Origin of the sequence: Bacillus sp. T3, assembly GCF_033449965.1 — a bacterium.
In the GTDB taxonomy this organism is placed as follows: Bacteria; Bacillota; Bacilli; order Bacillales; family Cytobacillaceae; genus Bacillus_BU.
On record NZ_CP137761.1, the window covers coordinates 3,517,962 to 3,575,632 of the forward strand.

At 39.8% G+C, this 57,671-nt stretch carries 50 protein-coding genes and 9 pseudogenes (2 of these 59 cut by a window edge); 1 reads left to right on the plus strand and 58 read right to left on the minus strand.

The window, feature by feature from the left end:
* The 46 genes and pseudogenes from rseP to RGF10_RS18170 all read right to left on the minus strand — a co-directional run.
* Positions 1-781, minus strand: partial view of an RIP metalloprotease RseP gene (rseP, locus tag RGF10_RS17945; protein WP_318504596.1) — the 5' portion only. 479 nt of this gene lie to the left of the window's left edge; only the first 781 of its 1,260 coding nucleotides appear in the window; it begins with the start codon at positions 779-781; its stop codon lies off the left edge, out of view.
* Positions 782-908: 127 nt separating this feature from the next.
* Positions 909-2,051, minus strand: coding sequence for a 1-deoxy-D-xylulose-5-phosphate reductoisomerase (locus tag RGF10_RS17950; protein WP_318504603.1), 1,143 nt, complete (start codon positions 2,049-2,051; stop codon positions 909-911).
* Between the two features lie 32 nt (positions 2,052-2,083).
* Positions 2,084-2,879: pseudogene (locus RGF10_RS17955) on the minus strand (phosphatidate cytidylyltransferase).
* Between the two features lie 36 nt (positions 2,880-2,915).
* Positions 2,916-3,692 carry an undecaprenyl pyrophosphate synthase gene (locus RGF10_RS17960; protein WP_318504610.1) on the minus strand — a complete coding sequence of 259 codons (777 nt, stop codon included), beginning with the start codon at positions 3,690-3,692 and terminating at the stop codon, positions 2,916-2,918.
* Positions 3,693-3,972: 280 nt separating this feature from the next.
* Positions 3,973-4,530 (minus strand): ribosome recycling factor, encoded by a 558-nt coding sequence (gene frr / locus RGF10_RS17965; protein WP_318504616.1) that lies wholly within the window; start codon positions 4,528-4,530, stop codon positions 3,973-3,975.
* 2 nt (positions 4,531-4,532) lie between these two features.
* Complete coding sequence (pyrH, locus tag RGF10_RS17970) at positions 4,533-5,255, minus strand: UMP kinase (RefSeq protein ID WP_318504630.1); 723 nt, start codon at positions 5,253-5,255, stop codon at positions 4,533-4,535.
* A gap of 258 nt (positions 5,256-5,513) precedes the next feature.
* Positions 5,514-6,395: a translation elongation factor Ts gene (gene tsf, locus RGF10_RS17975; RefSeq protein WP_318504638.1), complete on the minus strand. Its 882-nt coding sequence runs from the start codon at positions 6,393-6,395 to the stop codon at positions 5,514-5,516.
* A 146-nt stretch (positions 6,396-6,541) separates the two neighbouring features.
* Positions 6,542-7,240 carry a 30S ribosomal protein S2 gene (gene rpsB, locus RGF10_RS17980; RefSeq protein WP_318504645.1) on the minus strand — a complete coding sequence of 233 codons (699 nt, stop codon included), beginning with the start codon at positions 7,238-7,240 and terminating at the stop codon, positions 6,542-6,544.
* Between the two features lie 217 nt (positions 7,241-7,457).
* Positions 7,458-8,237 (minus strand): GTP-sensing pleiotropic transcriptional regulator CodY, encoded by a 780-nt coding sequence (gene codY, locus RGF10_RS17985; RefSeq protein WP_318504651.1) that lies wholly within the window; start codon positions 8,235-8,237, stop codon positions 7,458-7,460.
* 99 nt (positions 8,238-8,336) lie between these two features.
* The gene (gene hslU / locus RGF10_RS17990) at positions 8,337-9,749 is read right to left on the minus strand and encodes an ATP-dependent protease ATPase subunit HslU (RefSeq protein WP_318504658.1); all 1,413 of its coding nucleotides are present in this window, start codon (positions 9,747-9,749) and stop codon (positions 8,337-8,339) included.
* A gap of 20 nt (positions 9,750-9,769) precedes the next feature.
* Entirely contained in the window at positions 9,770-10,312 is a 543-nt protein-coding gene (gene hslV, locus RGF10_RS17995; protein ID WP_318504663.1) for an ATP-dependent protease subunit HslV, read from the minus strand.
* Between the two features lie 24 nt (positions 10,313-10,336).
* Positions 10,337-11,242: a tyrosine recombinase XerC gene (xerC, locus tag RGF10_RS18000; protein WP_318504678.1), complete on the minus strand. Its 906-nt coding sequence runs from the start codon at positions 11,240-11,242 to the stop codon at positions 10,337-10,339.
* 61 nt (positions 11,243-11,303) lie between these two features.
* The gene (gene trmFO, locus RGF10_RS18005; protein WP_318504683.1) at positions 11,304-12,608 is read right to left on the minus strand and encodes an FADH(2)-oxidizing methylenetetrahydrofolate--tRNA-(uracil(54)-C(5))-methyltransferase TrmFO; all 1,305 of its coding nucleotides are present in this window, start codon (positions 12,606-12,608) and stop codon (positions 11,304-11,306) included.
* A 270-nt stretch (positions 12,609-12,878) separates the two neighbouring features.
* On the minus strand, positions 12,879-14,954 hold the full coding sequence (topA, locus tag RGF10_RS18010; RefSeq protein ID WP_318504688.1) for a type I DNA topoisomerase: 2,076 nt from the start codon (positions 14,952-14,954) through the stop codon (positions 12,879-12,881).
* Positions 14,955-15,244: 290 nt separating this feature from the next.
* Positions 15,245-16,114: a DNA-processing protein DprA gene (gene dprA / locus RGF10_RS18015; protein ID WP_318504694.1), complete on the minus strand. Its 870-nt coding sequence runs from the start codon at positions 16,112-16,114 to the stop codon at positions 15,245-15,247.
* A gap of 170 nt (positions 16,115-16,284) precedes the next feature.
* Entirely contained in the window at positions 16,285-17,211 is a 927-nt protein-coding gene (gene sucD, locus RGF10_RS18020) for a succinate--CoA ligase subunit alpha (protein ID WP_318504700.1), read from the minus strand.
* 21 nt (positions 17,212-17,232) lie between these two features.
* The gene (gene sucC, locus RGF10_RS18025; protein ID WP_318504712.1) at positions 17,233-18,396 is read right to left on the minus strand and encodes an ADP-forming succinate--CoA ligase subunit beta; all 1,164 of its coding nucleotides are present in this window, start codon (positions 18,394-18,396) and stop codon (positions 17,233-17,235) included.
* Between the two features lie 255 nt (positions 18,397-18,651).
* Positions 18,652-19,425: a ribonuclease HII gene (locus tag RGF10_RS18030; RefSeq protein ID WP_318504721.1), complete on the minus strand. Its 774-nt coding sequence runs from the start codon at positions 19,423-19,425 to the stop codon at positions 18,652-18,654.
* A 239-nt stretch (positions 19,426-19,664) separates the two neighbouring features.
* Entirely contained in the window at positions 19,665-20,546 is an 882-nt protein-coding gene (gene ylqF / locus RGF10_RS18035; RefSeq protein WP_318504725.1) for a ribosome biogenesis GTPase YlqF, read from the minus strand.
* Between the two features lie 194 nt (positions 20,547-20,740).
* Entirely contained in the window at positions 20,741-21,292 is a 552-nt protein-coding gene (gene lepB / locus RGF10_RS18040; protein ID WP_318504731.1) for a signal peptidase I, read from the minus strand.
* Between the two features lie 176 nt (positions 21,293-21,468).
* A complete protein-coding gene (rplS, locus tag RGF10_RS18045) occupies positions 21,469-21,813 on the minus strand; it encodes a 50S ribosomal protein L19 (RefSeq protein ID WP_318509564.1) in 345 nt (114 codons plus the stop codon).
* A 134-nt stretch (positions 21,814-21,947) separates the two neighbouring features.
* Positions 21,948-22,695, minus strand: a pseudogene (gene trmD / locus RGF10_RS18050) (tRNA (guanosine(37)-N1)-methyltransferase TrmD).
* Positions 22,695-23,216 (minus strand): ribosome maturation factor RimM, encoded by a 522-nt coding sequence (rimM, locus tag RGF10_RS18055; protein ID WP_318504736.1) that lies wholly within the window; start codon positions 23,214-23,216, stop codon positions 22,695-22,697. Before rimM ends, trmD begins: the two are co-directional and overlap by 1 nt.
* Before the next feature lie 10 nt (positions 23,217-23,226).
* Positions 23,227-23,619 (minus strand): YlqD family protein, encoded by a 393-nt coding sequence (locus RGF10_RS18060; RefSeq protein WP_318504742.1) that lies wholly within the window; start codon positions 23,617-23,619, stop codon positions 23,227-23,229.
* Positions 23,620-23,917: 298 nt separating this feature from the next.
* Positions 23,918-24,148, minus strand: coding sequence for a KH domain-containing protein (locus RGF10_RS18065; protein ID WP_318504751.1), 231 nt, complete (start codon positions 24,146-24,148; stop codon positions 23,918-23,920).
* 12 nt (positions 24,149-24,160) lie between these two features.
* Positions 24,161-24,433, minus strand: a complete 273-nt coding sequence (rpsP, locus tag RGF10_RS18070; protein ID WP_318504759.1) for a 30S ribosomal protein S16 — start codon at positions 24,431-24,433, stop codon at positions 24,161-24,163.
* A gap of 105 nt (positions 24,434-24,538) precedes the next feature.
* The gene (ffh, locus tag RGF10_RS18075) at positions 24,539-25,894 is read right to left on the minus strand and encodes a signal recognition particle protein (RefSeq protein WP_318504769.1); all 1,356 of its coding nucleotides are present in this window, start codon (positions 25,892-25,894) and stop codon (positions 24,539-24,541) included.
* Between the two features lie 15 nt (positions 25,895-25,909).
* Positions 25,910-26,242 (minus strand): putative DNA-binding protein, encoded by a 333-nt coding sequence (locus tag RGF10_RS18080; RefSeq protein ID WP_318504776.1) that lies wholly within the window; start codon positions 26,240-26,242, stop codon positions 25,910-25,912.
* 94 nt (positions 26,243-26,336) lie between these two features.
* Positions 26,337-27,368 (minus strand): potassium channel family protein, encoded by a 1,032-nt coding sequence (locus tag RGF10_RS18085; protein WP_318504781.1) that lies wholly within the window; start codon positions 27,366-27,368, stop codon positions 26,337-26,339.
* A 12-nt stretch (positions 27,369-27,380) separates the two neighbouring features.
* Positions 27,381-28,622 carry a glutathionylspermidine synthase family protein gene (locus RGF10_RS18090; protein ID WP_318504795.1) on the minus strand — a complete coding sequence of 414 codons (1,242 nt, stop codon included), beginning with the start codon at positions 28,620-28,622 and terminating at the stop codon, positions 27,381-27,383.
* A 12-nt stretch (positions 28,623-28,634) separates the two neighbouring features.
* Complete coding sequence (locus tag RGF10_RS18095) at positions 28,635-29,090, minus strand: RNA helicase (protein ID WP_318504802.1); 456 nt, start codon at positions 29,088-29,090, stop codon at positions 28,635-28,637.
* A 24-nt stretch (positions 29,091-29,114) separates the two neighbouring features.
* Positions 29,115-29,513 (minus strand): DUF350 domain-containing protein, encoded by a 399-nt coding sequence (locus tag RGF10_RS18100; protein ID WP_318504809.1) that lies wholly within the window; start codon positions 29,511-29,513, stop codon positions 29,115-29,117.
* 35 nt (positions 29,514-29,548) lie between these two features.
* A complete protein-coding gene (locus RGF10_RS18105) occupies positions 29,549-29,887 on the minus strand; it encodes an aminotransferase yhxA (protein ID WP_318504817.1) in 339 nt (112 codons plus the stop codon).
* 187 nt (positions 29,888-30,074) lie between these two features.
* Positions 30,075-31,074: pseudogene (gene ftsY / locus RGF10_RS18110) on the minus strand (signal recognition particle-docking protein FtsY).
* A gap of 202 nt (positions 31,075-31,276) precedes the next feature.
* A pseudogene (gene smc, locus RGF10_RS18115) lies at positions 31,277-34,843 on the minus strand (chromosome segregation protein SMC).
* Between the two features lie 30 nt (positions 34,844-34,873).
* Positions 34,874-35,639: pseudogene (gene rnc, locus RGF10_RS18120) on the minus strand (ribonuclease III).
* Positions 35,640-35,865: 226 nt separating this feature from the next.
* Positions 35,866-36,099 (minus strand): acyl carrier protein, encoded by a 234-nt coding sequence (acpP, locus tag RGF10_RS18125; protein WP_318504821.1) that lies wholly within the window; start codon positions 36,097-36,099, stop codon positions 35,866-35,868.
* 82 nt (positions 36,100-36,181) lie between these two features.
* A complete protein-coding gene (fabG, locus tag RGF10_RS18130; RefSeq protein ID WP_318504825.1) occupies positions 36,182-36,925 on the minus strand; it encodes a 3-oxoacyl-[acyl-carrier-protein] reductase in 744 nt (247 codons plus the stop codon).
* Positions 36,922-37,869, minus strand: a complete 948-nt coding sequence (gene fabD, locus RGF10_RS18135) for an ACP S-malonyltransferase (protein WP_318504829.1) — start codon at positions 37,867-37,869, stop codon at positions 36,922-36,924. The genes fabG and fabD overlap by 4 nt, the downstream gene beginning before the upstream one ends.
* A gap of 19 nt (positions 37,870-37,888) precedes the next feature.
* Positions 37,889-38,890, minus strand: coding sequence for a phosphate acyltransferase PlsX (plsX, locus tag RGF10_RS18140; protein ID WP_318504833.1), 1,002 nt, complete (start codon positions 38,888-38,890; stop codon positions 37,889-37,891).
* A gap of 17 nt (positions 38,891-38,907) precedes the next feature.
* Positions 38,908-39,471 (minus strand): transcription factor FapR, encoded by a 564-nt coding sequence (gene fapR, locus RGF10_RS18145; protein WP_318504839.1) that lies wholly within the window; start codon positions 39,469-39,471, stop codon positions 38,908-38,910.
* A gap of 97 nt (positions 39,472-39,568) precedes the next feature.
* Entirely contained in the window at positions 39,569-41,614 is a 2,046-nt protein-coding gene (gene recG, locus RGF10_RS18150; protein ID WP_412176746.1) for an ATP-dependent DNA helicase RecG, read from the minus strand.
* A 6-nt stretch (positions 41,615-41,620) separates the two neighbouring features.
* A complete protein-coding gene (gene sdaAA / locus RGF10_RS18155) occupies positions 41,621-42,499 on the minus strand; it encodes an L-serine ammonia-lyase, iron-sulfur-dependent, subunit alpha (protein ID WP_318504845.1) in 879 nt (292 codons plus the stop codon).
* Between the two features lie 26 nt (positions 42,500-42,525).
* Positions 42,526-43,188, minus strand: coding sequence for an L-serine ammonia-lyase, iron-sulfur-dependent subunit beta (sdaAB, locus tag RGF10_RS18160; RefSeq protein WP_318504850.1), 663 nt, complete (start codon positions 43,186-43,188; stop codon positions 42,526-42,528).
* A 118-nt stretch (positions 43,189-43,306) separates the two neighbouring features.
* Positions 43,307-44,980, minus strand: coding sequence for a DAK2 domain-containing protein (locus RGF10_RS18165; protein ID WP_318504856.1), 1,674 nt, complete (start codon positions 44,978-44,980; stop codon positions 43,307-43,309).
* A gap of 16 nt (positions 44,981-44,996) precedes the next feature.
* A complete protein-coding gene (locus RGF10_RS18170) occupies positions 44,997-45,359 on the minus strand; it encodes an Asp23/Gls24 family envelope stress response protein (RefSeq protein WP_318504859.1) in 363 nt (120 codons plus the stop codon).
* A gap of 312 nt (positions 45,360-45,671) precedes the next feature.
* On the opposite strand from RGF10_RS18170, the gene rpmB reads away from it, so the two are divergent.
* Positions 45,672-45,860 carry a 50S ribosomal protein L28 gene (rpmB, locus tag RGF10_RS18175; RefSeq protein ID WP_318504860.1) on the plus strand — a complete coding sequence of 63 codons (189 nt, stop codon included), beginning with the start codon at positions 45,672-45,674 and terminating at the stop codon, positions 45,858-45,860.
* 145 nt (positions 45,861-46,005) lie between these two features.
* On the opposite strand, the gene spoVM is transcribed toward rpmB, so the two are convergent.
* From spoVM to coaBC, 12 genes and pseudogenes are all read right to left on the minus strand, one after another.
* The gene (gene spoVM, locus RGF10_RS18180; protein WP_318509568.1) at positions 46,006-46,086 is read right to left on the minus strand and encodes a stage V sporulation protein SpoVM; all 81 of its coding nucleotides are present in this window, start codon (positions 46,084-46,086) and stop codon (positions 46,006-46,008) included.
* Positions 46,087-46,188: 102 nt separating this feature from the next.
* Positions 46,189-46,836 (minus strand): thiamine diphosphokinase, encoded by a 648-nt coding sequence (locus RGF10_RS18185; RefSeq protein WP_318504861.1) that lies wholly within the window; start codon positions 46,834-46,836, stop codon positions 46,189-46,191.
* A 75-nt stretch (positions 46,837-46,911) separates the two neighbouring features.
* Positions 46,912-47,556: a ribulose-phosphate 3-epimerase gene (gene rpe, locus RGF10_RS18190; RefSeq protein ID WP_318504862.1), complete on the minus strand. Its 645-nt coding sequence runs from the start codon at positions 47,554-47,556 to the stop codon at positions 46,912-46,914.
* Position 47,557: 1 nt separating this feature from the next.
* Positions 47,558-48,439, minus strand: coding sequence for a ribosome small subunit-dependent GTPase A (rsgA, locus tag RGF10_RS18195; RefSeq protein WP_318504863.1), 882 nt, complete (start codon positions 48,437-48,439; stop codon positions 47,558-47,560).
* A 34-nt stretch (positions 48,440-48,473) separates the two neighbouring features.
* Positions 48,474-50,447 (minus strand): Stk1 family PASTA domain-containing Ser/Thr kinase, encoded by a 1,974-nt coding sequence (gene pknB, locus RGF10_RS18200; RefSeq protein ID WP_318504864.1) that lies wholly within the window; start codon positions 50,445-50,447, stop codon positions 48,474-48,476.
* 2 nt (positions 50,448-50,449) lie between these two features.
* Positions 50,450-51,202: a Stp1/IreP family PP2C-type Ser/Thr phosphatase gene (locus RGF10_RS18205; RefSeq protein ID WP_318504865.1), complete on the minus strand. Its 753-nt coding sequence runs from the start codon at positions 51,200-51,202 to the stop codon at positions 50,450-50,452.
* Between the two features lie 4 nt (positions 51,203-51,206).
* A pseudogene (rlmN, locus tag RGF10_RS18210) lies at positions 51,207-52,294 on the minus strand (23S rRNA (adenine(2503)-C(2))-methyltransferase RlmN).
* A gap of 4 nt (positions 52,295-52,298) precedes the next feature.
* A pseudogene (gene rsmB, locus RGF10_RS18215) lies at positions 52,299-53,649 on the minus strand (16S rRNA (cytosine(967)-C(5))-methyltransferase RsmB).
* Position 53,650: 1 nt separating this feature from the next.
* Complete coding sequence (gene fmt / locus RGF10_RS18220) at positions 53,651-54,592, minus strand: methionyl-tRNA formyltransferase (RefSeq protein WP_318504866.1); 942 nt, start codon at positions 54,590-54,592, stop codon at positions 53,651-53,653.
* Entirely contained in the window at positions 54,589-55,074 is a 486-nt protein-coding gene (gene def / locus RGF10_RS18225) for a peptide deformylase (protein WP_318504867.1), read from the minus strand. Before def ends, fmt begins: the two co-directional genes overlap by 4 nt.
* 44 nt (positions 55,075-55,118) lie before the next feature.
* Positions 55,119-57,531, minus strand: a pseudogene (priA, locus tag RGF10_RS18230) (primosomal protein N').
* A gap of 15 nt (positions 57,532-57,546) precedes the next feature.
* Positions 57,547-57,671: pseudogene (coaBC, locus tag RGF10_RS18235) on the minus strand (bifunctional phosphopantothenoylcysteine decarboxylase/phosphopantothenate--cysteine ligase CoaBC) (it continues 1,067 nt past the right edge of the window).

Consider the following 57,671-nt stretch of genomic DNA (forward strand, 5'->3'; position numbering starts at 1 on the left):
GTGTTTTCCCATTACGTTCAATAGAAAATTCTAATTCTTTGTTAGGATTTTTTCGAATCATCTCGACTACGTCTGTCCAACTAGTAATCTCTGTCCCATCAATGCTATGGACGATGTCGCCTTCCTTCAATCCAGCCTTTATCGCTGTTCCATCATCCGTGATTTTTCCAAGGATTGGCTCAGAAGAAGGTACACCTTGTAAAAAGGCAATAATCACAAAAACAATAAAGGCTAACACGAAATTGAAAAATGGACCTGCAAAGATAGCCATTGTTCTTTGCCCTAATGTTTTCGATGCAAATTGACGATCAAACGGAGCGATTTGAGTTTCGATTCCGTCTTCTACTAAAACAGCCTCTCGAGCGATTGAGAAGGTTTGCAAGTGGTCATCTTCTCCATCTACATACCCTACTATTTTTAATTCATGCTCAATATCTGCACTCTCTACTTCAATCACTCTGGCATTTGGAAACTTCTCTTTATTATTTAATATAATTTTGGTGATTTGCCCAACTTGGTCAAGAATAAGACCGATTCTATGCCCTGGTTTGATTTCAACCATTTCCGGGTCTTCCCAGGCCATACGCACAAATCCACCAATTGGCAGGAGACGGATGGTATAAATGGTTTCATTCTTTTTATGAGAAAAGATTTTCGGACCAAAGCCAATTGCAAATTCCCGACAAAGAATTCCGGCTCGTTTCGCAAAGATGAGATGTCCTAATTCATGAAAGAATACGAGGGCGCCGAAAATAACAATAAAGGCTATAACTGTACTCAAACTTTAAAACCACCTTTTTATGAGATAAAAGACTAGTGAAATCTTCTAAACTGGTCTTAGTGTCTAGCTACAGCGCCTAGCCCCTCGAGGTCTTAAGCTTGTCGGGGCTGACCGAGGCGCTTTCGCTTTATAAAAGTGTTTGGACAAATCTCCTCGTGTCTTTATCGATTTCCTGGATGATGTCTAAGCTTGGATTTGCGATGCTTTGATGAGCAGAAAGTGCCTTTTCAATTAAATCCTCGATTTGTAAAAACGAAATCCTTCCATCAATAAATGCAGCAACACTTGCTTCATTTGCAGCATTTAACACAGTTGGCATCGTCCCACCGATTTTTCCTGCATCATAGGCAAACTTCATGCAGCGAAAGCGTTCAACGTCCATTTCTCTAAAATGCAGCTGACCAATTTCCCCTAAATTTAATCGTTTTGCACTTGGAAGAGGAATTCGCTCAGGATATGTTAACGCGTACTGAATCGGTACCTTCATATCTGGAGTTCCCAATTGAGCAATAATGCTGCTATCATGAAATTCCACCATCGAGTGAATAATGCTTTCTTTATGAAGGAGAACATCTATTTTCTCATAAGGCATTGAGAATAACCAATGCGCTTCAATCACTTCTAATCCTTTATTCATCATTGTCGCAGAATCAATCGTAATTTTCGCACCCATTGACCAGTTCGGATGGGCTAAAGCTTCCTTTAACGTAACATGCTCAAGCTCATCCCGAGTACGATCCCGGAAGCTACCACCCGAAGCAGTTAAGATTAAACGTTCAATATTTTTTGATTGTTCACCTTGTAAAGCTTGGTAAATTGCCGAATGCTCACTATCAACAGGAAGTAGGGCTACACCATGCTTCTTTGCTGCTTCCATCACCAAATGTCCTGCTGTTACAAGCGTTTCCTTATTCGCAATCGCGATTGTTTTCTTCGCCTCGATTGCTTGTAGTGTTGGCAAAAGTCCGACACTTCCTAGTACTGCATTTACTACTATATCTGCCTGATCAAAAACTGCAACTTCAGTTAAACCGTCGCTACCATATGTAAAAGCAATCGTCGGATATTCATGTTTTAACATTTCATAGTCCGCTTTTTCCTGGACAGAAACAAGTTTCGGGCTAAACCGTGACAGAATCTTTCTTGTTGCTTCAATATTTCTTCCAACTGAAAAAGCAACAAGTGTAAATTCTTCCGGATGCTCACTGATGACATCAAGGGTTTGAATGCCAATTGAGCCAGTCGCCCCTAACAAACTAATAAATTTCACTAAGTTCCACTCCTAATCAGATGTCCCTTTGTCTAAAGCAAATGAAGAAAGTGCATCAAAGGTAAGACAAACAATAAGCTATCAAATCGATCTAAAATACCGCCATGTCCCAGGTAAAATCGTTCCGGAATCCTTAATGTTGTAATGACGTTTAATCGCAGACTCAACTAAGTCACCAATTTGCCCGAAAATTGAAAGCACTACTGTGATGATTAATAGCTTAATAACGGAAACATTCAAATCGCCAAAAATCGCAAATAGAAGTGCTACGATTAGTGCGCAAACAATTCCACCAAAGAAGCCTTCGACTGTTTTTTTCGGACTGATTTCCGGCCATAATTTCTTTTTCCCAAATGCTCTCCCAATAAAATATGCTCCCGAATCCGTTGCCCAAATGATAAATAATGCATAAAAAATATACGTTAATCCCGAATCGGCTTTTCTTGTTTCCATAAAATAATAAAAGCCGATACCAATATATAATATGGACAGAATAGAAAACGCTACATCATCAAAGGTAAAATGATTTTTTGTTATGACAGTATAAGTCATAAATAATAATACAGCAAATAATCCCAATTCTATTCTGCTATATTCAGCATTTTCCAAAAAGCTTTGAAGCTGATCTGGAAGTAAAAAAATCCACAATAGAATAAGTGATAGAACTCCAGGTACAGATAATAAGCTGAGTTTTCTCATTTTTAAAAGCTCATAGAGAGCAATCGATGCTAATAAATAGGTTAGTACAATAAACAGATTACCACCATAAATGACAATCGGCAAAAATATAGCTGCTGCAATAACCGCTGTTACGATTCGCTGCTTCATTTAGTTTTTCAACACCTTTTCATGTTCAGAGTGTGACTACACTCCTCCAAATCTTCGCTGACGATTCTGGTATGCTTCAACAGCTTCGACAAAATGCTCCTCACCAAAATCTGGCCATAGAACCTCTGTAAACCAAAATTCAGAATATGCAAGCTGCCAAAGCATAAAATTACTTAGTCGGATTTCCCCACTTGTCCGTATTAATAAATCTGGGTCAGACATATTAGATGTCATTAAATAAGAAGAAAAGATTTCTTCGGACAATTCTTCTTTATTTAGTATACCATCTTGGCAATCATTTAAGACCTGCTTAACCGCATCAACAATTTCGGCTCTGCTGCCATAGTTCAACGCAAAGTTTAATACTAGTCCTGTATTTTCCTTTGTTTCATTCATTGCTTTTTCAATTGCTCTAGTTGTATGCCCAGGCAAATTTTCTTTGTACCCCATCATCGTTACTCTAACATTTTCTTCGATAAGCTCTGGTAAGAAAGTACCTAAAAACTCTTCTGGAAGTTTTAATAAATAATCAACTTCTGTTTTTGGACGCTTCCAATTTTCAGTTGAGAACGCATATAGGGTAAGGGTTTTGACCCCCATCTGGCTCGCTAATTTAGTTATTTTCCGAACGACCTTCATTCCTTCATGATGACCTGCTACTCGTGGTAAGGCACGTTTTTTGGCCCATCTGCCATTACCATCCATAATAATGGCTACATGTGAAGGAACTGGCTGTTCTTTAATTTGTACCATTCGCTCTCGGAGACTGGAAGAGTGCTGCTGATTCTTCCACAGCTTTATTTTATTTAACATAAGTTAGCTTCCTCCAAAAAAATTAATCTGAACCTTCATCTTCTCAAAAAACTTTAGCAGTCCGAAAGATATAGAAGGTAATTACCATATTATTCACATGCTCTTATCATACCAAAAACAGAATAAGATATCTCTATAAAAGAGTATGTACATGGACCAAATTTCAGAATTAAGGGTCATAAGAAAGGGTGATTTGTCTGAGCCTTTTATGTCCGAAGTAAATTACTAAAAAAAAACCCCCTATAACAAGAGGGTCTTATGTCTTTAAGTCAATAATTAATTAAACTTCCAAAACTTCTTTTTCTTTTTCTTTAGTGATTTGGTCAATTTTGCTAATATAATCATCTGTTAGTTTTTGAATATCCTCAGAGTAGCCACGAAGTTCATCTTCAGTAATTTCTCCGCCTTTTTCAAGCTTTTTCAGATCATCATTAGCATCACGTCGTATGTTACGAACCGCAACTTTTGCTTCTTCAGAGTCTTTTTTAATGACCTTTACAAGCTCTTTACGACGTTCTTCTGTTAACTGAGGTATCGTTAAGCGAATAATATTTCCATCATTTGAAGGTGTTAACCCAAGGTCCGATTTTAAAATCGCTTTTTCAATGTCCCCTAAGACAGATTTATCATAAGGCTGGATAACCAAAAGACGAGCTTCGGGAACAGAAATTCCGGCAAGCTGATTCACAGGAGTTGGCGCACCGTAATAATCAATTGAAAGTCTATCAAGCAATGATGCATTGGCTCTACCCGCACGAATACTAGCAAGCTCGCGCGTATAAGCTGAAATGGCTTTTGTCATTCTTTCTTTTGCGTTAGCAAGAACTTGTTTTGGCATGATTATTTCCCCCTTACAATCGTTCCGATCGTTTCACCAGTCACGACACGTTTAATATTTCCTTTTTCCATAATAGAGAAGACAATTAATGGAATGTCATTGTCCATACATAATGATGATGCTGTGGAATCCATTACTGCTAATCCTTCTTTCAGCACATCTAGATAAGACAACTCATCGTATTTTTTTGCATTTTTGTCGATGCGAGGGTCTGCAGAATATACCCCATCAACATTATTTTTTGCCATTAAGATTACATCCGCTTCTATTTCAGCAGCACGTAAGGCAGCAGTGGTATCAGTAGAGAAATATGGATTCCCCGTACCAGCTGCAAATATGACAACGCGTTTCTTTTCTAAATGACGGATTGCCCGACGACGAATGTATGGTTCTGCCACTTGTCGCATTTCGATGGAAGTTTGAACACGGGTTTCAATTCCACCTTGCTCAAGGCTATCCTGCAGTGCAAGTGAGTTCATCACTGTTGCTAGCATTCCCATATAATCTGCTGTTGCTCGGTCCATTCCCATCTCGCTGCCAATCTTGCCACGCCAAATGTTTCCACCGCCAACAACAACAGCTACTTCCACACCTAATTCGGCAATCTCTTTTACTTGATCTGCGATTGACTTAATTACAGCAGGATTAATTCCAAAACCTGCATCACCCGCTAATGCTTCACCACTTAATTTTAATACTACGCGTTTATATTTAGGGCTGCTCATAAAAACATAGAACCTCCAATTGTATGCAATTCAATTTTTACCTGTGTTTAAATTTGTTTGTTGATTTCCGCTCCAGGTGCTCCCTTTCCGCAGGGGAGTCTCGCACCTTCCGCTTCAATCAACTTAGCAGACAAAATCAACATCAGGTATTAACAGTTTTACCTCTTAAAAATAGGGAACACACTGTGTCCCCTATAACAATCATTAAAGCGAATGTTTATTTAGCTAGGAGATATGCCTAGTAAATCACGCTTAACATTATTTTTTCACTTGGTTCATAACTTCTTCAGCGAAGTTGTCTTCGCGTTTTTCCATACCTTCGCCTACTTCATAGCGTACGAATTCACGGATTGTAGCACCTTTAGATTCAACAAATTGACGAACCTTTTGGTCTGGGTTTTTAACGAAAGTTTGGTCAAGAACACAAACGTCTTCGAAGTATTTGCCAAGACGACCTTCAACCATTTTCGCAACGATATTTTCTGGCTTGCCTTCGTTAAGAGCTTGTTGAGTTAATACTTGACGCTCACGCTCAACTTCATCTTGTGACACTTGATCACGAGATACGTATTTAGGGTTAAGTGCTGCGATATGCATAGATACATCTTTAGCAGCTGCTTCTTCAGTAGTTCCTTCAAGAACAGTTAACACGCCGATACGTCCGCCAGCATGTAAGTAAGCACCAAATGCATCAGCATCTGTTTTTGTTACAACTGCGAAACGACGTAGGCTTAGCTTTTCACCAATTTTAGCAATTGCTGCATTGATATGGTCAGCTAAAGTTGCACCGTTTTCCATTGTTTGAGCTTCAGCTTCTTCAACTGATGCTGGTTGGTTTTTAAGAAGGTGTTGGCCTAATTCTTTAACTAGAACTTGGAAGCCTTCATTTTTCGCAACGAAGTCAGTTTCAGAGTTTACTTCAAGGATAACAGCTACATTTCCTTCTGATACGATTGAAGTGATTCCTTCTGCAGCAATACGGTCAGATTTATTCGCAGCTTTTGCGATTCCTTTTTCACGTAGGAAATCGATTGCTTTTTCCATATCACCATTAGTTTCTGTAAGGGCCTTTTTGCAATCCATCATGCCGGCACCAGTTTTTTCACGAAGTTCTTTTACCATTTGAGCGGTAATAGCCATAATAAAATTCCTCCTTATAATAACTATGTATTATTTTTTACAATTTTTTGTGTTACTAAACTTACGATAGGACTTATTATCTTTAAAAAAAGGTGATAAAGGGTGCTCCCTCTTATCACCTTTTCTAGTAGTACTAAAACGAAAAATTAAGCTGTAACTTCTTCACCTTGTTTAGCTTCAAGGATAGCATCTGCCATTTTACCAGTTAAAAGTTTAACAGCGCGGATTGCATCATCGTTTGCTGGGATTACATAATCGATTTCATCCGGATCACAGTTTGTATCAACGATACCTACGATTGGAATGTTCAATTTATGTGCTTCAGCTACTGCAATACGCTCTTTACGAGGGTCAATGATGAACAATGCATCAGGAAGGCCCTTCATGTCTTTAATACCACCAAGGAACTTTTCTAAACGTTCTTGTTCTTTTCTTAATTGAACTACTTCTTTTTTAGGAAGAACTTCAAAAGTACCATCTTCTGACATTCTTTCGATATCTTTTAAGCGAGCAATACGCTTTTGGATTGTTTCGAAGTTTGTTAAAGTACCACCTAACCAACGTTGGTTAACGAAGTACATACCAGAACGAGCTGCTTCTTCTTTAACAGAATCTTGAGCTTGTTTCTTAGTACCTACGAAAAGGATTTTACCGCCGTTACCAGCTAGCTCCTTAACGAAGTTGTAAGCTTCTTCAACCTTTTTAACTGTTTTTTGAAGGTCGATGATGTAGATGCCGTTACGCTCTGTGAAGATATATTTCTTCATTTTTGGGTTCCAACGGCGAGTTTGGTGTCCGAAGTGTACACCAGCTTCAAGCAATTGCTTCATAGAAATGACTGACATGTTTTGTTTCCTCCTAAAGGTTTTTGTTTTCCTCCGCTAAGTTCATCTTTAATCGGAAACTGAAATTACAGCACCTGCCGATTAAATCCGTTAGCGTGTGTATTAACACCATGAACTAATATAGCATAAGTGATAGTGACAATCAAGTTAAACTAGTCTATCAATAAAAAAATTATTAAAAAACCAAGTGACTGTCATAGTCACTTGGTTTGATGGATTAGTTAGATTTTAATTTTTCAAGCTCAACAAGAAATTTGTCATTAAGAACTTTTATGTAAGTTCCTTTCATTCCTAGTGAACGAGATTCAATGACACCAGCACTTTCTAGTTTACGAAGTGCATTAACAATAACGGAACGTGTAATACCAACACGATCTGCAATTTTAGAAGCTACTAATAAGCCTTCATTTCCGTTTAATTCTTCAAAAATATGTTCAATTGCTTCTAATTCACTATAAGATAGTGAGCTAATTGCCATTTGAACAACTGCTTTGCTGCGAGCTTCTTCTTCAATCTCTTCAGCTTTCTCACGAAGAATTTCCATTCCAACAACTGTTGCACCATATTCTGCAAGGATTAAATCATCATCATGGAATTGCTCTTCTAAGCGTGAAAGGATTAAAGTTCCTAAGCGCTCTCCACCGCCGATAATCGGAACGATTGTTGTTAAACCAGCATTAAATAATGACTTGTTTTCAACTGGAAAAGCTGTATATTCACTTTCAATATCAATATTTGAAGAAGTTTCTTGAATATTGAAAAGACTTTTTGTATAGTCTTCAGGAAATTGACGATCTTCAAGCATCTTTTTCATACGATCATTCTCGATTGATTGCTTAATAGCAAAACCTAATAATTTACCACGGCGACTAACCACAAATACGTTTGCTTCAATAACATTTCGTAATGTTTCGGCCATTTCCTTGAAGTTTACAGGTTTCCCTGCAGCTCTTTGTAGCATTGCGTTGATTGTTCTTGTTCTAGTTAATAACTCCATTAATTCTTCCTCCTATGTGCTTCGAACAAACATCATATTTTGTTGTATTTTTCTCTATTTAACCTATTAGGTTGTTGCACCTAATTGATTTTTACCTTGTTAAAGGATAAATTGACTTAAATCTTTATCTCTAGAAATGGCGCCGAGTTTTTCTTCAACGTATTGAGGTGTAATCGCGATTTTCTCCAACGTAATATCTGGTGCTTCAAAAGATAAATCTTCTAGAAGCTTTTCAAGGATCGTGTGTAACCGTCTTGCTCCAATATTATCTGTGTCTTGATTCACTTCAAATGCCACTTCTGCAATCTTACGAATAGCATCGTCAGAAAATTCAATTTGTATACCTTCTGTTTCCAATAATGCTTGATATTGTTTAGTTAAGGCATTATCTGGTTCGATTAAAATCTTTACAAAATCATCAACCGTTAATTTTGTCAGCTCTACCCGAATCGGGAAACGCCCTTGTAATTCTGGAATTAAATCTGATGGCTTTGCCATATGAAAGGCACCGGCAGCAATGAATAATATATAATCGGTTTTTACCGAACCATATTTGGTCACAACCGTTGAACCCTCAACTACAGGAAGGATATCACGCTGGACGCCTTCCCTCGAAACATCGGCAGAAGATCCACCATTATTCTTACTAGCAATTTTATCGATTTCATCAATGAAGATGATTCCTGTTTGTTCAGCACGCCGAACAGCTTCAGTTGTCACTTCATCCATGTCAATCAATTTCTGAGCTTCTTCATTAGTTAATACTTTACGTGCCTCACTAACTGTAAGCTTCCGTTTTTTTCGGCGCTTTGGCATTAAATTGCTTAATGCATCCTGCATATTCATTCCCATTTGCTCCATGCCAGAGCCTTGAAGCATGTCAAACATTGATGGCTGTTGTTCTTCTACTTCAACTGATACGACTTCATTCTCAAGACTGCCTGCTGCAAGTTTTTCTTGGACGGATTTCCGCTTTTCGAAATTTGATTCTTCTTCAACAGAATCATGATCGTTTTGATCTGACTGTGAAGAATTGCCTCCACCGAACAACATTTCGAGCGGATTCTTGTAGGTTGATGACTTTTTAGCCGTTGGAACCAGTAAGTCAATTAATCTACGGTTAGCATTTTCCTCAGCACGGTCCTTTACTTTTATCATTTTCTCCTCTTTGACAAGGCGAACAGAGGTTTCAACTAAGTCTCGAACCATTGATTCAACGTCACGGCCCACATACCCTACTTCGGTAAATTTTGTAGCCTCAACCTTAATAAATGGTGCCCCGACTAGTTTAGCCATTCTTCGTGCGATTTCTGTCTTACCGACCCCAGTAGGACCAATCATTAAGATATTTTTCGGAACTATTTCCTCACGAAGCTGCTCAGACAGTAAGTTACGGCGATAGCGATTTCTTAGAGCAACAGCAACCGCTTTCTTTGCGTCCTTTTGTCCGACGATATATTGATCAAGTCTTTCAACGATTTGACGAGGGGTTAAATTCATTGTTTTTCCCATTTAATCTAGTCTCCTTTCGTTTAAAGCTCTTCAACAATAATATTGTCATTAGTATAAACACATATTTCAGATGCAATTTCCAAGGCGGAACGCGCGATTTCTTTTGCCGTTAAATGGTCACCAGTATATTTTTTTAATGCACGACCAGCAGCCAGTGCATAATTGCCACCAGAACCAATCGCCAGTATTCCATCATCTGGCTCAATCACTTCACCTGTACCTGAGATTAGCAGCAAATCATGCTCATTCATGACAATGAGCATAGCCTCTAAACGCCGAAGGACTTTATCGCTTCGCCATTGCTTGGCTAATTCAACTGCTGCCCTTTGAAGATTTCCATTATACTCTTCAAGCTTGATTTCAAACATTTCAAACAACGAAAAGGCATCTGCTACAGAACCTGCAAAACCAGCAATTACTTTTCCATTAAACAGTTTTCTTACTTTTCGCGCTGTGTGTTTCATCACTACTGCATTACCAAATGTAACTTGACCATCACCAGCCATAGCACATTTTCCATGATGGTGAACTGCAAAAATAGTCGTTGCATGTATTTGAGACATGTAACAATCCCCTTTCGCCTGAGCTTATGCTCTAGGATGATGAGACATATACGTATTCCGTAGAAATTCTTTTGTAACATGTGTATATATTTGGGTCGATGATAAAAATGAATGGCCTAACAGTTCTTGAACTGTACGCATATCAGCACCATTGTTTAAAAGATGTGTGGCAAAGGTATGACGTAGCATGTGCGGATGAATTTTTCCATTTAAAGCCGATTTATCCATTAAGTTGTTTAAAATGGTTCGGACACCGCGGGTAGTCAAAGGACCACCTCGAAAATTCACAAATAAAGTATCATGATCTTTTTTATTGCTTGAAAGAATTTGTTGTCTCTCATGATGTATATATTGTTCTAAAGCCTCATGAGCAAAGCTGCCAAATGGCACATACCTTTGCTTTTTTCCTTTTCCATGAACAAGGACAGTAGAAACGAACATATCTAAATCCTTCAATTTTATATGGCAAATTTCACTAACGCGAATACCAGTTGCGTACAAAAGCTCCAATAATGCTTTGTTTCTCTGCCCAAGCGGAGTCGAATCGTCACACGCTTTGAAAAGTTCGTCCAGTTCTGATTCGTAAAAAAAAGAAGGAATTCGCTTTTCCATTTTTGGGGTTGAGACTAAAGAAAAAGGATTATGATCAACCATTTCTTCCCGAAGCAAAAATTTATAAAAGCTTCGTAAACAGGAGATTCTTCTTGCCACTGTTTTACGAGCAAGCTTTTTATCATAAAGCATAGTTAAATACAGGCGAATATCCGCATATTGGACTGCATTTAAGCTTTCAATTGCTTGCTCAGACATGAACATAAAGAATTCTCTAATATCACGCTGATAATGTTCAATTGTATATTCTGAAGAATTTTTCTCGATTTGTAAATATTCAATAAATAACTGTACTGAAACGTTCACATTTCTCGTCAATTTAGCCACCTCACAAGGGCTACTAAATATTATCATAATAAATAGGGCATTACAAGAAACTTTACAAACTTTTCACAAAGTTCTGAATTGTTTCTAAGGCTCTTGTTGCATGCTTTTCATATCTTTCTTTTTTCCCTCTGATCTTCTCTGGCAGTTCTGGAAATAATCCAAAGTTTGCATTCATCGGTTGGAATCTTTTCGGATTGGCTGTTGTAATATAATGAGCCATACTGCCAATCGCCGTTTCCGGTGGAAACTCTACTGTCTCTTGCCCCATAACGTATCTTGCTGCATTCAATCCCGCAATTAATCCACTTGCAGCTGACTCAACATACCCTTCAACCCCTGTCATTTGTCCTGCGAAGAACAAATCACTTCTTGTTTTAAATTGATAGGTTGCATTTAATACCTTTGGTGAGTTCATGAATGTATTACGATGCATCACACCATATCGAACAATTTCGGCTTGCTCTAAACCAGGTATTAATTGAATCACTTCTTTTTGCGGTCCCCATTTTAAATGCGTTTGGAAACCAACAATGTTATAAAGTGTTCCTGCTGCGTCATCCTGTCTTAGCTGGACAACTGCAAAGGGTCTTTTTCCTGTGCGTGGATCCTCTAAGCCGACTGGCTTCATTGGTCCAAACAGCATCGTTTTCTTTCCGCGATTAGCCATAACCTCAATTGGCATGCAGCCCTCGAAGAATATTTCCTTCTCAAATTCTTTTAATGGAACCGTTTCTGCATCAATTAACGCCTCATAAAAACGATTGAATTCCTCCTCCGTCATTGGGCAGTTTAAATAAGCAGCCTCTCCTTTATCATAACGTGATTTTAAATACACCTTATCCATATTTATGCTGTCTTTTTCCAGAATAGGTGCAGCTGCATCGTAGAAATATAAATAATCTTCACCAGTCAATTCTTTAAGCTTTTGTGACAATGCCTCACTTGTTAATGGACCTGTGGCAATAACGGTTGGCCCCTCTGGAATTTCTGTTACTTCCTCATGGATAACCGTAACATTTGGATGATTTTTTACTTGGTCCGTCACTCTTGCAGCAAATTCATGCCGATCCACAGCTAATGCTCCACCCGCTGGAACAGCGCACGCATCTGCTGAACCAATAATAATGGAATCCAAAATCCGCATTTCTTCTTTTAAAACACCAACAGCATTGGTAAGTGTATTAGCACGTAATGAATTACTACAAACTAGCTCGGCAAATTTATCGGTATGATGGGCAGGTGTTTGCTTTACTGGTCTCATCTCAAACAATCGTACCTTTATTCCTCGTTTGGCTAATTGCCATGCCGCTTCACTTCCGGCAAGACCAGCGCCTATCACATTTACTGTTACTTCCATATTTTTAGCCCCCTGTGGATATATGTAGGAAAATCACCGCTTTTTATAATACAACAATTATGAGGAGGAGAAAAATCTTTTATTACTTTACCCACAATCCTTTCCATATTGCATCTATCCATACGGTTCATTTCAAAAAAAGATTCATTCAATTATTTGGTTGTTTAAAATGATTTCTCAGGAGTCTTGTGCCTTCTGCTCCAATCAACATTGTAAGTAACCAATAATTAAAAAATCAATATAAAAGAGTGAGCTCTAAGCTCACCCTTTTTATTTTTGTTGCTCCTCTTTGTAATCACATTGGATACACTGAACTTGGACACCCTTTTTAAGCTTCTTCTCCACTAATAAACTTTCACATTTTGGACAATTTCGAGGGATTGGTTTATCCCAAGATAGAAACTCACAGCTAGGATATTGATCGCAACCATAAAAAATGCGCTTCTTTTTGCTTTTACGCTCAATAATATTGCCATCTTTGCAGTTCGGGCATTTCACACCTATATCTTTTACAATCGGCTTTGTATTTCGACAGTCAGGAAAATTGCTGCATGCCATAAATTTACCATAGCGTCCCATTTTAAACACCATTGGGCTTTGGCATAATTCACAATCCTCACCAGCAGGTTCATCTTTTATTTCTACTTGCTGCATTTCCAATTCGGCTTTTTCAAGATGCTTTTCAAAATCCTGATAGAATGCATCAATCAACTTAACCCAGTTTATTTTACCTTCTTCGATATTGTCAAGATTTTGTTCCATTAGCGCGGTAAAATCAACATTTAATATTTCTGGAAAGAATTCGCTGATCAACTCATTCACGATTTCTCCCAATTCGGTTGGTACAAACCGCTTGTTATCTAAAGCAACATATCCACGTTTTTGAATCGTATCCAGCGTTGGAGAATAAGTCGATGGGCGGCCAATTCCCAGTTCTTCAAGCGTTTTGACTAACCTCGCCTCCGTGTATCTTGGCGGCGGCTGCGTAAAATGCTGTTTCGGGTCAATATCCTTTTTCAGCACCTTGTCTTGTTCTTGTATGTCTGGAAGCATTTTTTCCCGTTCTTCCGTCTGGTCATCTGTCCCTTCAACATACACCTTCATAAATCCAGGGAATTTAACCTTGGAGCCTGTTGCTCTGAAGACAATATCACCATTTTTTAAATCAACACTCATTGTATCCATCACGGCAGGTGCCATCTGACTAGCTACAAAGCGCTCCCAAATTAATTTATATAATCTAAGCTGGTCTCTTGATAAAAATTCTTTTAAACTAGAAGGTTCCTTGAGTGTGCTCGTAGGACGAATCGCTTCGTGTGCATCCTGGGCATTGGTTGACTTCTTTTCTTTACGCTTTTCTACTTGGAGAAATGCATCTCCATACGTTGCCTGAATGTATTCAGCTGCTTCCTTCTGAGCTACTTCAGAAACGCGGGTTGAGTCCGTTCTCATGTATGTAATTAACCCGACTGTCCCTTCTTTACCGAGGTCAATTCCCTCATATAATTGTTGGGCCAACATCATCGTTTTCTTCGTACGGAAGTTCAATTTTCTTGCTGCTTCCTGCTGTAAAGAGGATGTTGTAAACGGTACTGCAGGATTACGTTTGCGCTCCTTTTTCGTTACCGACTCGACCGTAAACTTATTTCCTTTCAGTTTTCCAAGGACGTTTTTCACATCTTCCTCAGACCTTAGCTCGACCTTTTCTTGACCAATACCGTAGAACGTCGCTTCAAAGGCTTCATTTCCTTTTAAAAATTCAGCCGATATTGTCCAATATTCTTCGGGAATAAAATCTTTAATTTCCTTCTCACGATCGATAATCAAGCTAACAGCGACCGATTGAACACGACCTGCACTTAAGCCCTTCTTGACCTTTTTCCATAAAAGCGGGCTAATATTATAGCCAACTAATCGATCCAGGACACGACGCGCTTGTTGAGCATCGACCAAATCCATATTAATAGGTCGTGGATGTTTGAACGATTCGGTAATTGCATCCTTTGTAATCTCATTGAACACAACTCGACAATCACTATTAACATCAACATCTAAGCTGTGGGCTAAATGCCAAGCAATCGCTTCCCCTTCTCTGTCGGGGTCAGCTGCGAGATAAATTTTCTTTGCTTTTTTAGCCGCCGTTTTTAATTCTTTTAAAACAGGACCTTTTCCACGAATTGTTATGTATTTAGGCGCAAAGTTGTCCTCTTTATATACACCCATTTGACTTTTCGGCAAATCACGAACATGTCCCATCGATGCTTTTACTTTATATTTTTTTCCAAGATACCGTTCAATCGTTTTCGCCTTAGCAGGTGACTCAACGATTACAAGATAGTCTGACATTCAGTAGTCCTCCTTAAGAGGGATTATTCAAAGAAATTTTAGTACATTCATTAAAGAATCCGATTTGTTATTTAAATTAATCACTATTATTGAACAAAAAAATTAAGTTTGTCAACGGATAACAAAAGAAACCGTTTTCATTCGGTAATCGAAAATAAAAATTTGTGAACGAACATCTGTTGCAAAATGTATAACAGATTGGCAATAATTTCAACCTTTTTCGAAAAAATAATTAAAAAAAAATATTTTTATGAATTATACGACAAATCTCCTTAATCCATTCCAACCATTTAATATGATAGCTCATTTATGATATCTTCAGCTGTTTTGACCAGCTTTGCACCTTGTTGAATCAACTCATTTGTCCCCATTGATTGAGGGTTTAAAATGCTACCTGGAATGGCAAACACCTCTCTCCCCTCGTTTACTGCGTAATTTGCTGTAATTAATGACCCACTCTTCTTTTCTGCTTCTACTACGAGCGTTCCAACGCTCATTCCGCTAATAATCCGGTTTCTTAATGGAAAATGCCATTTTTCTGGTCGTGTATGTGGTGGATACTCCGATAGAAGGAGGTGCTGTTCAACCATTTTATCTGCAAGCTGCTGATTCTCCTTTGGATAAAGATGGTGAAAGCCTCCGGCAATGACCCCAATCGTTTTTCCACTGAATTTCATTGCCATTTCATGACTGTGTGCATCTATTCCTTTAGCCAAACCACTAACAATCACAAAATCATGTGCCAAGAGCTCTGGAAATAGAAGATCAATCGCCATTTTTCCATAAGGCGTTGCTTTCCTAGCGCCAACAACTGCTAATTTTTTTGGCTTATTTAGCAAATCCACATTCCCTTTTGCATAGAGAACCCAAGGGGGCTGGTACGTTTCCTTTAGCATTTTGGGATAAAGATCTTCAAAAATGGTTATGGGGAAAATTCCATTTTGTTCATATCCGTTAATGAGGTTGAGAGTGGAGTTCGTTTGAAGATCTCGTTGAGGAGTACTACGAGCTGGGAGATTAACAATACTTTGGAGTTCAGCTATTGTAAACTGATGAATGGAAGAAAGAGAAGGGCTGTGTTTCAAAATTTTATAGATTGATGTCCATCCAAGTCCTCTCCAATGATGGAGTAACAATAGCTTTGTCTTTAATGAATCCATAAAAATTCCTCCTAGTGAAAACGTTCACAAAAAATTCGAATAGGGAGTTGGTCTACCAATCATTTATAAGGGGGTGTAGTGTAGAGGAACATTCTTCATGAGGATAAAGTCCCTCAAAAACAGAGGGACTTATTATAATGGTAGCTCATCAACAAGCAAATAGGCTAAGCCTATTTGCTTTTAGTTTCTTCTATATAATGTGTTCGACACTTATCGTATAATCCCTTTTCTTTTAGAACCTCGATTAATGTTTCACCCATAACCGATGGCGTATCAGCTACTTTAATTCCACATTCATTCATGACACGGATTTTTTCATCAGCTGTTCCCTTACCACCAGAAATGATGGCACCAGCATGGCCCATACGCTTCCCTGGAGGCGCTGTGCGACCGCCAATAAAGCCAACAACAGGCTTTGTCATATTCTCTTTCACCCACTGTGCAGCTTCTTCTTCAGCAGTACCACCGATTTCACCAATCATAATCACTGCATATGTTTCAGGGTCTTCGTTAAAAGCACTTAAAACATCGATAAAGTTTGTCCCATTAACAGGGTCTCCACCGATTCCAACAGCTGTGGATTGACCAATTCCAGCTTGTGATAATTGATGCACAGCTTCATAAGTTAATGTTCCAGAACGGGATACAACACCTACATGACCTTTAGTATGAATGTAGCCTGGCATAATCCCAATTTTACACTCATCAGGTGTAATCACACCTGGGCAGTTTGGACCAACTAAACGTGTTTTCTTTCCTTCCATATACCGTTTTACTTTTACCATATCTAACACCGGAATATGTTCAGTAATACAAATGACAAGCTCCAGCTCTGCTTCTACAGCCTCTAAAATAGCATCTGCTGCAAATGGAGCAGGAACATAAATAACGGAAGCGGTTGCACCAGTTACCTGGACAGCCTCTTTAACTGTATTAAATACTGGAACACCCTCAACTTCCGTTCCGCCTTTACCAGGAGTTGTGCCTCCTACAATCTTCGTACCATATTCAAGCATTTGCTTTGTATGAAATAATGCGGTTGATCCAGTGATACCTTGAACAATGACCTTTGTATCTTTATTGATATATACGCTCACGTAAATTCTCCCTTCCTAATCCTATTTCGTCACTAAGGAAACGATTTTTTGTGCTCCATCGGCCATCGATTCCGCTGCAATAATATTTAAGCCAGACTCACCAAGAAGTTTTTTACCAAGGTCAACGTTTGTACCTTCCAAACGCACAACCAGTGGTACACTAAGCCCAACTTGTTTCGCAGCTTCCACTACACCCGTTGCAATCACATCACATTTCATAATGCCGCCAAAGATGTTTACAAAAATACCTTTGACGTTTGGATCAGAAAGGATGATTTTAAATGCTTCTGTTACTTTCTCGGCTGTAGCACCGCCCCCAACATCTAAGAAGTTCGCCGGTTCACCGCCGTAATACTTGATAATATCCATTGTCGACATTGCTAGACCTGCACCGTTAACCATACAACCGATGTTACCATCTAAGGAAACATAGCTTAGGTCATATTTAGATGCTTCAATTTCTTTTGCATCTTCTTCATCTAAATCACGATATTCAAGCACGTCTTTTTGACGATAAAGCGCATTGGCATCAAAATTTAATTTAGCATCAAGTGCCATTACCTTTCCATCGCCTGTTACAACTAATGGATTAATTTCTGCAATTGAGCAATCTTTTTCTATAAAAGCTGTATATAAGCCTTGCATAAATTTACATGCCTGGTTCACAAGTTCTTTAGGAATATTGATATTAAATGCAATACGACGTGCTTGGAAAGCTGTTAAGCCGACGATTGGGTCAATTTCTTCCTTAAAGATTTTTTCAGGTGTTGCCTCCGCAACTTCCTCAATTTCTGTTCCACCTTCTTCTGAAGCCATTAAAACTACATGAGAAGTTGCGCGATCTAAAACTAAACCAATATAGTATTCTTTCTTAATGTCGCAGCCTTCTTCAATAAGTAAGCGTTTTACTTCTTTTCCTTCTGGTCCAGTTTGGTGTGTTACTAATGTTTTTCCTAGAATTTCGTTTGCATATGTACTCACTTCATCAAGGTTTTTTGCAACCTTCACTCCGCCAGCTTTACCCCGGCCACCAGCATGAATTTGAGCTTTAACTACACAAACTTTTGTCTCTAGAGATTTTGCTGCTTCTACTGCTTCTTCGACTGAAAAAGCCACTTTCCCATTCGGTACGGATACCCCGTATTGTCTGAGGATTTCTTTCCCTTGATACTCATGGATATTCATTTTCCATCCCCCTATCAAACTCACATAAATAGACTGCGTGTTTTTATTTTATTAAAAACTATCTTTCTATGTCTACCAATATACCACAAAATATTAAAATTTGTTATAAAATTCTGAAATTCCTAATATTAATAATATTGGGAAAATTTGTGGATATTTTCGATTTGTGTCGAATTGAATAGAAAAGAAGCAAACGCGCATCTCCTTTAATGACAGGTTTTTTCAGTCTAGTTCCTAGCTTTCTACACGGTTCTCCTATTTTTCTATGTAGTCTTTTATTGGCGAAAAACTTTTACGATGATAGATTGTAACCCCGTGGTTTTCTATCCCTGCTAGATGCTCCTTCGTACCATATCCCATATTGCTCTCAAAGCCGTATTGTGGGTACGTCAGTGAAAGTTCTTTCATTAATCGATCTCTCGTTACTTTTGCGATAATCGAAGCAGCAGCAATCGAAATACTCTTTGCATCACCTTTAATAATTGCTTCATAGGGATACGGCGTAACGAGCTTCATCGCATCGATTAGGAGAAAGTCAGGCTTTGGGTTAAGCCCTGCAACTGCTGTAAGCATCGCTTTTTTTGTGGCTTCATAAATATTAATCCTGTCAATCTCTTCTGCTGATATCATGCCAATACTGACAGCAATCGCCTCAGCTTGAATACAAGCGAAAAATTCCTCTCGTTTCTGCTCTGATAATTTTTTTGAGTCATCAATTCCTGGTAGATAGAAATTGTCTGGTAATATAACTGCCGCTGCCACAACAGGACCTGCTAGTGGACCGCGCCCCACTTCATCAATCCCAGCAATCAATTGATAACCACTTTGGCGATGCTTTTGCTCATACTGACTCATGTCGAAAAATTTTTGATGTGCTTTTCTTTCCTGCTCCTTTTGCCTTTTCCATTTTGCAACGAGCTGTTGTACGCCCTTACGCTCATCTTCCATGAATGTAGCAAGCGCTTCGGTGTCATCTTCATGAAGTTGTTTAAGCTGTTCTTCTATTTGTGCTATTGTTAACTTTTTCATCGGACTCTCCTGATTATTGAAAAATAGTAAATGTATGTTACAGATCCATAGTGTTGGTTGTGAATTGGTTGATTTTTATCACAATCGCATAGAATTTATTATACTAAAAAAAGAGGGGTTTCGCTCGTAATATAGAATTTGTTAGAAAAAGGAAAGGGAGTTGATAAGAAATGCTCATGAAATCGCGCATGCGCCCCAGTAAAGAAATATACGCAAAAAAAAAGAATCAAACCCGCGCTTTACTCGGGATTTGATTCTTCTTCTTCTACTAGCAGGTCGCTAGGCTTTTCAAATGATAGATGGCCAAGCTTTTCGAGGCGAATCTCACGTATAACCAATTCAGCCACTTTATCGTAGTCAACCTCACCGCCGCCAACTAAGCAGCCGCGAGCTTTGCCGATCGTATTAAAAAGCTCAATGGTGTCCTCAGGAACGGTTTCAAGCTTGAACCGATCACGCAGGCGGTCTGGATAGGTTTTTTCCATATAACGCAAGGCAAACTCTGAAATATCATGCATATTTAATAATGTATCCTTTATGGCTCCAGTTACAGCTAACTTCAAACCAACCTCTTGATCCTCGAATTTCGGCCAAAGAATTCCTGGCGTGTCAAGGAGCTCTAGCTCTCTTCCAACTTTAATCCATTGTTGGGCTTTTGTTACCCCAGGTGTATTCCCTGTTTTGGCTATGTTCTTTTTCGCGAGTCGGTTGATGAGTGTTGATTTTCCCGCATTAGGAATTCCGACAATCATGGCACGAATAGCCCGAGGCTTAATGCCCTTAGCCCGCATACGATCAAACTTCTCACTAAGGATTTTTTTCGCTGCAACAACGATTTCTTTCATACCAATTCCAGCCTGAGAGTTTATCGCCAGTGCTTCAATTCCATTTTCCTTAAAATAATGAATCCATTGATTAGTGATTTCCTTATCGGCCATATCGGCTTTATTTAATAATACCAATCTTGGTTTATGCTGAATGATTTCATCAATCATCGGGTTTCTCGACGAGTACGGAATACGTGCATCAACTAACTCAAAAATAATGTCAACTAGTTTTAGTTTTTCAGTTACTTCGCGACGGGCTTTTGCCATATGTTCCGGGAACCATTGAATCGTCATATCTGTCACCCCTTTTTCATATTAGCTGTGCAAAAATTATCTATTAATTCCCGCACCAATCCACGTAGATTGCTCAAAAATCAATAACTTTCTTTCGCACAGCCTTCTTATTAAAAATAACATTGGACAAGCTCACCTTTTCGGTTTGCCTGTCCATTTTCACTCATGATAAGCGTCTTCCGCATACATTGCTATTAATCAACGATCTGCATGTCCTTAATTGGCCAGTAAAGAATGTTCGTATTGCCGAGTACTTTTTCCATTGGGATGGTGCCAATGTGTCTGGAGTCTTTACTGTAGCGGCGATTGTCACCCATTACAAACAGTTCCCCTTCTGGAACCTTCTTTTTACCGATTTTTTCTTCTAATGTAAAAGGTTCTGTCAGCGGTCCGTCTATGACAGCTTTTTTGTATTCATCTAAATAAGGTTCTTCATAGGCTTTCCCATTTACGTAAAGAGTATCATCCTTGTACTCAATTTCATCACCTGGGAGACCAATTACACGCTTTATGTAATCCTTGCCTTCAGGAGCATGGAAGACGATGATATCGAAGCGATTAGGTTCTCCAAATCGATAACTGAATTTATTTACAATCATACGATCTTGGTTATGAAGTGTCGGCATCATTGATAAGCCATCGACCACAATCGGCGCAAATAAAAAGCTACGAATTATTGCTGCTAACACAACTGCGATCACTAATGCCTTAGTCCATTCCCAAAGCTCATTTTTCTTTCTTTTCATTATTTTCCCCACCAATCTCAACCTAAAAATGTCTGCACTTATTATTTTACATAAGATAGAAATAATTAACACGGGGGATTAATTTTTTTAACAATAATTTAATCCTTTAGATGTTATTTTTTTATTTTACTACAAAAATAGGGGCTTGAAGAATCCCAAGCCCCTGTTTTTTGCTATTAACGAATTTCTTTGATACGAGCTTTTTTACCACGAAGATTACGTAGGTAATAAAGTTTCGCACGGCGTACTTTACCGCGACGTAGAACTTCAAGCTTCGCAATTTTTGGTGTGTGTACAGGGAATGTACGCTCAACGCCTACACCGTAAGAAATCTTACGTACTGTAAAAGTTTCGCTAATTCCACCACCACGACGCTTAATCACAACACCTTCAAAAATCTGTACACGCTCGCGAGTACCCTCGATAACTTTTACGTGAACACGTACAGTATCACCAGGACGGAACGATGGAAGATCAGAACGAAGTTGTTCTTTTGTGATATCATTAATTAATTGTTGCATCGTATTCAACTCCTCCCACAGATGCTCTTACATTCCTTTTTATGATTGCAGCGGAACATCGTTATCAAGACAATAGGCTTTACAGCCCAAGTCACAAAAATTATCTTATCATAAATGCTAAGCATCTGCAATAGCTAGTGTGATTGTTTTTCGAATTCAGCAAGCCATTTTTTCTGTTCATCAGTTAGCTCAATATGATCGAGCAGGTCAGGTCGCCTTATATAGGTCCGTCGCAAAGATTCACGCTTTCTCCACTCTTCAATAAGACGATGATTCCCAGACATTAAAACGTCCAGGAACCTTTAAGCCACGAAAATCAGCTGGTCTTGTATAGTGCGGATGTTCAAGATAGCCGGTACTGAAGGAATCCTGTTGATGAGATTCTTCATTCCCTAGTACTCCTGGTAGAAGGCGCACGACACTATCAATAATGACCATTGCCCCTAGCTCTCCACCGGTTAGTACATAATCCCCAATCGAAATTTCGTCGGTAATGACATGCTCCCGAATTCTTTCATCGTAGCCCTCGTAATGTCCACAGATGAAAATGAGATGCTCTTCCTTTGCCAGCTCTTCTGCTTTTTTCTGGTTAAAACGTTCTCCTTGTGGACAAAGCAAAATGACACGTGGAGCTTTTGTATCCTCCACTCTGCTTTTTGAAAGCGCATCGACTGCATCAAAAATTGGCTGCGGCTTTAAGACCATTCCAGCTCCGCCACCATATGGATAATCATCCACAGTTTGATGTTTATTATCTGCGAACTGACGGAAATTTACAGCATTGTATGTAACAGCACCGCTTTCTTGGGCCTTTTTTAAAATAGATTGTGAGAAAACGCCAGAAAACATTTCTGGAAAAAGGGTTAGAACGTCGATTTTCATCATGACAAAAGCCCTTCCATTGGCTGAATCAAAATGATTTTTTCTTTCACATCTACTTTTTTAACAATTTGTTCGATATACGGAATTAAGATATCCCGACCACCATTTTTAGGTTTGATTACCCAGACATCGTTTGCACCAGGAGTTAATATTTCGGTTACTTTTCCAATTTCTTCACCATGAACAGTGAACACTAAACATCCAACGATTTCATGAAAATAAAATTCGCCTTCATCTAGTTCACCTAGTTGGTTTTCAGGTACCTTAATAATCGCATTTTTTAGTTTCTCAACTTCATTCACATTTTCGTAGCCTTCAAATGTTAGCAAATCGAAGTTTTTGTGAACACGATGAGCCTTTACAATGAGTTCTAGCGGCTCCTGTGACCCATCCAAAAATAAAAACAAATGATTACCTGGCTTGTACCTTTTTTCAGCAAAATCCGTTTTGGAGATTACTCGAACTTCGCCCTTAATGCCATGGGTATTAACGATTTTTCCAACATTAAACCATTTTTCCATTTGTACATTTTCACCTCTCTCTTATTTCCGAAACAACACCATCTTTAATGATAATCGTTGATCCAGTTAGGAACTCATCCCAATTGTCCCCAACCTCGACGTCGACAACTGCTTGTACTTCACGTTCCTTTAGTTCGCTTCCTAATGGTAGGTTATGTAATTGTTCAATTTGAAAATCAGCTAACTTAATTTTTTCTTTTCGGGATTGGATTTCTTTATCAAAATGCTTTATTAGCCCTGTGGTTTGGAATTTTTTTGTTTTTTCAAGTTTCTTTAATTCAAACCGAAGCTGGTCACATTCTTTTTGTAGCTGAAGTTTTTTTGAGTGGTATTTTTCGAATAGTTCTGCTTTGCTTTCTTCTGTTAAAACTTGCTTGATCACAACAGTTTGCAGTAGTTTCATGCGAGCGCCTCCCAAAACGCCTTGCTATATCTTTTTTAGGCTTTGTTAAATTTGGCTGTTGTTTTCCGTTCCAGGTGCTCAGCGACCCAGCGGGGAGTTCCGGGAGCCTCCTCGGCGCTTTAGCGCCTGTGGGGTCTCCCGAGACACCTTCTCCCGCAGGAGTCTCGCACCTTCCACTCCAAACAACAGTTTGCTCCAAAATCCACAACGTTCTTTAACAAAGCCCTGTTTTAAAAAGAAATCCAATGAAACATATTAACCATAATTGTATATACGAAAAGAGGAGGGATGCCCCTCCTCATTCTGTGATTTCTAAAAAAATCTTCTTCTGTTGTGTTGATCCTGCTGCGTAGACTACTGTTCTGATTGCCTTAGCAACGCGCCCCTGCTTTCCAATTACCTTTCCCATATCGGTCTTGTTAACAGAAAGCTTATAGGTCACGCGTTGATCCTCTTCTAATACGTCAACGACGACGTCGTCCGGAAAATCAACTAGGGGCTTTACGATAGTTTCGATTAGTTGCTTCATAGGAATCTAATATTACTTGCTGTTCTTAACATTATGGAATTTTTCCATAACGCCTTGATTAGAGAAAAGGTTACGAACTGTATCAGAAGGTTTTGCACCTGTTTGTAACCATTTAAGAGCTAACTCTTCATTGATTTCTACTACTGCTGGTTGAGCAACTGGATTGTATGTTCCAACTACTTCAATGTAACGTCCATCACGTGGTGAACGAGAATCTGCAACTACGATACGATAGAAAGGAGATTTTTTAGCTCCCATACGTTTTAAGCGAATTTTTACTGCCATTTTAAATAAGCACCTCCGAATAGTTTCACACAAGATAATATATTACCAATGAATAAAAAGTTTGTAAAGTGTTTTTTCTTAACACCTAATATTTGGCTGTTTTAATCAACCAAATGGATTAAATGGAAGCTTAAAGCCACCTTTTTTCTTGCCTTTTTGCTGCATATTTGTCATTTGCTTCATCATTTTCTTCATGTCTTCAAATTGCTTTAGAAGACGATTGACATCAGGGACAGATGTGCCACTCCCCTTCGCAATCCGTTTACGACGGTTGGCGTTGATGATTTCAGGGTTGATTTTCTCTTCCTTTGTCATCGATTGAATGATGGCTTCGACATGAGAAATTTGCTTCTCATCAATTTGGACATTGTTTAAGCCTTTGATTTTATTCGCACCTGGCATCATTTTTAACAATTCATCAAGCGGACCAAGATTACGAACCTGTCCAAGCTGATCGAGAAAATCGTCTAGGGTAAAAGAAGCTGTTCGCATCTTCTTTTCTAGCTCTTTCGCCTTTTCTTCATCGACATTTGCCTGCGCTTTTTCGATTAAAGTAAGAACATCGCCCATTCCCAGTATCCTTGAAGCCATTCGCTCAGGATGGAATGGTTCCAAAGCATCCATTTTTTCCCCAAGACCGACAAATTTTATCGGCGTATTGGTTACAGAACGGATGGAAAGAGCGGCACCACCACGGGTATCCCCATCTAATTTAGTTAAAACAACACCTGTAAGACCTAGCGTTTCATTAAAGCTTTGTGCTACATTCACAGCATCTTGTCCGGTCATAGCATCAACTACCAGGAATATTTCATCAGGCTTGGAAAGTTCCTTAATTTGCTTAAGCTCATCCATTAGCGTTTCATCAATATGCAGTCGACCTGCTGTATCGATTAAAACATAGTCATGGTGCTCTTCCTTTGCTTTTGCAATCCCTTGTCTTGCAATTTCAACTGGACTTACCTGATCACCAAGCGAAAAAACAGGCATTCCAAGCTGCTTTCCAAGGGTTTCAAGCTGTTTGATCGCTGCAGGACGGTAAATATCTGCTGCAACAAGCATTGGTTTGCGATTGTACTTTTTCCGAAGCAGATTGGCAAGCTTTCCAGTTGTTGTTGTTTTACCTGCACCCTGCAAACCAACCATTAGAATGACGGTTGGCGGACGATTAGAAACGGCAATTTTACTTTGCTCCCCGCCCATGAGCTCGGTCAATTCTTCTTGTACAACTTTTATAACTTGCTGTCCTGGTGTTAGGCTTTTTAATACCTCTTGGCCTTGGGCACGCTCACTAACCTTTTTTACAAAATCCTTTACTACTTTAAAGTTAACGTCAGCCTCTAATAGGGCAAGACGTACTTCACGCATCATTTCCTTAACATCCGCTTCTGATACTTTACCTTTTCCGCGGATTTTTTGGATTGTATTTTGCAGTCGGTCGGCTAATCCTTCAAATGCCATTCCTTTTGCCGCCCCCTAATCTAATTTTTCAATATCGTCAATTGCCTCGAGTAGCTCCTGTTTTGAAGGAGTGTCTGATGCAAGCTGTTCCTTAACCTTCGCAAGTAGTTGATTACGCTCTTGGAATTTCTGAAGTAATGACAGCTTCTCCTCATATTCCTCAAGCATATTTTCTGTACGTTTAATGTTATCATATACTGCTTGCCGGCTTACGTCATACTCTTCAGCAATTTCTCCAAGGGAAAAATCATCTAAATAATAAAGGGACATATAGCTACGCTGCTTTGGTGTTAACAACGACTGATAAAAATCATACAGGTAATTCATGCGTGTTGTTTTTTCAAGCATCGCCGTTTCCCCCTTGTTAAGTGAAAAGCCTTTACAACCTAGTTTACACAGAACATCAAAACATGTCAAGATTCGCCCCGTATAATGTAAGACTCTACTTATCTAGTATTTTTTTATGAGTGTCTTCATCACAAATTACAAACAGTTTGGAACCATCCGCAATCGGCTCATTGGATCTCTTCGCAATATCTAAATCACTACCATCAGATATCAATGTTGCCCCTAAATCGAATAATTCCATCGCAGCTTGTTTATAAGTTTGCCAATGTGGTTTTTTATGTATTTCATATAAATTCTCTTCATCGGTATTACTCAGTAATTTCTTAAATAAGCGGCTAGAGCCGGGATAAATAGCCGCTTGTGCCATTAACCTAGAAACCGATTCCTTTGCTAAGACAAACTCATCGACCTTAGCATATTCAAAAAGAGAAATATGATGTTCCTTCATAATTTCTACAATCGTATAAATGCTTTTATGGAATTTCTTTGAGATGTACTCAACTCGAGAGGCGATTAATAAGGTTTTTCCATCTGCATATTCTGATAACTCAATTCGTTCATCAGTAAAAATCGAAACGGATTTTGATTCTAAAATATTCGCTTTTAACAAAATTTCCTCGGCAGCAGGATCGCCACTTATAAAATGTACCTGTTCGTGTTCAATTGGGCATCTTTCACCATGGTCAATGACCACAAGCTCTGCTTTTTCCTCAGAACAAAGAATTTCTTCTAACACATTTTGAAGTTTTTCTTTAGAGGACCCAATTAATATATAGTGGCCACTACCCGAATATTTCAATTTCCCTTCCTCCTTCAGCTTCCGATACATACTAAAGCTTTCAAATATTTTACCGATGATAAGTCCCATTGCCCCGATTCCAATTGTATACAGAAGCAACATCGTAAACAGCCGTCCAATCATGCTTGTTGGAAAAAAATCTCCATAGCCAACGGTAACGATGGTCGTCATTGTCCACCAGAGTGCATCAAAATAACTCGGAAATGTCTCAGGCTCAATCAATCTTATCAAGAAACTGCTTGCTAAAATAACAAGTAGAGTTATGCCTACTAGTTTTCTAAGTGGTACCTTGCTAAGCTTAGATATGATTTTATGTAAAATCCACATAGTTATCCTCCATTACGGATTCTTCGAAACTCCGATTGGCAAAAAATGAGACAGATTGTCAGTGATTGGATTACCAACTCTTGCCCCAATTCCACTCGGTTGTCCATTTATCAAGAAGCTTCCGATAATCATATGTCCGAGACGATGTCCCTTTTCTGTGGAAAAAGGGATGATTGGAAGGTCGATATATTTTTGATAGATCGGTACATATTCAGTATAAGATGTTTGTGAATCAGCCATTTGCAGATTACCTGTTTCATCATAGATTTCAACTGTATCACCTTCACGCCCAAAGGTCGGTTTTTTTACAAAAGCTTGGCTAGTCTCGAGGAACGGGTCAGGCTCGAAGAAGGTCGGAAGGAAATGCTTATCAATCCACTGATGCTCTTCACCACTAAAAAACGAATGATTTTCAAGATGCAACCCCCAAATTACGGCCTGAACCGCTTTATTTTGCACTAAAAATGCTGAGGGTGGATTGATTATTTTAAGCTTGCCGAGTTGGACTAATTCAAGCCACCATAAGCCGATTGGATTCCCATGATGGTCTTGATCTTCAATCAAATTCTCAATCGGAAAGGTTTGACGGTATAGCACATCAATAGAATCTCCAGCTTCATCATATAACCCAACGCCCCTTTCGATTTGGAGACGATGTAGTGGCACGAACTTAGCAGGGAGCCCACATAGTTTTTGAAGATACAATGCCGTGTTACGGTCCTCTAGGTGATCCGCATGTGCAGTAAAAACAAGATTAGGTTGTTTTTTTGACAAACCAAAAGACCCGATAATGCTTGTTCGAATTGCTTTGCCCAGCCTGCGCTCCATCCCATCATTTGGGTTCGTTAAACCAAACTCTTGGCAAATAAGTTCATTAATATGAAACACTTCTTTAATAAAGGTCGGAGTATCAGAATTGATTTCTAGGCACTTTATCTCGTCATCAGATTGGACTAAATCAAGGCGGGCAATTACACTTTCGGTCGACAGTGGCGCCAACCGAAGAAAAGAGAGAGTTCGTTTTGGGAAGCCCATCTCCAGTAGAACCTCGTCATCAGCCCTCCTCAGCAATGTCGCCGTTTTGAAAAAGATGCTCCCAATCCGCTTTGTTGCAGTATTTATAGCTTGAACAAGGTCAAGATTCATTTCATAAACGTCATATAATGCATATTCTTCGCCATAAAGGTCGGGCCAAAAATGATCGATTTGGTCGAAGAAGTGCTTCCGCTTTTGCTGATAGGTGGATCGGTCCATTAACATTCTCCTTTAACCTTCCTCGATCTCCTTCACATAAATCACATAGGTACCACGGTCTTCATCAATTTCAGTCGAGGTTGTGTAAAATTGACCAAGCAATGGAATATCAACAATATCCTTTAATAAATAGCGAATGACTTCAAAATGTGTTTCACAAGGAGTAACGTGTAGAAGACGATAATTTTCTTCAGGTAGCGAGCTTCGAAATTCAAGATGCAACCCTTTGCTTCGATAAATCTGTTCATCTGGCAAGGGGTTATTTGGACCCATTTCCTCAAGTGCTAAAATTTCCTCACTGCCCCTCATTTCATTCGAAATTAATTGGTATTGCATGCCCTTGACGATAAAGTACGTGCATAATTGGCGGGCGTAAAATTCGTCCTCCCCTACAAAGGGAACTTCGTATTCATAGAATGGTTGATATTCACCATTTCCTTGGTCAATAAAATAAGTAAGCTTATGCACTAGGACACCCTCCCCTGTGGCGTATTAATAAGTTAAACACTTCGCTACAATCCAGCCCACAGCAATCGATAGTGAGAAAAGCAAAACACCAACAGCGCGATTATCCTCTTGTATTGCTTTTTCAATGCTAAAGCGAATCGTAATCACTTCAGCAATAATAAAGACAATGATTTGAGCGACAATCCCGATCGCACCCCAAATGATCATATCAACTAATGAAATGGAGTATTCAGCTGCAGACCCAAGGACGACAGCCAGTCCTAAAACCTTTCCTCCTAGTGAAAGGGCGGCCGTTACATTTTTTTCAGCAATTAGCTTAAACTCTTTCACCTTTGTGGTCGTAATTTCAAACAGAAATAGACCGACGAACAATAATCCAAGTGAAACGAGCAAATATAGCGAAAAATTAATATATAAATCCATTAACATCCCTCTTTTCAATCATCTTTCGATTCTTATTAGCCGCCAAAGCTTTTAGAGCCGCTTCCGAATCCTGTACTTTTTTTCATACTCCCTCCCTTAAAGGAGCTGCTGCTTTTGTAATTTTTATAAGCTTTACTTGCATAAAGCAGAGATTTTGTCCGGAAATAGCTTCCACCATAGTAAGAATGGCGATAATAAGATGAATTCTCGTCATCACATTCCCAAACACCATCGTCATCATCCCATTCCCAATCGTCACAGGCATTATCATCAGGAACTGGTGGCAAATTCGCGCTATCATCTCCACAACCAGCAAGCCCAAAAGCCAAAGCAGTTGTTGAGATTCCAGCAATTATTTTTTTCGTTTTACTCATAAAAGTCCTCCTTTCTGTCTCAACCACTAGAAAAATCAAACTCTTTCATCATATTTTATCACGGAAAGCGCTCTCACATTACTAATATTTGACAACATCTGTACAAATAAAACGGCTGTTGAGTGTGCCCTCAACAGCCATAGCATTCAATCAATATTGATAGGCTGCAAAAATCCTACCGTGATTTTTAATCTTCGTCTGTCTCTTCTTCTACTTGATCGGCAAATAATCCATACACATATTTTTCAGCGTCAAATTCTTGGAGGTCATCCATCTTTTCACCGAGACCAACAAATTTAACAGGGATATCAAGCTCGTTACGGATTGCAAGCACGATTCCCCCTTTAGCAGTACCATCAAGCTTTGTTAAGACAATCCCGCTAACGTTTGTGACTTCTTTAAAGTTCTTTGCCTGAATCATGGCATTTTGTCCAGTTGTCGCATCTAAAACAAGAAGGACTTCATGTGGCGCACCTGGAATTTCTCTTTCGATTACCCGCTTTACCTTTTCTAGCTCTTTCATTAGGTTGACTTTATTTTGCAAGCGCCCAGGCTGTATCACAAAGCAATACATCCGCATTGCGCGCCTTCGCTGCTTGAATCGCATCGAACATAACTGCTGCAGGGTCAGAGCCAGCAGCCTGTTTGATTACTTCCACGCCAACACGCTCTCCCCAAACCTCAAGCTGTTCAATTGCCCCTGCACGGAATGTGTCCCCTGCAGCCATGAGAACTTGTTTTCCTTCAGACTTAAATTTATGACCGAGCTTACCAATCGTTGTTGTTTTTCCAACGCCATTCACGCCAACAAAAAGGATAACAGTCAATTCATTTTCCTGCATATTTAAGCCAGAGCTTTGAATACTTGCTCCACCCTGGTAGATTTCGATTAATTTTTCAGATATAACGGCCTGTACTTCTTGTGGGTCTTGGATATTCTTGCGTTTTACTTCCATTTTTAGTTCATCAATTAACTTCATGACCGTATCGAAGCCAACATCTGCTTGAATCAGAATTTCTTCAAGTTCTTCAAAAAAATCTTCGTCTACCTTGCGATAGCGTGCAACAAGGTCATTGACCTTACCAGAGAAATTGTCACGTGTTTTTGTTAAACCATGCTTAAATTTTTCGGTTACGGAATCTGCTTGCTGTGAAATTTTTTCTTTTAATTTTTTAAAAAAACTCATGGGTTCACTTCCTTCTCAATGAAAATATGTATGTTGATTTCCGCTCCAGGCACTCCCTTTCCGCGGGGGCGGTTCCGGAAGCCTCCTCGGCGCTTTGCGCCTGCGGTGTCTCCCGTGACGCACTGCTCCCGCAGGAGTCTCGTGCCTTCCGCTCCAATCAACTTTGCATGAAATTCAAAATAATTTTAACACAGCCATTTGTTTAAGATTGAACTAATTCTGGGGTTTCTTCTAGTCTTACTGATACTAGTTTGGAGACTCCTGACTCTTGCATGGTAATGCCGTATAGGACATCGGCTTCTTCCATCGTGCCTTTGCGATGGGTGATGACGATAAATTGAGTTTCGCTGCTATAACGCTTTAAATAGCGGCTGAATCGATTTACATTCGCCTCATCAAGAGCTGCTTCCACTTCATCAAGCACACAAAACGGTACAGGGCGCACTTTAAGGATTGAAAATAATAATGCGATTGCGGTTAAAGCCCGCTCTCCCCTGATAACAACCCTAGATTTTGCAGCTTTTTCCCTGGTGGCTGGGCAACAATTTCAACCCCGGTATTCAACAAATCACTAGGATCTGTTAAGCGCAAATCAGCTCTTCCACCACCAAATAACGCCTGAAAGGTTGGCTCAAAATATGATCGTATTCCTTGAAAGGTTTGCTCAAACCGTTTTTTCATTTCCTCGTCCATTTCACCAATCACAAGGAACAACGTGTCCTTCGCTTCCTGAAGGTCGTTTTTTTGCTCAAGTAAAAATTCATACCGTTCAGACACTCGTTCATATTCCTCAATTGCCCCAAGATTGACAGTCCCTAACTCTTCTATCGACAGCTTAATTAATTTCACTTTGCGCCGAGCTTCATCAATTGGCAGTGAGAGCGGATATTGCTCCTTCGCAGCCTCATAGGTAAGCATGTATTCTTCACGAAGGTGAGACAGCCGTGTTTCAAGCTCGACATCATAACGATTTAGCTTAACTTCTTCATCCTTTAGGACTTCAACTAAGCCTTTGTGCTGACGCTTTAGCTCCTTAACCTCTAGCTCAGAATCCTCTAGCGAAAGCTGTAGCTTCACTCGTTCTTCCCGTCTAGTCGAGATGAATTTAACTGTTTCGTTTTTATCATGAAGCATCTGACTTGCGGCAAGTTCAAGCTGTTCTTCACCTGGAAGAGCTATTGGACATTTCCGATGACAACAGCTGCAAGTCATCGGTAACGATCATTAGCTTTTCCTCAGTTTGTACTAATTCATTGCTGATCCTCGTTAATTTTTCATTCGCATGGGATTGTTGCTCCTTTTTAGCAGCCATTTGAACTTTTTGTTCATTGATTGCGGCAGATAGAGCTTCCCTTGAGGTCGATTCCAAACTTTTCTGTTGTGTTAGCTTATTGATTTCTGCATCAAGCTCCGCAATTTGTACGGATAATGTATCTAAATAGGCTTCCAATTCTAATTTTCTTTTAAGCAAGCTTTCTCTTTCTTGTACGAATTGGTTTTTATCGATATCGTATAGTGCAAGACGTTCGTTAACATTCTTTTCTTCTAGCTCAATCTCGCGTAGGTCACCCTTTAATGATTGCTCAAGAATTCGCAGTTCTTCACCGGTTTTACGAAGCGACTCTAATTCTAATTCTTTATCATGGTTGTCAACCTTCAACTGTTTTACTTGTTGCTCAAGCTGCGACGTTTTCTGCTCCATTTCGGCAATCTTACCCTTTAACTCCTCCAATTCCCCTTTACGGCTTAATAAGGAATTGTTCTTTTGCTTAACCGCACCACCTGTCATTGAGCCGCCCGCATTGACTACATCACCATCTAGTGTAACAAGGCGACAGCGATATTGGAGAATTTTAGCCAATTCATTTGCGCCCTTTAAATCCTTTGTAATCACAACATTACCCAACAGGTTGGAGATGACATCCTGATATTTTGCATCAAAACGTACTAACGAAGTTGCAACACCCACAAATGAAGGATGCCCTTTTATCGAATCAAGCTGATAGGAGGATAGACCTTTCCCTTTTATTACAGTAACAGGTAAAAAGGTTGCCCGACCGTAGGAGTTCTTTTTTAAAAAAGAGATCGCGTTACGAGCATTTTGCTCAGTATCGACGACAACGTGCTGCATAGCTGCACCGAGCGCGATTTCAATCGCCGTTTCAAATTCCTTTGGAACAGAAACTAATTCTGCAACGGCTCCTTCAATCCCTTGTAAGGTACTATTTCGTGCCTTTAGTACTTCTTTTACTCCTTGGAAAAAGCCAGAAAAATCCTCTTCCATTTCCTCCAGCATTTCTTTTCTTGATTTTGATTGCTGTAAAAACTGGTAGGCTTGATAAAGCAGTTTTTCTTGCTTTTCATATTGATTTTTTAATGATTCATGCTTTCGTTGCTGTTGATAATAAGCTTGTACCTGCTGCTCAAGCTTCAAGCTTGCTTCATTTACTTTGGCTAAAACAGTTTGTTTTCGAGCATGAATATCCTCACGTTCACGAAGGAATTTTTCATTTGATTCATCAAGTCGATGATTGCGATTTGTTTGTTGCTCGAGCTGCTGAGTAATATTGCGGAGTTCATTTTTTCCACTTGCTTGATTGCTTAAAAGCTCAATATAATCACTTTTCAGCGACTCGATCGTTTGTTCAATATTCACACTAAACAGCTTTAACTTTTCTAGCTGCTCGTCTAAATCTTGTTTTAATGTAGACGCTTCCTGCTCAAGCCTTGTGACGATTTTGGCTTGCGTCTCCTTCTCAGCTGTCAGTTCTTTCACTTTAGTTGAAAGCTCTGTAACATTTCGTTCAAGCTGCTCCTTATTTTGGGCAGCGTTTTTCTTCCGTTCCTTTAAAACTTCTTTTCGACCTTCAAGCTTTTCAAGCTCCTCTGTTGCACGGAGAAGCACAGCCTGCAGGTCATCTATTGATTCGTCAAGGGCAGTCATTTGCTCCCGTAATTCCTCAATTTTTGCTTCCTTTTTTTGAAGTTGACTAGATAGCTTCAACTCGTCCTGTTGATGTCCTTCCAGTGCATTTGATAGCTTCTCCCACTTAGAATGAAAATCTTCAATTTCATAAACGGTTAAAGCGACTTCAAAATGCTCAAGCTCCTTTTTATTTTCTAAATAATCCTGAGCAAGTGATGCTTGAATTTTTAACGGTTCGACCTGAGATTCAAGCTCATGTAATATGTCGCTTACACGGTTTAAGTTATCCTGTGTTTCAGCGAGCTTACTCTCTGCTTTTTTCTTGCGATTTTTATATTTCAAAACACCGGCTGCTTCTTCAAAAATCGTTCGTCTATCTTCAGCCTTGCTGTTTAAAATTTCTTCCACTTTTCCCTGACTGATTATGGAAAAGGCTTCACGACCAAGTCCTGAGTCCATAAATAAATCCACGATATCCTTTAACCGGCACGACTGCTTATTTATTAAAAAATCACTTTCGCCAGAACGATACACGCGCCTTGTCACGCTCACTTCATTGTATTCCACTGGAAGAAATTGATCCTCATTATCGAGGGTTAGCGTTACCTCAGCAAAATTAAGTGGACGTCTTGTATCACTTCCAGCAAAAATAATATCCTCCATTTTTGAACCACGCAAGGATTTAGCTGACTGCTCCCCAAGTACCCACCGGATTGCATCCGTTACATTGCTTTTACCACTTCCGTTTGGACCTACGACAGCCGTTACACCAGGAACAAAATCGACGGAGATTCGTTCGGCAAAGGATTTAAAACCAACGACATCTAAACGCTTCAAAAACATGCTGTTACCTCCTAAAATGCTCCTCTTGTCCTACTGTTGTTGATCGTGTTCGGTTTGCATAAATGCCTTTAGTTTTTCTAATGCCATTTGCGCAGCGTGCTGCTCCGCCTCTTTTTTTGAACGTCCCATTCCTGAACCTAGTTCTTCCCCTCTTAATATGGCAACGGAAACAAATTCTCGGTTATGGGCAGGACCCTTTTCTAACAATATCTTATATTCAATCTGGCCAACTCCATCTCGCTGTACTAACTCCTGTAGCTGACTTTTAAAATCCATCACATGAGAAAAAGCACCAGAATTAATTTTTGGAAAAACAATTCTGTCTAAGAATTGAATTACGCTTTCGATTCCTTGATCTAAATACAAAGCGCCAATAAATGCTTCAAACACATCTGCAAGTAATGCCAGGTCTTTCCCTGCCACCAGTCATTTCTTCTCCTTTTCCTAATAGGACAAACTGGCCAAATGACAGTTCATTTGCAAATGAAACTAAGGAAGGTTCACAAACGACAGCAGCACGAAGCTTTGTCAGCTCTCCCTCACTCATCATCGGGTATTTTTTATAAAGGAATTGTGAAACGGTTAATTCTAGGACAGCATCCCCCAAAAATTCAAGCCTTTCATTGTCTTCATAAGGCTTTTTACGATGCTCATTCACATAGGATGAATGAGTAAATGCTTGTTTAAGTAAATTAATATTATTAAATAGAATGCCAATACGATACTGAAATTCTTTTAATTGAATTTCCTTTGCGCGATTTAATTTTACGTCTCGTTCATTTCCATTTTTGCGCATGCTGGTCTCCACCTTGATTTTATATTAAAAGTTCCATCTCCTTATTATTACCTAGGAAATTTATCACTCTGAACCGCCTAAAACAATATCCTCTACTATCTTACAAAAAAATGGCCTCCTTACGCAAAGAAACTTGGGGTGCAAATAAGGCAACCCAAGTCAAAAAGTAAGGATTCTACAGAATAAAGCCCCGTTAAAAACGGAGCTTTTTTCTAGATTCTAACGATTACAATGTGCTTTTTATGTAATTCACAGCGTCACCGACTGTGGCAATTTTCTCAGCATCATCGTCAGAAATTTCCATATCAAATTCATCTTCTAATTCCATAACTAGTTCAACTACATCTAGGGAATCAGCACCAAGATCTTCTTTGAAAGAAGCTTCTAAGGAAACTTGAGATTCTTCAACACCTAAGCGATCAACGATGATTTTCGTTACGCGTTCTAATACATCTGCCATACTTGTCACCTCCCCTCAAGCCATTATAGAGTATTTTGTTTGTTAAATAAAGTGAAACTTCCATTAGTGGATGATTTTCCGATTACATGACCATTCCGCCGTCAACATGTAAGGTTTGTCCAGTCATATAACGACTATCTTCAGAGGCTAGGAATGTGACAACTTTCGCAATATCTCCAGGTTCGCCAAAGCGTGCAAGCGGTATTTGAGAAAGCATTGCTTCTTTTACCTCTTCTGTTAGTTTATCCGTCATATCCGTAGTTATAAACCCAGGTGCAACTGCATTGACTGTAATTCCACGTGAAGCAAGCTCTTTTGCAGCCGTTTTAGTTAAGCCAATTACACCAGCCTTTGCTGCAACATAGTTTGCTTGACCTGGATTTCCACTAACACCTACGATTGATGCAATATTAATGATCCGTCCGCTGCGCTGTTTCATCATTTGACGGGTAACAGCCTTTGTACAAAGGAACACACCTTTAAGATTTGTATTAATTACAGAATCCCACTCATCATCCTTCATACGCATAAGAAGATTATCTCTTGTAATTCCAGCATTATTCACTAAAATATCAAGTTTACCAAAACGTTCAATCGCACTTTTGACCATTTCAGTGACAGAATCACTATTCGCAACATCACATTGGACTGCAAATGCTTCACAGCCTAAAGCTTGGATTTCCGCAACGACTTCTAATGCTCGTGCTTCGCTGCCAGAATAATTTACGGCTACGTTTGCACCTTGTCTGGCTAACTCTAACGCGATTTCACGCCCAATTCCTCTTGAGGCTCCTGTAACAAGAACAGCTTTACCTTGTAATTTCATCGTGCTTCCTCCTTTAACGCTTCTACTGTTGCATTTAAGCTTTCCACATCGGAAACAGAGAAGGTTTTGACTGAACGGTTTATTTTCTTCACTAATCCAGATAGCACTTTTCCAGGACCAATCTCGATAAAGGTATCTACGCCTTGCTCAATCATTTGATTGACGGAGTCCTCCCAAAGGACTGGAGAATAAAGCTGTTGGATTAATTTTTGTTTAATATCTGCTGCCGAGGTCATCGGTGCAGCAGTAACATTCGCAATAACAGGAATGGTTGCATCCTGAATCTTAATTCCATCAAGAACAGCACCTAGCTTTTCTGCTGCTGGCTGCATTAAAGAAGAATGAAACGGTCCACTTACTTCTAATGGTAGGACACGTTTTGCACCTGCTTCTTTTGCCTTTACAGAAGCTAATTCTACTCCTTGACGTGAACCAGAGATAACAATTTGACCAGGACAGTTCATATTTGCTAACTGAACAGGGTTACCCTCATTCGTAATTTCTTCACATACAGCTGTTAAAGCATCACGGTCCATACCTAATACAGCCGCCATCGTACCTACACCTGCTGGTACGGCCTCTTCCATAAACTCTCCACGCTTTCTAACAGCATAGACACCATCTTCAAATGAAAAAGCACCTGCTGCAACTAATGCGGTATACTCACCAAGACTATGTCCTGCACAGTAATCAGGCGTAATCCCAAATTGCTTAAAACGTTCAAGAATTGCAATACTAGTTGTCATTAATGACGGTTGAGCATTGGTTGTCAGAGTCAATTCTTCCTGTGGTCCTTCAAAAATCAACTTTGTAAGTTGTGTATGTAAAGTTTGATCGGCCTTTTCAAAAATAGCCCGTGATTCTTCGAAAGAATCAGCTAAAGTTTTTCCCATCCCAACCGTTTGTGAGCCTTGGCCAGGAAACAAAAACGCGATTTTTCCCATTGTAATCTCCTTTTTCCTGTTATTTTTCAACCTGTGCTGATAGGTTGGCAACAGAATTTTTAATCAGTCCGGCAACATCTCCACCGACCATTTCCCGTGTCTGTCGCACTGCATTATAGATAGCATTAGCATCTGAAGAGCCATGCGCTTTAATAACCGAAGCCTTTAATCCGAATAATCCAGCACCGCCATACTCAGAATAATCCATCTTGTTCTTAAGCCCATATAAATCTGGTTTTAACATGGCTGCAGCAATTTTTGTTTTCAGGTTGCTCATTAACGTGGTTTTTACCATTTTGAACACAGATAGTGCTGTACCCTCGATTGTTTTCAGCACCATATTACCTGTAAAACCATCAGTCACAACAACATCGGCTACACCGTCTAACAAATCGCGTGCCTCGACATTGCCAATAAAATTAATATCCGCTTGCTGAAGGAGTTCAAAGGCTTTTTTCGTCAAATCATTCCCTTTTTTCTCCTCTGTTCCAATATTCAATAAACCGACGCGTGGATTATTGACTCCCCGCACCTTTTCGGCATAAATGGAACCCATTATTCCGTATTGTTGGATATGTTCTGCTTTAGCATCTGCATTGGCGCCAACATCTAAAAGTAAAAACCCTTCTCCTCCAATAGTTGGTAGCGTTGGAGCTAATGCTGGTCGATCAATTCCCTCTATTCGACCCACTACAAATAGTCCTGCTGCAACAAGTGCACCTGTATTCCCTGCTGAAATACATGCATCAGCCTGACCATCTGCAACGGTTTGTGCGGTTAGAACCATAGAAGCCTTCTTTTTCCGACGTACTGCTCTTACAGGCTCATCTGTTGCCAGAATCATTTCATCCGTATGAATGATGTCAATTCTCTCATTGTTCGTTAAGAATTGGTTGATTTTTGACTCGTCACCGACAAGGGTGATCTGAACATCTTGAAATTGCTTGATTGCCTTCATTGCACCGAGAACAATTTCCTTAGGGGCATTGTCGCCTCCCATTGCATCTATTGCAATCTTCATTCACACTCATCCTTATGTTATTTATTAGAACGAACCATGACAAAGTTGCCTTTAAAAACAAGCTCGTTATTGACGTAGCTTGTTACTTCGACAAATGTTCTACCGCTCTCATTGTCAATTTTTTCGACCTTTGCTTTGGCAATAATTCGTTCATTTTCTTTAACCGATCTAGTAAAAAGGATATTTGCCTTTGCTGTCAGAGCTAATTCATCATCAATGACGGCAACAGCAAGCGAATTGGCTTGGGCAAATAAATGATGACCTCTCGCAATTTGATTTCGTTTAAAAACATGTTCTTGTCTAACATCAAAAATAGAGATGGCACTTTTGTCTAATTCTATATCAATGATTTCACCAAAAACTTCATCAATTGGAAGAGAACGAACTTCATCATCAAATCGTTTTTCAGCCACGTGCTTAATTCGTTCGCGCAGCTCGGGAATCGATAATTCTAAACGATCTAAGCGGATGGTTTGGACACTAACTGAAAACTTTTCCGCTAATTCTTCATCTGTAATAAATGGATTTTCCTTGATTGTATTTGTTAATAGTTTTTGACGTTCTTTTTTATTGCGTCTCATCTTATCACACCGTCCGAGTTCTTATGACTAGGTACTAATAGTAGTATATAAGTCGAGGTCGCATATTGCAAGAAAAAAATGAAGGCACGCACAACACTTAATCTAGTTTTTCCCTAGACATCGCGCCTGACTCCTCTAAATATTCTCTTAATGCTTTGTACTCATCAGATGTCCAAAATACAGTTGATTGAGTTAGTACAGTTGCATCCTTTCTAGCTGTTTCCAGTGCTCGATAGTCATGAACCAAGTCGGCCAACTTAAACTCAGGAAGTCCACTTTGTTTCTTACCAAAGAAATCACCAGGTCCCCTTAGCTCCAGATCCTTTTCACTTACAACAAAGCCATCGTTCGTCTCCGTCATGATTTTCATGCGCTCTTTCCCAACCTCGGTTTTTGGGTCAGCTAACAGTATACAATAAGATTGCTCACTTCCCCGACCGACACGTCCCCTTAGCTGATGTAGCTGCGCTAATCCAAAACGCTCAGCATCATAAATTAACATGAAGGTTGCATTTGGTACGTTCACACCTACCTCAACAACTGTTGTCGAAACGAGGATTTGAACCTCATTTCTGCTAAACTCTTTCATGATTTGATCTTTTTCATCTGCTGGCAATCGCCCATGCATCAACCCCACACGAGCCCGATTTTGAAAAAAGTGCGTTAATGTTGTATGCACATCAATGGCATTTTGAACATCTAATTTTTCGCTTTCTTCAATTAATGGACAAATCACGTAAGCCTGACGCCCTAGCTTTAATTCTTTTTCCATAAAACCTAATACTTTTTCTAAAGAATCATGCTTGGTCCAGTACGTTTCAATTGCTTTACGTCCTGCAGGCATTTCATCAATAATGGATACGTCCATTTCCCCAAACACCGTAATCGCAAGGGTACGGGGGATTGGTGTAGCCGTCATAAATAAAACATCTGGATTTACACCTTTTTCTCGAAGAATTCTGCGCTGTTCGACCCCAAAACGATGCTGCTCATCGGTAATGACAAAGCCTAAGCGCTTAAACTGAACTTCCTCTTGAATGAGCGCATGAGTTCCAATTAATACATCGATTTCTCCAGCAGCTAATCTCTGAAGAATTTCTTTGCGCCGCTTCCCTTTCACCGAACTTGTCAAAAGCTCGCATTTAAGTGAAAATGGCTCAAGCATTGCTTGTAATGACTGTGCATGTTGTTCAGCAAGAATTTCTGTTGGAACCATCAATGCTCCTTGATATCCTGCTGACACACTTGCGTACAGACCAATTGCTGCTACAACGGTCTTCCCTGAACCAACATCCCCTTGAAGAAGGCGATTCATCCGAAACGGTGAGCGGAGGTCGTCCAAAATCTCTGTTACGACTCGCGTTTGAGCATTTGTTAACGGGAAAGGCAATTTGCTGATAAATTCCTTGACCTTAGCTACATCGTAGGTTTGTTCAACACCTGCAGCCTGCTCACGCTCGTATTTTCTGAGCGCCTGCATTTTCAATTGAAACAGCAAAAATTCCTCGTATACAAACCTTCTTCGCGCTTGCTTCACATCCTCCTGTGACAGCGGAAAGTGCAGGGCCCTTAAGGCAGTTCTACGATTTAATAGTTTATAGCGAGTTAACATCGTATTCGGTAAGATTTCCTCGAGTTGGTCTTGATATTGTGTAAAGGCTAGTCCGATAAATTTTCTGATTCCCTTAACCGTCAGTTTTCCCTTAACCGCATAGACTGGTTCTAGTTCCTCCCCCTGAGAGAGAGATCCTGGATGTAACTCTGTTGCCGTAATGGTTTGTCGGTGCTGATCCCATTTACCCGTTACCGTAACACTTTGATTTAAGCTAACTTTATTTTTTAAAAATGGTTGATTAAAAAAGACAACTTGAATTAAATACCTGTCTACTAACAGCCGGATGATTAACCGTGATTTTTTTCTACCATAATAAACGAGAGAAGGCTCACTATGAACCTTCCCTTCTAACGTGACTCTTTCATCATGCTTAACTTCTGCTAAATCACGCAATCGGTAATCTTCATAACGATATGGAAAATATTCAAGTAAATCTTGGATATTGAAAATATTCATATCTGAGAGTAATTGTGCTGTTTCTTCTCCAATCCCTTTTAACACGGACACCGGCTTCTTTAAGTTTATGATTCACGATTATTTAAGCGGTTTGCCAAAGATCTTTGCTGCTAGATTTCGACCTGTCGGCGTAGCCGCCAACCCTCCTTGTCCTGTTTCTCTTAGTGTTGTCGGCAAAGTTTGCCCTATTTTGAACATTGCTTCGATGACTTCATCACAGGGAATTCTGCTTTTTATTCCCGCAAGCGCCATATCTGCTGCTACCATTGCATTTGCAGCCCCCATGGCATTTCTTTTAACACACGGCACTTCAACTAATCCTGCAACAGGATCACATACTAAGCCTAACATATTTTTCAACGAAATGGCCATGGCTTCTGCTGATTGTGCAGGACTACCTCCAGCCATTTCAACCATGGCGGCTGCAGCCATTCCTGCGGCCGAGCCAATCTCGGCCTGACAACCACCTGCCGCTCCCGATATCGATGCATTGTTCGCAATCACAAAGCCAAATGCTCCGGCTGTAAACAAAAAGCGGACCATTTGTTCTCGGGATGGATTTAATCTCCTTTTCACCGCAAACAACGTTCCAGGGACAACACCAGCACTGCCAGCAGTAGGCGTTGCACAAATTGTTCCCATTGCTGCATTTACTTCATTCGTTGCAACTGCTCTAGAGACGGCATCCAAAATGGTTTCTCCTGACAGAAATTGGCCTTTATCAATATATTGCTGTAATAAGACAGCGTCTCCGCCCGTTAAGCCGGAATGCGAGGAGACGCCCTTGATCCCGCGCTCCACTGCTTGTTCCATCACGGTTAAGTTTTGGTCCATTTGCCTCAGAATTTCCGCTTCCTTACGACCCGTTACCTTTATTTCCTGTTGTATCATGATATCGGCAATCGCCTTTTGCTGATCTTCTGCAAGTTTAATCAATTCAGCTACGTTACGAAACACTTTGTCGTCCTCCCTAACACGCCGTATTAATCTACTATTTTCGTGACTTTTAAAACATTGGGAAGCTTTGCAATTTCTTCAAGCACAGCAGCTTCAATCGTTTGATCGACCTCAATGGTCATCAGGGCAAGCTTGCCGACATCCTTTCGTGAAACCTCCATATGACCAATGTTAATTTCGTGCTTGGCCAGCAGATTCGATACAGAGGCAATTGTCCCAAACTTATCATTGTGTGCAACTAAAATAGCAGGATGATTTCCAGAGAGCTTTAATTGAAACCCATTTAACTCAATAATTTCAATTTTTCCACCGCCAATCGAAATGCCCACCAGTTCAAGCTCCCCGTTTTCATCTCCAATTCTTACCTTCGCCGTATTGGGATGATGCGGTATAGCCTCTTCTTCATAAAAATAAAGAGCCATTCCCTTGCTTTTTGAAATCGTAATGGCATCGATGATTCTTTCGTCAAATGTATCATAATCAAGAATTCCACCAACAATCGCAACATCGGTGCCGTGCCCGCGAAAGGTTTGGGCAAAGGACCCATAAAAATATATGTGAGCCCATTTTGGTTCCCTTGCAAACAGACTTCTTGCTACACGACCAATTCGAGCAGCACCAGCAGTATGTGAGCTAGAAGGACCAATCATAATCGGACCGATAATATCAAACACACTTTTGAATTTCACTTTATCGCATCCTTTCCTTCCTACTATTCTAGTTTATGATGAATTTGCCTAATTGGGTGTATGGATAAAAAATAAAATAGAAGGGGATAGCCCCTTCTATTTTTGTAGTCACAGTATTTTACTCAATTGCAAAGATGAATGCATATAGAGGTTGGTCACCATCATGAATTTCAACATCAAGATCTGGATATTTTGATTCAATAAACTCTGATAAAGCCGCAATATCCGCTTCTGTAGCATCTTCACCTTTTAAAATCGTAATGATTTCAGCGTCTTCATCAGCCATTTCCGTTAGCAAATCCTGTGCCGCTTTCACTTTATCTTTATTTTTCACGACAATTTTCCCATCGAAAATTCCCATGTAATCGTCTTTTTCAATCGTCAGACCATCGATGCTGGTATCTCTTACAGCAAAGGTAATTTGACCTGTCTTCACATGTTGTAAGGCATCTGTCATGGCATTTTTGTTATCCGCTAACGATACATTTGGGTTAAAGGCAAGCATCGCAGACATTCCTTGTGGAACCGTCTTGGATGGAATAACAATTACCTCTTGATCCGCAAGCTCAGCTGCTTGCTCAGCTGCCATAATGATGTTTTTATTATTTGGAAGGACAATAACCTTCTTAGCATTTACTTCTTTAATGGCAGATACAATATCCTCCGTACTTGGGTTCATTGTTTGTCCACCTTCGATAACGGCATGTGCACCAATGCTGCGGAAAAGCTTTGCAATTCCTTTGCCCATTGAAACCGTCACAATGCCGTACTCTGCAGCTTCTTTACTAGGAGCAGGAGCTTTTACTTCTGATTTTTGTTCTGGTTCTCCAACGATCGTAGAATGTTGCTCACGCATGTTTTCAATTTTCATATTTACTAGACTTCCGTAGCTTTGACCGTACGATAGAACATCTCCAGGGTGTTCTGCATGTATGTGGACCTTTACTAGCTTCTCATCGGCAATAACAAGCAATGAGTCACCATGCTGACTTAAATCCTGACGGAAGGTTTCTTCAGAGAATGGTTTCTTTTCACGATCAAGCTTGACCATAAATTCGGTGCAATATCCAAATTCGATATCCTCTGTTTGGATATGGCTTTGCACACTTTTATGATGCTCGGCACTGACTAACTCTTCCATTTTAATTCTAGATTTAGTTGCGTCTGGCAGAGCCTCACCCTTTAACACTGCGAGGAAGCCTTCATAGACATAAAGAAGGCCTTGACCACCACTATCCACTACTCCTACTTCTTTTAATACCGGTAAAAGATCAGGCGTGCGGTTTAACGAGTTTTGCGCTTCAATCACGACTTCTTCCATTATCGCAACAATATCGTCTTGCATTTTTGCAACTTGAACAGCTTTTTTGGCCGAATCCTTGGCAACTGTTAATATGGTCCCTTCAACTGGCTTCATGACAGCTTTATAGGCCGTTTCAACACCAGCATCCAGTGCCGCTGCAAAGTCCGTCCAGGTAATCTCAGCCTTTTGTTCAATATAACGAGAAAAGCCTCGAAATAATTGAGATAAAATGACGCCGGAATTTCCACGTGCCCCCATTAATAGACCCTTTGAAAGGGCTGAACCGACCTTGCCTATATGATCTTGAGTATTATTTTTAACTTCCTTTGCCCCTGAAGTCATTGACAAATTCATATTAGTTCCCGTATCACCATCTGGAACGGGAAAAACGTTTAACGCATCGACATACTTTGAATTGGCAGATAGATGGTTTGCACCTTGAATGATCATATCTGCGAAGCGGTTACCATCTAAGACGTTAATCGACACTTATTTTTCCTCCTCACTATGGGTTCGTTACTCGAACACCCTGAACGTAAATATTTACCGAGTCAACTGCAAGCCCCACGGTTTTATCCAATGTATATTTAACTTTTGACTGTACATTGTGAGCAACCTCGGAAATTTTCGTCCCGTAACTTACGATAATATACATATCGATATGTACTTCTTCATTTTCCTGACGAACGATTACGCCACGTGTAAAATTTTCTCGACGCAAAATTTCGGTCAAACCGTCTTTGATCTGCTGCTTAGAGGCCATCCCTACAATCCCGTAGCAATCAGTCGCCGCTCCACCTGCAATTGTGGCGATTACTTCATTTGAAATATCAATTTGCCCGTACTTTGTTTTTAGTTCGATTGACATAAATCGTTCCCCCTTTGGAAATTGCGCTTGACTACAGTCATTTTACTATATCCAGTTTAATTTTGAAAGCGAATCCTTCCACTGTCTTATTATGATCAATGCCCTATTTACTATGTCAAGGATTTTTTCTTGAAAGCTTTTTTCGAAGCTATTGCATTCATAGAAGTTGTATGTTAAATTATTAAAGTATCTTTTTATGTCTGAGGAATAACATGCTTCGCTTGTTTTTTATAGTTAGGACATAATTTGGCGATTGTAAATACCAGCATGGAAAAATAGTTTCAAGCTTCGGTAGTAAGGAGGGAAAGAAACATGCCACGTAAATGTGTAATCACTGGTAAGAAAACCACTACAGGTAATGCACGTTCCCACGCAATGAACGCTAACAAGCGTACATGGGGTGCAAACCTTCAAAAAGTACGCATTCTTGTTGACGGCAAGCCTCAACGTGTATGGGTTTCAGCAAGAGCGTTAAAATCCGGTAAAGTAGAACGCGTATAATGAAGTGTTAAAGGCACCCACAGAGGGTGTCTTTTTATTTTAAATTCTGTTTTTCTCACAATAAAAAACACCCTCGATTAAGGGTGCCTTATAAAACCTCGCCAGTGTTTTTTCTGTTATGAGAAACTACATTGGAATCAAACCATTAATGTTTTTTAAATGCACCTATCATTACACGGACAAGTCCCCCAATAAACTTTGGCAGTTTGATCGTATAAAATCTCATAATTGTCCCTCCTCACCATCTAAAACAAATCCATCTCGGTTTCATTTTGTCCTTAACATCATATTCAATATAATTAGATAAGTACTCTAATAAAGGTGATTTTTAATCACAACTTCTTATCACCATTAATATGCCTTCTGAAAAGGAAAAAGTACCACAATCAAGATGAAGTTCATTACTAATACATAATGTCGAGCCTAATGGAATATGACAATTGGTTAAGGGATATTTAAATCCGATAAGTGACAGATTTTTCACTTCAGGAGTAATGGGAATAAAGGAAATATATTTTCTTTCTTTGCTTCTAGTTATCGTGTGGGTTCCTGCAGCCTTGGCGAAAAGTGTATTTTGCTGGTCAATAACCATAACTTCCGTTGTTGATTCGTGAAGAATTGGCTTGATTAACAGCTGTACATTTGCAAAAAAATGATCCAAGCGGCCGCCTGTACCGCCAAAAATACGGACGGTCTCAGGCTTTTGCTCCAAAGCCCAATTCAAAGCTAATTCCATATCAGTCTCGTCTTTTTCTGGCTTAAATTTTTTAATTCCTTCTACAGACTGTTCTATTTTATGCCACTCTTCGTCTGTAACAGAATCAAAATCCCCAAAACCTATTGTTGGAATGATTCCTCTGTCGATAAGAATGGAAACCCCACGGTCCACACCAATCCATTGACAATCATCCTGATCATATAAGTGTAAATCCGGCAGAAACTGTGTGGGTCCACCGCCAACAATATTGATTACCATGCTTTTCACCTGACATCCTTTATAAGTCAATTTAGCAAAAGAGCCAGCAATTTGCTGACTCTTTTGGTTGGTAACTTAACCTCTAATTTCCGCAATCGCCTTGCCTCTGTCTGCTTGATTGTATACAGCAGAACCAGCAACTAAAACATTTGCACCAGCATCAATACACAGCTTTGCCGTTTCTACATTAACGCCACCATCTACTTCAATTTCAACATCTAAGCCTTTTGCATCGATTAATTCTTTTAATTGTCTAATTTTCGGTAAAACTGATGGGATAAAAGCCTGTCCGCCAAACCCAGGGTTTACTGTCATAAATAAAACCATATCCACATCTTCAATAATATGCTGAATCGTTTCAACTGGAGTTGCTGGATTTAAGACAACCCCTGCTTTTACACCAAAGGATTTAATATAAGAAATGGTGCGATGAAGATGCCTACACGCCTCAACATGAACAGTAAGGTAATCTGCTCCAGCCTTTGCGAACGCTTCAATATATTGGTCAGGATTTTCAATCATTAGATGCACATCTAATGGTAATTTTGTAACGGGACGAATGGCTTCGACGATAAGTGGACCAATCGTAATATTTGGAACAAAGTGTCCATCCATTACGTCAACGTGAATGTAATCTGCTCCACCACGTTCTACATCCTTAATCTCTTCTCCTAATTTTGAAAAATCAGCTGATAATATCGACGGTGCTATTTTTACCATGTTAATACCTCGGCTTTCTCTCTTTAATTTCTTGTAAAAAATCCTTATAGTGATTTAAACGATATTCAGGTATTTCCCCATTTTCCACTGCCTGCTTCACTGCACATTTAGGCTCTGACAGATGAAGGCAGCCTCTGAATTTGCATTTCTCACTTTCTAAAGCAATTTCTGGAAAGCAATGCGTTAATTCTTCTGCTTCAATATCAGTAAATTCCAATGAACTAAAGCCAGGCGTATCAGCAACTAGACCATTTCCAATTGCAATCAATTCAACATGCCTTGTTGTATGCTTTCCCCGCCCAAGATGGGTGGAGATATCATCTGTTTTCAGCTCCAAATCTGGACGGAGTACGTTTAACAGCGATGATTTGCCAACACCCGATTGCCCAGCAAATACCGATATTTCCCCATCAAGATAAGGCATTAGCTCATCAATCCCAAGCTCTGTTTCCGAAGATGTAAGGATGACGGTATATCCTGCATTTCGGTAATCGCTAGCGTATTGGTCCAGTTTGGTTCGTTGCTGTTGATCAGTTAAATCTAACTTTGTAATACAAATGATTGGTTTGATATGGTTATATTCTACTAGAACGAGAAATCGATCCAGTAGGGTCGTACTAAATTCAGGCTCTACTGCCGAAAAAACAAGAATCGCTTGATCAACATTGGAGATTGGTGGGCGGATCAGTTCATTTTTCCGCTTCTTCACCTCAAGAATGTATCCTTCCTGATCGTTTTCAGCCTGATAGACGACATAATCTCCAACTAATGGAGTTACTTTATTTTTTCTAAAAACCCCTCTGCCTCGGCATTGCACAATTCCTTCATCACCTAGAACATAATAAAAGCCACTAAGAGCTTTTACAATTTTGCCTTCAGGCATAGCAACACTCCCTGTTGAACTTTGTATTAAAGGACTAATCCTCCGGATATGGAACAGATTCCTCAATGAGGACACTCTTGTCACGAATGACTTTGTATCCCGCTACTTTTCCGTACGGAATCACCAATTCAATTTTCCGCTTAATTGTTTGAGTGATATAGATGGTTTCATATGGCTCAGTCATGCTCCTATTCATATCTTCAATATAAATTTGGACTTCATTCGCTTGACCAGGTTCCGTTTCCACGTATGGAATCGATATTTCCTTCGTAACCGTCTTCGGCGGAATTTCTTCCTTACCTTTTGACATGACCACAGTAACCTTTGCACCCTTCGTTAATTCTGTTCCTGGTGCAGGATTTTGGGAAATGACAAGTCCTGCTGCAATCGTATCATGGTATTCCTCTTGTGACATATCAATCGTAATTCCTACAGATTGAGCATAATCTTGAACACCTTTTGCATTAAACTCCTTTAAATCTTTAAGCACGATTTTTTCAAGACCCTTGCTGACAGTAAACTCTATCTCCGTTTCTTCAGGGATGACCTCTTCACCCGCTTCAGGTGTTTGCTTTAATATCGTCCCAGGTTCACTTGAATCGTATACTTCAATTGTGTTAATATCTTTAAAATTAAGATTTTCTAAAAGGCGGTCAACATCATCATATTGTCTTCCCGTATAATCATCAAGCTCAATCTTTTCCTTACCGACGCTTTGATACACATCAATGGTTGCACCCTCCTTGGCGGTCGAGCCTGCCTTTGGATCCGTTTTAACAACCAAACCTTCTTCAATCTCATCGCTAGTAATTTCGATTGTCTCGCCTACCTCGAATCCAGCGGAAACGAGCTCGGAAATCGCATCCTCTAGCTTCATTTCACTAACATCAGGGACTTCAATATCATTTGGAGCCGTCAAACTAGGCAGCAAAGTGACGGTGAAAATTCCTAAAACCACTAAAAATGCAAAAATTGAAACGAGTACGATTGGCCACTTTTTCCGTTTTTTCTTTTGATCCATCGGTGTTTTTTCCTTCTTAACTGACTGGATATCCTCTGATGGTTTATCCTTATCCAGAACCCTTGTTTCATCGAAATTAGGAAAAGTACGATCGTTCGTGATGATCGGAATCGCTTTTGTTGCTTCATCATCGAGTGGAATCGCAAACTTTGGCTCATTTACTCTTTCAGGGTCTAAAGATGTTCTTAAATCGTCCTCCATTTCCTCGACACTGTTATAACGGTGGAAAGGATCCTTTGCAGTCGATTTTAACACGATATTTTCAACGCTTTGTGGGATTAAAGGATTCCATCTGCGCACGGAAGGTGTCTCTGACTGAAGATGCTTCAATGCAATCGAAACAGCCGACTCACCTGAGAACGGCAAACGTCCTGTTAAAAGTTCAAACATGACAATACCAAGTGAATAAATATCTGACTTTTTATTAGCCATTCCTCCTCTTGCCTGTTCAGGAGATAAATAATGAACAGAACCGAGGACCGAATTCGTTTGCGTAATACTTGTTGCGCTTAAGGCCATCGCAATCCCGAAATCTGTAATTTTTACATTACCTTCACGGTCAATTAATATATTATGAGGCTTAATGTCCCGGTGAACGATGTGATTTTGATGGGCATGGGATATGGCAGAAGTTAACTGCTTCATAATATCTAATGTTTCCTCAACCGCAAGCGGTGAATTTTGCTGTATGTATTGTTTTAACGTTTGTCCTGCCACGTATTCCATCACAATATAATATAGGTCCTGTTCTTCACCAACATCGTAAATACTGACTATGTTAGGATGGACGAGACTTGTAGCAGATTGTGCTTCGCGATGGAAGCGACGAATAAATTCATCATCATTAGCAAAATCAAGCCGAAGCATTTTAACGGCAACATCACGGTCTAGAATCATATCGTGTGCTAAATAAACATTGGCCATTCCACCGCCACCGATCATGTCGAGGATCTTATAGCGGCCGCTTACACGTTTTCCAATCATCATGTTTATTCACCACTTTCGCTTGTCTCATAAAATTCAACAATGACAAGTGTGATGTTATCCTCACCACCATTATCATTTGCTAATTCGATGAGATGTGATGCCTTAATTTCTAACGATGAATCTTCCTTCAATTTTTCACCAAGTTCTTCTTCTTTCACCTTGTTGGAGAGGCCATCAGAACAAAGCAAAAGAAGATCTCCCTCTTCAAAAGTTATTGTTTTGATATCCATCTCTACAGCTAATTCAGTACCTAACGCTCTAGTTAACACATTTTTACGAGGATGATGCTCAGCATCCTCTTTGGAAATTTGGCCTGAACGAACAAGCTCATTCACTAGAGAGTGATCCTCCGTAATCTGCTTGAATCCAATTTCATTGAACATATAGCAACGACTATCACCGATATTGGCAATGGTCGTGAATTTGTTCGTGCAAATAGCTGCTACAATCGTTGTCCCCATCCCTTCACATTCATCATGTGTTTGGGCATGCTGAAAAATATGTTGGTTTACCTGATAAATTTGCTCTCGAATCCAGCTTTCAGCCTGTTCTGGAGTGGAAATTTCATTTGTTTTTTCCCAAATGTCCTTTAACGTTATGGTCGCCATCTCACTGGCTACATCTCCAGCCCGATGACCGCCCATGCCATCTGCTACGATGGCTAGGCGTTGTCCGGCTTGATTGACAAAAATTCCGCCGTTATCTTCATTATGTTGGCGAATTTTTCCCCTATCTGTCATAAAAATAGCCTTCATTATTTCACCTCGTCTCCTCTTTCCGCTCCTTAGCACGCAGTTGACCACATGCGGCATCAATATCATGCCCATGTTCACGACGAATTGTTACATTTACGCCGTGTTTTTTTAAGGTCTTTTCAAATTCAAAAATTTGATGCCTTGGAGTTCTGACATAATCACGTTCGGGTACATAGTTTACTGGGATTAAATTGACATGGCATTTGATTCCTTTGATTAACCTTGCTAATTCCTCAGCATGCTCAACACGGTCGTTCACACCACCAAATAAGCCATACTCAAAGCTGACGCGTCTTCCGGTTTTGTCAATATAATAGCGGACCGCTTCCATTAAATCAGGAAGTTTATAAGCACGATTGATCGGCATTAATCTGCTTCTAATCTCCGTATTTGGAGCGTGCAACGAAATCGCAAAATTAATTTGCATATTCTCGTCCGCAAATTGATAGATCTTTGGAATAATCCCGCTTGTTGAAACTGTAATATGGCGTGCTCCAATATTTAAGCCTTGTTCACTATTACAGATTTTTAAAAACGAGAGCATATTATCATAGTTATCAAATGGTTCACCAATTCCCATAATAACAATCGAACTGACTCTTTCTTCCGTTTCATCAAGGGCCTGCTGTACTTTAACAACCTGTGCAACGATTTCTCCAGCCTCTAAATTTCGTTTTAACCCACCAAGTGTTGATGCACAAAACGTACAGCCAATCCGACAGCCAACCTGTGTGGTGACACAAACAGAATTTCCGTAATCATGACGCATTAACACTGTTTCAATCGAAACGCCATCCTTTAACTCAAATAAAAACTTAATGGTTCCATCTGATGAGGTTTGTTGGATAATCGTTTTTAAAGTCGTTAACACAAAGTTTTCGCCAAGCTTATCCCGTAATCCTTTCGAAAGGTTTGTCATTTCATCGAACGATGAAATTCTTTTTTGTATAACCAATCAAAAATTTGTCCAGCACGAAATGGCTTTTCATTATTTTCCTTTAACCACTGCTGTAATTCCTCAAGTCTTAATGAATAAATCGACGTTTTCTCTTCTATAGCTGTATGATTCTCTGTTGTATTGACACTTTCCAAAGTATTACACCTTCTTCCTTAAACAGGCAATATAAAAACCATCTGAACCGAAGTCCTGTGGCAGTATTTGCATTGAATATCCGTCAATCAATGGTCGAACCGCTTCTGGCATTCTTGCTTTAACGGTTAGGTCCCCTGTGAACTCGGGATGCTGTTCTAAAAATTTTTCGACAACAAGATGATTCTCTTCTTTATCTACCGTACATGTACTATACACTAAGATTCCATTTTTTTTAAGTAAAGGCGCTACAGAATCAAGCAGGTCCAGTTGTATATCCTGCAGACGATGAAGGTCAGCTTCATTCTTTGTGTATTTCATGTCAGGCTTGCGGCGCATCACACCAAGACCTGAACAAGGCGCATCTAACAGGATTCTATCAAAAGTTTCATGTACGAATTGCTCTTGAACCTTTCTTGAGTCAAGTGCCTTTACTTCAATATTATCGAGTTCCAAGCGCTTAGCATTAGACGAGATTAGCTTGACTTTATGCTCATGCAAATCGAGGGAGGTTACTGATCCCGTTCGCTCTAATTTTTCAGCTATATGTGTCGATTTTCCACCTGGGGCTGCACAGGCATCGAGAATTTTATCATCGTGACTTATGTCTAGAGCATGAGCAACGAGCATTGAACTTTCATCTTGAATCGTTAACAAGCCCTCTTTAAACGCGTTTGAATTGGCGAGATTGCCACGTAAACATTTTATTGCCTCCGGTAAAACCGCACTCTTTTCAACTTGGAATCCTTCTTCCTGCAAAACAGTCAAACAGTCATCCCGGTTAATTTTAGTAAAATTAACACGCGCAGTTTGCAGGGGTGCAGTTAAGTTTAACTCACACATTTCTTTAGTTTTCTCATAGCCTAATTGATCAACCCAGCGTGCGACGAGCCATTTCGGGTGACTCGTTTCAACTGAAAGACGCTCAACAGGATCCTTTATTTCGCTTAGGTCTCTTAATCCAGTCCGCTGAATATTCCGTAAAACACCATTTACAAGGCCGGATATCCCTTTATGGCCACGCCTTTTAGCAATTTCAACAGCCTCAAAAATCGCCGCCCTGTCCTGGAATTTTATCTAAAAAAACCATTTGATAAAGGGTGATTCTTAATAAATTTACGACCCAGCCCTCTACTTTTTTATTATTTTTCAAAAACGGTTCAAGATAATAGTCTAACGTCATTTTGCGTTGCAGAGTTCCGTAGATAAGCTCCGTTAAAAGGCCAACATCGATTTGCGCTATTTGATTTTTCTCAATTGTTTTATTTAAAAGCAAATTACTGTAGGCTTGGTTTTTATCAATTGCCTCCAGTAAATCCACTGCTGTTTCTCGGACATTTTTCTTCGTTTGCTTCATCTTAATCTCCAATCTGATCACCGATGGTCAGAGAGACCTTGCCTTGTAAAAATTGAGTTGCAGGCATTCTCTTTTTCCCTGCTGGCTGCAATTCCGTAATTTTTATAGCTGTCTCATTGCCCGTTGCAACGACTATTCCATCCTTAACTATGTCAAGGACAGTACCTGGTGTACCGTTCTTAGTTGTATTTATTTTTTTGGATTGCCAAATTTTAAGTGTTAATTCATTCCATATCGTATAAGCAACCGGCCATGGGTTCAGGCCACGAATTTGGTTATAAATTTCCTCACCTGACTTGTGCCAATCAATCCTCTCTTGCTCACGTTTAATATTTGGAGCAAAAGTTGCTCTTTCTTCATCCTGAGGTATTGGAGTGAGTTGACCACCGATTAGCTTCGGTAAGGTTTCAAGGAGCAATTCGCAACCAACTGCACTTAATTTATCATGAAGAGTTCCGACATTATCCTCTTCTGTAATTTCGACTTCAGCCTGGGTTAGGATATCACCAGCATCCAATTTTTCGGCCATATACATAATCGTAATGCCAGTCTTCTCCTTGCCTTGTAAAATCGAATAATGAATCGGTGCACCTCCACGGAGCTCTGGTAACAACGAAGCGTGAACATTGATACAGCCGTATTTTGGTGCCTCCAATAATTGATTCGGTAAAATTTGCCCAAATGCTGCTGTCACAACTAAATCGGGTTGAAGCGCCAAGATCGGCTCCAACTCCTCCAGTCGCTTGATTTTTTCTGGTTGATAGACCGGAATCCCTCTTTTTACAGCTTCTACTTTTACAGGAGGCGGGGTCAATGTTTTTTTACGACCAACCGGGCGATCCGGCTGGGTTACGACTGCGATCACTTCATAGCCATTGTCAACAAGTGCACTTAAGATTGGCACCGAAAAATCTGGGGTTCCCATAAAAATAATTTTCGTCATTCCTCCTCGCCTCCTTCCATTTCACTTTCAGTCAAATACTTCGTTACTTTTGAAGTAAATAAAACACCATCTAAATGGTCCATTTCATGCTGAATGGCTCTAGCTAAAAATTCCTCTGCCTCAATTAGGAATGTTCTGCCTTTGCGGTCCTGTGCTTGGACCTTTACATAGTTTGAACGCGTTACTTCGCCATATATTCCAGGAAAGCTTAAACAACCTTCAGGACCAGTTTGACTCCTGGATTGTTGGATTAATTTAGGATTGATTAACTCAATTGTTCCAAGTTCATCATCTATATCAACAATCGCAATCCGCTGTTTTAAGCCAATTTGTGGTGCAGCCAAGCCTACTCCATCATGTTCAATCATTGTATCGTACATATCATCCAATAGTTTTGCCAGTTTTTTATCAAATACAGTCACTTTGTCACAGCTAGTTTCTAAAATTTCTGCAGGATAGGTTACTATTTTTCGAATTGCCAATGCCGTTCCTCCAATTGTTTCACATAATAACATTCTCTAGACATTTACATAAGGATAAATGGATTCATATCGATTGATATTTGTAATCCATTTGAAGATGTTTCTTGTAAAAATTGTTCCGTTACTTTTTTCATTGATTTTGCTAACTCTGGTTCCCGCTTGTATTTTATCAAACATTGATAGCGATATCTATCTTTGATCCTCGGAATGGGCGATGCGACAGGTCCGAGGATCACCGCTTTATCCGAGAGCTGGGAACGTAAATAGCGCGTAATTTTCTCGGTTACCGAGACGACCTTCATTAGATCCAAATGACTGATCGTCACAAGCGCCAAATAATAAAATGGTGGATAGCGATGAATTTTTCGCATCATCATCTCTTTAGCATAAAAACGATCAAAATCCTGAGCCCCAGCAAGCTCGATACTGTAGTGCTCAGGGGTATACGTCTGGATGACCACTTCTCCTGGTAGCTTGTGCCGACCAGCTCTCCCGCTCACCTGGGTCAAAAGCTGAAATGTTTTTTCAGATGCCCGAAAATCAGGTAAATGAAGCATCGTGTCTGCCGACAGAACCCCGACTAATGTAATATTAGGAAAATCAAGTCCCTTTGCAATCATCTGCGTACCGAGTAAAATATCCGCTTTTCCCTGCTGAAACTCTGTTAATAGTTTTTCATGCGAACCTTTGCGCGTCGTTGTGTCAACATCCATACGGATAACCTTTGCCGCTGGGAGTAACTTACCTAACTCCTCTTCTACCTTTTGCGTACCCGTTCCAAAATAGCGAATATGCTCACTTTGACATTCCTGGACACGTATTTGGCACATTAGCATCATAACCACAATAATGACATTTCATATTATTTTGAACTCGATGATAGGTTAAGGAGATTTCACAATGGGGACAAAGGATGACATACCCGCAGTCCCGACACATGACAAACGAAGAATGACCGCGTTTATTCAAAAATAGAACCGTCTGTTGCTTCTTTTCGAGGCGGTCCTGCAGCTTCTCAAATAAAGCTTTTGAAAACATGGAGCGGTTCCCTTCCCGAAGTTCTTCTCTCATGTCAACAATTTGGACTGTAGGCAACGCTTGATCATTCATTCTTTTTGAAAGAGTTAATTGATGATAAACACCTTTTTGAGCACGAGCAAATGTTTCAAGCGATGGGGTGGCACTGCCGAGGACAACAGGACATTGATAGCGATTTGCTCGTTGAATCGCTACATCCCGAGCATGATAACGGGGATTTTCCTCCTGCTTATAGCTTGTTTCATGCTCCTCATCAATAATGATAATCCCCAAATTTTCAAATGGTGCAAAGATGGCTGATCGTGCACCCACAACAACTTGTACCTCTTTACGTTGAATTTTGCGCCATTCATCGTATTTTTCTCCAGCTGACAATCCGCTGTGCAATACTGCAACCAAATCTCCAAATCTTCCTTTAAACCGATTCACCATTTGCGGTGTTAAGGCGATTTCAGGAACAAGAACAATCGCTTCCTTCCCTTTCTCAATCACCTGTTGGATTGATTGAAGATAAATCTCCGTTTTTCCACTTCCTGTAATTCCATATAACAGAAATACATCATGGCGCGCTTCATTAATCGTTGAAAGAATCGGTGTTATCGCTTGTTCCTGCTGAGCTGTTAAAACAAGTGGTTCTGTTCTTTTGAACTCGCGCTCAGCATACGGATCACGGTAGACTTCCATCTCCTGCTGTGTAAGCAGCCCTTTATCAACTAAATTTTTTATCGTTGTGCTATTGGTGGATAACTTCGTTAGCAGTTGCCGCAATTCGATTGGCTCAGGATGTTCGATGAAATATTCAACAATTTGCTTTTGTTTTTTCGCATTATTCAAATGGTCCTTTTCAAGTTGAAGCTCCTCAATTGATCGCTTAGGAAGAACATGCATGATTTTCTTTTTCTTCGTTCTTTCCTTCACCTCATACCGTACTTCGATTGTTCCATTAGCTGCTTCCTTTTTGACGATGGGTACTAAATGATGCTTTAATGCATCCTTCCAAGACAGCACATTGTCCTCCAAAAAAAACGGACGTAATTTTTCATGGAGATCGACAATGGTAGCATGAGGGGCGAGATAAATATTCTTTTCATATTGTGCTTTCAAGGCAGCTGGAATCATAGCTTGATAGGCGGAAATTTTTGTACAGAGTGCCTCTCTGGTCAACCAATCGCTAAGTTCAAGCATCTCCTGATTTAACACAGGAGTTAAATCCATCGGTTCAATGATTTCCTTAAGCTTTGAAAAGTCAGAATGTGATTTAAGCTCAAGTACAAATCCTTGAATATTCCGAGGTCCAAACGGCACTATCACTCGCATCCCAGGTTCAATCATCCCTTGCCATTGCTCGGGAATAAGATAATCAAAGCCTTTATCTGTTTGTTTTGCCGCTACGTCTACAATTACACTAGCGATATTCATTGATTCATCATCCTATTATAGTAGCGAAATTTGTTCAAGTAATTTTTGGGCAACCTCGTGCTTTGTCATAATTGGCAATTCAAGACTTGTCCCATCCTTTTTGAAAATCGTCACAATATTCGTTTCAGTCCCAAAGCCGG

Bases quoted from the DNA above. Each gene is read 5' to 3' on its own strand.
- RGF10_RS17960 (WP_318504610.1), bottom strand. From the start codon at position 3,692: ATGTTAAATAAAATAAAGCTGTGGAAGAATCAGCAGCACTCTTCCAGT.
- frr (WP_318504616.1), bottom strand. From the start codon at position 4,530: ATGCCAAAACAAGTTCTTGCTAACGCAAAAGAAAGAATGACAAAAGCC.
- pyrH (WP_318504630.1), bottom strand. From the start codon at position 5,255: ATGAGCAGCCCTAAATATAAACGCGTAGTATTAAAATTAAGTGGTGAA.
- tsf (WP_318504638.1), bottom strand. From the start codon at position 6,395: ATGGCTATTACCGCTCAAATGGTAAAAGAACTTCGTGAAAAAACTGGT.
- rpsB (WP_318504645.1), bottom strand. From the start codon at position 7,240: ATGTCAGTCATTTCTATGAAGCAATTGCTTGAAGCTGGTGTACACTTC.
- codY (WP_318504651.1), bottom strand. From the start codon at position 8,237: ATGGAGTTATTAACTAGAACAAGAACAATCAACGCAATGCTACAAAGA.
- hslU (WP_318504658.1), bottom strand. From the start codon at position 9,749: ATGGGAAAAACAATGAATTTAACCCCTCGTCAAATCGTTGAAAGACTT.
- hslV (WP_318504663.1), bottom strand. From the start codon at position 10,312: ATGTCTCAAATACATGCAACGACTATTTTTGCAGTTCACCATCATGGA.
- trmFO (WP_318504683.1), bottom strand. From the start codon at position 12,608: ATGGAAGTAACAGTAAATGTGATAGGCGCTGGTCTTGCCGGAAGTGAA.
- topA (WP_318504688.1), bottom strand. From the start codon at position 14,954: ATGTCAGACTATCTTGTAATCGTTGAGTCACCTGCTAAGGCGAAAACG.
- dprA (WP_318504694.1), bottom strand. From the start codon at position 16,114: ATGGATTCATTAAAGACAAAGCTATTGTTACTCCATCATTGGAGAGGA.
- sucC (WP_318504712.1), bottom strand. From the start codon at position 18,396: ATGAATATCCATGAGTATCAAGGGAAAGAAATCCTCAGACAATACGGG.
- RGF10_RS18030 (WP_318504721.1), bottom strand. From the start codon at position 19,425: ATGAAAAAGTTAACAATAGCACAAATAGAAGAACAGCTTAAACAACTT.
- ylqF (WP_318504725.1), bottom strand. From the start codon at position 20,546: ATGACGATTCAATGGTTCCCGGAACATATGGCAAAAGCCCGTCGCGAA.
- lepB (WP_318504731.1), bottom strand. From the start codon at position 21,292: ATGAAAAGAAAGAAAAATGAGCTTTGGGAATGGACTAAGGCATTAGTG.
- rplS (WP_318509564.1), bottom strand. From the start codon at position 21,813: ATGCAACAATTAATTAATGATATCACAAAAGAACAACTTCGTTCTGAT.
- rimM (WP_318504736.1), bottom strand. From the start codon at position 23,216: ATGGAAAAATGGTTTAATGTTGGAAAAATCGTTAATACCCATGGCATT.
- RGF10_RS18060 (WP_318504742.1), bottom strand. From the start codon at position 23,619: ATGAAACTACTGCAAACTGTTGTGATCAAGCAAGTTTTAACAGAAGAA.
- RGF10_RS18065 (WP_318504751.1), bottom strand. From the start codon at position 24,148: ATGAAGCAACTAATCGAAACTATCGTAAAGCCCCTAGTTGATTTTCCG.
- rpsP (WP_318504759.1), bottom strand. From the start codon at position 24,433: ATGGCAGTAAAAATTCGCTTAAAACGTATGGGAGCTAAAAAATCTCCT.
- ffh (WP_318504769.1), bottom strand. From the start codon at position 25,894: ATGGCATTTGAAGGATTAGCCGACCGACTGCAAAATACAATCCAAAAA.
- RGF10_RS18080 (WP_318504776.1), bottom strand. From the start codon at position 26,242: ATGCTTGAAAAAACAACACGCATGAATTACCTGTATGATTTTTATCAG.
- RGF10_RS18085 (WP_318504781.1), bottom strand. From the start codon at position 27,368: ATGTGGATTTTACATAAAATCATATCTAAGCTTAGCAAGGTACCACTT.
- RGF10_RS18090 (WP_318504795.1), bottom strand. From the start codon at position 28,622: ATGGACCGATCCACCTATCAGCAAAAGCGGAAGCACTTCTTCGACCAA.
- RGF10_RS18100 (WP_318504809.1), bottom strand. From the start codon at position 29,513: ATGGATTTATATATTAATTTTTCGCTATATTTGCTCGTTTCACTTGGA.
- RGF10_RS18105 (WP_318504817.1), bottom strand. From the start codon at position 29,887: ATGAGTAAAACGAAAAAAATAATTGCTGGAATCTCAACAACTGCTTTG.
- acpP (WP_318504821.1), bottom strand. From the start codon at position 36,099: ATGGCAGATGTATTAGAACGCGTAACGAAAATCATCGTTGATCGCTTA.
- fabG (WP_318504825.1), bottom strand. From the start codon at position 36,925: ATGAAATTACAAGGTAAAGCTGTTCTTGTTACAGGAGCCTCAAGAGGA.
- fabD (WP_318504829.1), bottom strand. From the start codon at position 37,869: ATGGGAAAAATCGCGTTTTTGTTTCCTGGCCAAGGCTCACAAACGGTT.
- plsX (WP_318504833.1), bottom strand. From the start codon at position 38,890: ATGAAGATTGCAATAGATGCAATGGGAGGCGACAATGCCCCTAAGGAA.
- fapR (WP_318504839.1), bottom strand. From the start codon at position 39,471: ATGAGACGCAATAAAAAAGAACGTCAAAAACTATTAACAAATACAATC.
- RGF10_RS18170 (WP_318504859.1), bottom strand. From the start codon at position 45,359: ATGTCAATCGAACTAAAAACAAAGTACGGGCAAATTGATATTTCAAAT.
- rpmB (WP_318504860.1), top strand. From the start codon at position 45,672: ATGCCACGTAAATGTGTAATCACTGGTAAGAAAACCACTACAGGTAAT.
- spoVM (WP_318509568.1), bottom strand. From the start codon at position 46,086: ATGAGATTTTATACGATCAAACTGCCAAAGTTTATTGGGGGACTTGTC.
- RGF10_RS18185 (WP_318504861.1), bottom strand. From the start codon at position 46,836: ATGGTAATCAATATTGTTGGCGGTGGACCCACACAGTTTCTGCCGGAT.
- rpe (WP_318504862.1), bottom strand. From the start codon at position 47,556: ATGGTAAAAATAGCACCGTCGATATTATCAGCTGATTTTTCAAAATTA.
- rsgA (WP_318504863.1), bottom strand. From the start codon at position 48,439: ATGCCTGAAGGCAAAATTGTAAAAGCTCTTAGTGGCTTTTATTATGTT.
- pknB (WP_318504864.1), bottom strand. From the start codon at position 50,447: ATGATGATTGGAAAACGTGTAAGCGGCCGCTATAAGATCCTCGACATG.
- RGF10_RS18205 (WP_318504865.1), bottom strand. From the start codon at position 51,202: ATGAAGGCTATTTTTATGACAGATAGGGGAAAAATTCGCCAACATAAT.
- fmt (WP_318504866.1), bottom strand. From the start codon at position 54,592: ATGACGAAAATTATTTTTATGGGAACCCCAGATTTTTCGGTGCCAATC.